The 42,334-nt window shown below is 69.1% G+C and carries 38 protein-coding genes and 1 pseudogene (1 of these 39 only partly in view); 19 read left to right on the top strand and 20 right to left on the bottom strand.

The genetic code is table 11. The features are described from left to right. Positions 1–162 precede the first annotated feature (162 nt). On the top strand, positions 163–375 hold the full coding sequence (locus ABZV40_RS10555) for a hypothetical protein (protein ID WP_355438318.1): 213 nt from the start codon (positions 163–165) through the stop codon (positions 373–375). 286 nt (positions 376–661) lie between these two features. On the opposite strand, the pseudogene ABZV40_RS10550 reads toward ABZV40_RS10555, so the two are convergent. The 5 genes and pseudogenes from ABZV40_RS10550 to ABZV40_RS10530 form a co-directional block, all read right to left on the bottom strand. Next, a pseudogene (locus ABZV40_RS10550) lies at positions 662–1,615 on the bottom strand (septum formation family protein); the annotation flags it as partial. Further along, the gene (locus tag ABZV40_RS10545; protein WP_355438316.1) at positions 1,504–2,745 is read right to left on the bottom strand and encodes a hypothetical protein; all 1,242 of its coding nucleotides are present in this window, start codon (positions 2,743–2,745) and stop codon (positions 1,504–1,506) included. The gene ABZV40_RS10545 and the pseudogene ABZV40_RS10550, both read right to left, overlap by 112 nt. A 71-nt stretch (positions 2,746–2,816) precedes the next feature. Further along, positions 2,817–4,451, bottom strand: coding sequence for a monocarboxylate uptake permease MctP (mctP, locus tag ABZV40_RS10540; RefSeq protein WP_355438314.1), 1,635 nt, complete (start codon positions 4,449–4,451; stop codon positions 2,817–2,819). Then, on the bottom strand, positions 4,451–4,717 hold the full coding sequence (locus ABZV40_RS10535; RefSeq protein ID WP_355438313.1) for a DUF3311 domain-containing protein: 267 nt from the start codon (positions 4,715–4,717) through the stop codon (positions 4,451–4,453). Before ABZV40_RS10535 ends, mctP begins: the two co-directional genes overlap by 1 nt. A gap of 99 nt (positions 4,718–4,816) precedes the next feature. Then, positions 4,817–5,509 (bottom strand): GntR family transcriptional regulator, encoded by a 693-nt coding sequence (locus ABZV40_RS10530; RefSeq protein WP_355438311.1) that lies wholly within the window; start codon positions 5,507–5,509, stop codon positions 4,817–4,819. Positions 5,510–5,605: 96 nt separating this feature from the next. On the opposite strand from ABZV40_RS10530, the gene ABZV40_RS10525 reads away from it, so the two are divergent. Further along, entirely contained in the window at positions 5,606–6,385 is a 780-nt protein-coding gene (locus ABZV40_RS10525; protein ID WP_355438309.1) for a 5-oxoprolinase subunit PxpA, read from the top strand. Between the two features lie 239 nt (positions 6,386–6,624). Here the strand turns inward: ABZV40_RS10525 and ABZV40_RS10520 are convergent, their stop codons facing one another. The 7 genes from ABZV40_RS10520 to ABZV40_RS10490 all read right to left on the bottom strand — a co-directional run bounded on the left by ABZV40_RS10520 (position 6,625) and on the right by ABZV40_RS10490 (position 17,228). Continuing rightward, positions 6,625–7,524, bottom strand: coding sequence for an ROK family protein (locus tag ABZV40_RS10520; RefSeq protein ID WP_355438307.1), 900 nt, complete (start codon positions 7,522–7,524; stop codon positions 6,625–6,627). Positions 7,525–7,535: 11 nt separating this feature from the next. Further along, complete coding sequence (locus ABZV40_RS10515; protein ID WP_355438305.1) at positions 7,536–9,704, bottom strand: hypothetical protein; 2,169 nt, start codon at positions 9,702–9,704, stop codon at positions 7,536–7,538. Between the two features lie 70 nt (positions 9,705–9,774). Then, positions 9,775–11,883: a hypothetical protein gene (locus tag ABZV40_RS10510; protein ID WP_355438303.1), complete on the bottom strand. Its 2,109-nt coding sequence runs from the start codon at positions 11,881–11,883 to the stop codon at positions 9,775–9,777. Between the two features lie 4 nt (positions 11,884–11,887). Continuing rightward, complete coding sequence (locus tag ABZV40_RS10505) at positions 11,888–12,655, bottom strand: amino acid ABC transporter ATP-binding protein (protein ID WP_355438301.1); 768 nt, start codon at positions 12,653–12,655, stop codon at positions 11,888–11,890. Beyond that, the gene (locus tag ABZV40_RS10500) at positions 12,652–13,449 is read right to left on the bottom strand and encodes an amino acid ABC transporter permease (protein ID WP_355438299.1); all 798 of its coding nucleotides are present in this window, start codon (positions 13,447–13,449) and stop codon (positions 12,652–12,654) included. The genes ABZV40_RS10505 and ABZV40_RS10500 overlap by 4 nt, the downstream gene beginning before the upstream one ends. Before the next feature lie 74 nt (positions 13,450–13,523). Next, positions 13,524–14,333 carry a transporter substrate-binding domain-containing protein gene (locus ABZV40_RS10495; RefSeq protein ID WP_355438297.1) on the bottom strand — a complete coding sequence of 270 codons (810 nt, stop codon included), beginning with the start codon at positions 14,331–14,333 and terminating at the stop codon, positions 13,524–13,526. A gap of 240 nt (positions 14,334–14,573) precedes the next feature. Beyond that, complete coding sequence (locus ABZV40_RS10490) at positions 14,574–17,228, bottom strand: glucosidase (protein ID WP_355438295.1); 2,655 nt, start codon at positions 17,226–17,228, stop codon at positions 14,574–14,576. Positions 17,229–17,364: 136 nt separating this feature from the next. Between ABZV40_RS10490 and ABZV40_RS10485 the strand changes: the two genes are divergently transcribed. Then, positions 17,365–19,401, top strand: coding sequence for a hypothetical protein (locus ABZV40_RS10485; protein ID WP_355438293.1), 2,037 nt, complete (start codon positions 17,365–17,367; stop codon positions 19,399–19,401). Here the strand turns inward: ABZV40_RS10485 and ABZV40_RS10480 are convergent. Then, complete coding sequence (locus tag ABZV40_RS10480) at positions 19,352–20,770, bottom strand: M20/M25/M40 family metallo-hydrolase (RefSeq protein ID WP_355438291.1); 1,419 nt, start codon at positions 20,768–20,770, stop codon at positions 19,352–19,354. The two genes, ABZV40_RS10485 and ABZV40_RS10480, sit on opposite strands and share 50 nt — an antisense overlap. A 355-nt stretch (positions 20,771–21,125) precedes the next feature. Here ABZV40_RS10480 and pdhA point away from each other — a divergent pair, with 355 nt between their 5' ends. The 7 genes from pdhA (at position 21,126) to ABZV40_RS10445 (ending at position 28,539) form a co-directional block, all read left to right on the top strand. Beyond that, a complete protein-coding gene (pdhA, locus tag ABZV40_RS10475) occupies positions 21,126–22,322 on the top strand; it encodes a pyruvate dehydrogenase (acetyl-transferring) E1 component subunit alpha (protein WP_355438289.1) in 1,197 nt (398 codons plus the stop codon). Continuing rightward, the gene (locus tag ABZV40_RS10470) at positions 22,322–23,347 is read left to right on the top strand and encodes an alpha-ketoacid dehydrogenase subunit beta (RefSeq protein WP_355438287.1); all 1,026 of its coding nucleotides are present in this window, start codon (positions 22,322–22,324) and stop codon (positions 23,345–23,347) included. The genes pdhA and ABZV40_RS10470 overlap by 1 nt, the downstream gene beginning before the upstream one ends. A gap of 14 nt (positions 23,348–23,361) precedes the next feature. Beyond that, positions 23,362–24,726: a dihydrolipoamide acetyltransferase family protein gene (locus ABZV40_RS10465; protein ID WP_355438285.1), complete on the top strand. Its 1,365-nt coding sequence runs from the start codon at positions 23,362–23,364 to the stop codon at positions 24,724–24,726. 261 nt (positions 24,727–24,987) lie between these two features. Next, on the top strand, positions 24,988–25,359 hold the full coding sequence (locus ABZV40_RS10460; RefSeq protein ID WP_355438283.1) for a hypothetical protein: 372 nt from the start codon (positions 24,988–24,990) through the stop codon (positions 25,357–25,359). 319 nt (positions 25,360–25,678) lie between these two features. Next, positions 25,679–25,912 carry a hypothetical protein gene (locus tag ABZV40_RS10455; protein ID WP_355438281.1) on the top strand — a complete coding sequence of 78 codons (234 nt, stop codon included), beginning with the start codon at positions 25,679–25,681 and terminating at the stop codon, positions 25,910–25,912. A gap of 192 nt (positions 25,913–26,104) precedes the next feature. Then, complete coding sequence (locus ABZV40_RS10450) at positions 26,105–27,574, top strand: carboxylesterase family protein (protein WP_355438279.1); 1,470 nt, start codon at positions 26,105–26,107, stop codon at positions 27,572–27,574. A gap of 44 nt (positions 27,575–27,618) precedes the next feature. Next, complete coding sequence (locus ABZV40_RS10445) at positions 27,619–28,539, top strand: MerR family transcriptional regulator (RefSeq protein ID WP_355438277.1); 921 nt, start codon at positions 27,619–27,621, stop codon at positions 28,537–28,539. A gap of 146 nt (positions 28,540–28,685) precedes the next feature. Here ABZV40_RS10445 and ABZV40_RS10440 read toward each other — a convergent pair whose 3' ends face one another. After that, a complete protein-coding gene (locus tag ABZV40_RS10440) occupies positions 28,686–29,414 on the bottom strand; it encodes a hypothetical protein (protein WP_355438275.1) in 729 nt (242 codons plus the stop codon). Positions 29,415–29,528: 114 nt separating this feature from the next. On the opposite strand from ABZV40_RS10440, the gene ABZV40_RS10435 reads away from it, so the two are divergent. After that, the gene (locus ABZV40_RS10435; protein WP_355438274.1) at positions 29,529–29,924 is read left to right on the top strand and encodes a hypothetical protein; all 396 of its coding nucleotides are present in this window, start codon (positions 29,529–29,531) and stop codon (positions 29,922–29,924) included. A gap of 7 nt (positions 29,925–29,931) precedes the next feature. On the opposite strand, the gene ABZV40_RS10430 is transcribed toward ABZV40_RS10435, so the two are convergent. The 3 genes from ABZV40_RS10430 to ABZV40_RS10420 are packed head-to-tail and all read right to left on the bottom strand — an operon-like array spanning position 29,932 to position 32,242. Beyond that, positions 29,932–30,363, bottom strand: a complete 432-nt coding sequence (locus tag ABZV40_RS10430; protein ID WP_355438272.1) for a hypothetical protein — start codon at positions 30,361–30,363, stop codon at positions 29,932–29,934. Positions 30,364–30,382: 19 nt separating this feature from the next. Beyond that, positions 30,383–31,597, bottom strand: a complete 1,215-nt coding sequence (locus ABZV40_RS10425) for an acyl-CoA dehydrogenase family protein (protein ID WP_355438270.1) — start codon at positions 31,595–31,597, stop codon at positions 30,383–30,385. Positions 31,598–31,612: 15 nt separating this feature from the next. After that, the gene (locus tag ABZV40_RS10420; RefSeq protein ID WP_355438268.1) at positions 31,613–32,242 is read right to left on the bottom strand and encodes an SCP2 sterol-binding domain-containing protein; all 630 of its coding nucleotides are present in this window, start codon (positions 32,240–32,242) and stop codon (positions 31,613–31,615) included. Between the two features lie 101 nt (positions 32,243–32,343). Here ABZV40_RS10420 and ABZV40_RS10415 point away from each other — a divergent pair, with 101 nt between their 5' ends. After that, on the top strand, positions 32,344–32,979 hold the full coding sequence (locus tag ABZV40_RS10415) for a TetR/AcrR family transcriptional regulator (protein WP_355438266.1): 636 nt from the start codon (positions 32,344–32,346) through the stop codon (positions 32,977–32,979). On the opposite strand, the gene ABZV40_RS10410 is transcribed toward ABZV40_RS10415, so the two are convergent. Continuing rightward, the gene (locus ABZV40_RS10410) at positions 32,968–33,741 is read right to left on the bottom strand and encodes a MaoC/PaaZ C-terminal domain-containing protein (RefSeq protein WP_355438264.1); all 774 of its coding nucleotides are present in this window, start codon (positions 33,739–33,741) and stop codon (positions 32,968–32,970) included. The genes ABZV40_RS10415 and ABZV40_RS10410 overlap by 12 nt on opposite strands. Continuing rightward, on the bottom strand, positions 33,741–34,976 hold the full coding sequence (locus tag ABZV40_RS10405; protein WP_355438262.1) for a 3-oxoacyl-ACP reductase: 1,236 nt from the start codon (positions 34,974–34,976) through the stop codon (positions 33,741–33,743). The genes ABZV40_RS10410 and ABZV40_RS10405 overlap by 1 nt, the downstream gene beginning before the upstream one ends. A gap of 53 nt (positions 34,977–35,029) precedes the next feature. Between ABZV40_RS10405 and ABZV40_RS10400 the strand changes: the two genes are divergently transcribed. The 3 genes from ABZV40_RS10400 to ABZV40_RS10390 are packed head-to-tail and all read left to right on the top strand — an operon-like array spanning position 35,030 to position 37,561. Continuing rightward, on the top strand, positions 35,030–36,235 hold the full coding sequence (locus ABZV40_RS10400) for an acetyl-CoA C-acetyltransferase (RefSeq protein WP_355438260.1): 1,206 nt from the start codon (positions 35,030–35,032) through the stop codon (positions 36,233–36,235). Between the two features lie 58 nt (positions 36,236–36,293). Beyond that, a complete protein-coding gene (locus tag ABZV40_RS10395) occupies positions 36,294–37,271 on the top strand; it encodes a serine hydrolase domain-containing protein (RefSeq protein ID WP_355438258.1) in 978 nt (325 codons plus the stop codon). Between the two features lie 35 nt (positions 37,272–37,306). Beyond that, positions 37,307–37,561, top strand: a complete 255-nt coding sequence (locus tag ABZV40_RS10390) for a hypothetical protein (protein ID WP_355438256.1) — start codon at positions 37,307–37,309, stop codon at positions 37,559–37,561. Between the two features lie 4 nt (positions 37,562–37,565). Here ABZV40_RS10390 and ABZV40_RS10385 read toward each other — a convergent pair whose 3' ends face one another. Then, positions 37,566–38,177, bottom strand: a complete 612-nt coding sequence (locus ABZV40_RS10385) for an SIMPL domain-containing protein (protein WP_355438254.1) — start codon at positions 38,175–38,177, stop codon at positions 37,566–37,568. A gap of 206 nt (positions 38,178–38,383) precedes the next feature. Here ABZV40_RS10385 and ABZV40_RS10380 point away from each other — a divergent pair, with 206 nt between their 5' ends. The 4 genes from ABZV40_RS10380 to ABZV40_RS10365 all read left to right on the top strand — a co-directional run. Then, on the top strand, positions 38,384–39,577 hold the full coding sequence (locus tag ABZV40_RS10380) for an ATP-binding protein (protein ID WP_355438252.1): 1,194 nt from the start codon (positions 38,384–38,386) through the stop codon (positions 39,575–39,577). Positions 39,578–39,735: 158 nt separating this feature from the next. After that, positions 39,736–39,882, top strand: coding sequence for a hypothetical protein (locus ABZV40_RS10375; protein WP_167969512.1), 147 nt, complete (start codon positions 39,736–39,738; stop codon positions 39,880–39,882). Positions 39,883–40,110: 228 nt separating this feature from the next. Next, positions 40,111–40,962 carry an NAD(P)-dependent oxidoreductase gene (locus tag ABZV40_RS10370; RefSeq protein WP_355438250.1) on the top strand — a complete coding sequence of 284 codons (852 nt, stop codon included), beginning with the start codon at positions 40,111–40,113 and terminating at the stop codon, positions 40,960–40,962. 49 nt (positions 40,963–41,011) lie between these two features. Then, positions 41,012–42,334 carry the 5' portion of a S28 family serine protease gene (locus ABZV40_RS10365; protein ID WP_355438248.1) on the top strand. It continues 48 nt past the right edge of the window, so the window shows 1,323 of its 1,371 coding nt (coding positions 1–1,323); its start codon is at positions 41,012–41,014; its stop codon lies off the right edge, out of view.

Here is a 42,334-nt window from a genome sequence, read left to right as displayed (position 1 = left end):
CCCCGCGCCCCCCCGGCCTGCACGCCCCAACCCGGCGCGGGGCGCCCCGCGCCCCCCCTGGGGGGCCCCGGCGTTCCCCCGGCCCACCGGCGGGGCCCCCGCGTGCATTTCAAGCAGGTGCGGTGAGTGACTGGGGCGCCTGGGTGGGGTATCACTGGACGGGTGATGCAGGACGGGGACTTCCTCGGGGGACTTCACTTCGACGGCACCAAGCGCGACGTCGAAGTCGGACCGACGACGGGCATCGTGCGCTACTACCCGGTGCCGCCCGCCCCGCCGGCCCGCACGCCGTGGTGGCGCTACACGCTCGTGTTCGTCCTCGGTTTAGCGGTCGGTACTGCCGTCGGCGTGGTCCTGTGCAGCAATCTTCTCTGAGTCAGTGCAGCTCATCGTCCACTTGAGACGAAGTTGTCCACAGGTGTGGACGGCTCTGTGCACATGTTGTGGATAGCTGTGGACAGCCTGGGGGCACTTCTCCACAACTCACAAAAACGGTCTTGACACAGGAATGAACCTGCGCTCTGCCGGGAACGTCTTAGGTGTGTGATGGCGGTCACGAAGATCGCCACCAGGACGGAAGGGGAGGTGTGCCGTGGAGATCGCAGGAGTCGCGATGCTGGTGCTGTCCCTGGCCGCCGTGCTGATGGTCGTGATCGCCGGATCAGTTCGGCAGCGGGTTGTCTCGGATGCCGAGGAGGGTGCCGGTGAAGGTCTTGGTGGCCTCCGCGTAGCAGATCGCGTAGGTCCAACCCTCTGACCAGCCCTGGGATCCGGGCATCCGCCACGCCGGGAACACGTCGGTGCGCTTGTCCGAACCAAGGTAGTCGTGCACGGCCTTGGTGCACTTGTCCTTGGCGACGGCGCTCATCTGCTCCTTGGACGGCGCCGGGTCGTTGAACTTGCCCAGCGGCACGATGCCGCCCGGCACGGCCTCGGCCATGTGCGGGCTGTTGCAGGCGGCCGGCTTCACGTCAGGGTCCTTCGAAGGCGAGCCGCCGAGGCAGATCTGGAACGTGTTGAAGCTGGAGCCGCCCTTGAGCGCGTCCTTCAGGGAACCCTTGCGCGCCAGGGCTTTTCCTTCGGGGGCGAGTTCGACGACGGTGCACAGCCGCCAGCGCTCCCCCTTCTTCCAGCCCGCCTCGTTCGGCCAGAACGTCCACACCTGCAGCCGCGTCCCGCCTGCGTCCGCGCTGCCGAGGTAGTCGTTGATCACGCCGTAGCACGACGGCAGCGCGGCCTTGCGCAGCGCCGTGGTGTCCGGATAGGTGGAGGGCAGGCCGGTCATCTCGCCGACGCCCATCACCTCGGCGTCGTGGCTCGCGGCGCAGTCGACCGGCTTGAGCTCGGAGGAGTTCATGCACTGCCCGACCTTGGGCAGGGTCGGTGCGTCCGCGGCGGCGGTGGACGGCATCGGTCCTGGAACGGCCTGACCTCCGACCTGAATGGCGCAAGCGCTCAAGCCCAACGCACTCAGGATGATTGCCACCGCCAGCCGCACACGAGTCACACCACAGAGACTAGGGCCTTGACCTGATCGGCGATGTCCCGACGCTGTTTTTCGAACGCCGCGTCCGTCAGCGCGGCCGGGTCGGTGGGCTGGCCGAGCACCGGCGTGTGCAGGTGTCCGCCGAGGACATTCGTTGCGCCGTAACCGATCCGCACGCGGTTGGCCCGGTACATGCTCTCGTTGGAGAGGTAGTCGCCGCCACCACCGGACGCAGCGACTCGGCCCGGCGTCGGGTCGTCCGTGCGGCAGTCCTGCTGGGTGCCGACGACGACCCACTCGCAGAAGCTCCGGTTGAGCTGCACCGGGAACGGGCCGGTGCCCGCGTTGATCATCTTCTGGAACGGCAGCGACGTCTCGATGAACTCGTTCGCGGGCTGCGGCCACCCTGCCGCGTCCGGAACGCTGCCGTACGATTTGACGTCGTTGTTGTCGCCGAATCCGCCACGCCAGCGCGCCGCCCACCGCTCGATGTCGAAGCGGCCCGGCCGACCCTGGCTGATCGTCACGAACGCGTCGGGCTTCTGCTCCAGCGCGGAGCCGTAGAACTGCTCGACGATCCCCTCGTCGAACCCGCCCCACAGCACCGGCAGCACGGCGGCCTGGATCACGACCCTGCCCTGCGGTGTGGTGATCTCACGGCCGTCCAGCTGCAACGCCGCGGCACCCGCCGGGTTGGCGCGCCGCACGTTCGCGCCGGTGAGCTGGAACGGGTCGAAGCCGGTCACGGCGATCTTGCGGACGCCCGGCCTGGCCTGGAACGTCGCGTCGCTCAGCCCGCGCGAGGCCCAGTCGAACTGCTGGATCAGCTGCGCGTGTTCGTGGACCGACAGCGGGAAACGCGGCTTCCACTGGCGCAGCGCGGAGGTCAGCTGCAGGCGAGCCCAGTAGAGCGGCCGGTCGTCATAGGCGTCGTGCGCCAGCGGTTTGGTGCTCTGCGCGCGGGCGACCGCGGCCTTCCACAGCGCGTTTCCCTCACGTGTCACGAACTGCTGCGCCTGCTTCGGCACGATCTGGTGGCACAGCCGCGTGGTGAACTCCCTGACACGGCCGTCGAACCCGGCGAGCCGCACGAGCTCGGGACCGACGGCGGGACCACCGGTCACGAGCGTGTCGTCCAGCCGCTGCTCCTCGACGGTCAGCGGGGCGGTGGTGTCGTAGCAGTTGTCGTCCTGAGCTCGGGCGATGCCCGGCACGACCGCGAGGCCTGCCGCGATGACGAGTCCGGCGATGATTTTCACGCCTTGATCTCTAACGGAAACGGGCCACCCGCCGAAACCGACGGGTGGCCCATGTCGTTAACGGACGCGTCTCAGTGGGCGGCGACCGGCTTCACCCGAGGGTTGTCCTCGTCGACGTGGTAGTCGGACGGGTCCGTCTGGTCCGTGCCGTTGAACACCCTGGCCCGCTTGGCGATCAGCGTGACGATCACCGCGACCAGCAGGTTGACGAGCAGCGCGACGATGCCGACGTAGATCTGCGTCGTCGACGCCCCGAACGGGTGCCAGCCGAGGATCGAGATCTTGCCGAGCGGCAGTGCCGAACCGGCGAAGTGCGCCTTGTTCACGGCAGGGTTGCCGATGTTGTAGAGCAGCCACATGCCGTAGCCCATGCCGGCGACCCAGCCCGCGACCAGGCCGTAGACGTGGAACCAGCGGGTGTAGAGCGCGATCGCGACCGCAGGCAGCGTCTGCAGGATCATCACGCCGCCGATGAGCTGCAGGTCGATCGAGAACTGCGGGTCGACGAACACGATGAACGCCACCGCGCCGAACTTCACGACCAACGACGCGATCTTGGCCTGCTTCGCCTCCTCGGCGGGCGTGGCGTGCTTGCGGATGTACTCCTTGTAGACGTTGCGCGTCCACAGGTTCGCCGCCGCGATCGACATGATCGCCGCCGGCACCAGCGCGCCGATGCCGATGGCCGCGAACGCGACGCCCGCGAACCACGACGGGAAGTTGTGGCCGAAGAGCTCCGGCACGATCGTGTTGGTGTCGGGACGGCCGGTCGCCTGGTTGACGATCGGCTTGGTGCCCGCGCTGACCGCGACGAAGCCCAGCAGTGCCAGCAGACCCAGGACCAGCGAGTACGCCGGCAGCGCCACCATGTTGCGCTTGATGACGTTGCGGCCGCGGCTCGCGAGGATCCCGGTCAGCGAGTGCGGGTACAGGAACAGCGCCAGCGCGCTGCCGAGCGCCAGCGTGGCGTACTGCAGCTGGTTGGTGCCGGTCAGCAGGATGCCGTCGGCCTTGGACGGTGTCGCGTCGAACTTGGCCTGCGCCGTGCCGAAGATGTGGCCCCAGCCGCCGAACTTCGACGGCAGGTAGACGATCGCCACGAGGATGACGACGTAGATCAGGATGTCCTTGACGAACGCGATCAGCGCCGGCGCCCGCAGACCCGACTGGTAGGTGTAGAGCGCGAGGATCACGAACGCGATGAACAGCGGCAGGTGGCCGAGGATGCCGCCGCCGTTGAGGCCCATGCTGCGCAGCACGGCTTCGAGACCGACCAGCTGCAGCGCGATGTACGGCATGGTCGCGACGATGCCGGTGATCGCGATGATCAGCGCCAGCCAGTGCGAGCCGTAGCGGCCCTTCACGAAGTCCGCCGGCGTGACGTAGCCGTGCACGCGGCTGACCGACCACATGCGCACCAACGGCAGGAACACGATCGGATACAGGATCACCGTGTACGGCAGGGCGTAGAAGCCGAGCGCGCCCGCACCGAACATCAGCGCCGGCACCGCCACGAACGTGTAGGCGGTGTAGAGGTCACCGCCGACCAGGAACCACGTGATCCAGCTGCCGAACTTCCGGCCGCCGAGGCCCCACTCGTCGAGGTGGTCGAGGGTCGCGCCCTTCTGCCACCGCGCCGCCACGAAGCCCATGACCGTGACGAGCAGGAAGAGGACGCTGAAAACGATCAGCTCGGTCCACTGCATCAGTTCGCTCCCTCGTCCAGGTCGTCGACACCCAGCTTGTCCGGCTTGCCGGTGACGACCGGCTGGTCCTTGGTCTTGACGTAGACCAGGCCGACGCAGAGCACGCCGAGCGGCACGAACGCGAACTGGTACCAGTAGAAGAACGGCAGCCCGAAGAGGCGAGGCTCGTCCATGTTGAACCACGGCGTGATGAGCATGAGCAGCGGAACTATCAGCAGCAGGTTCCAGTTGCTCCAGCGCAGGCCGGTCTTGGGATCCGACGGCATGGTGGCCCTCCGTGTACGCGGTGTTGCGCGGATGTTAGGCCTGATGAGACGTGTCGTCAGCTTCGTGATCGGAATCGTTGCACTCCGCTTAACAGTCCCTTAGGGCTGCGCGGCGTCCAGGCGGGCGACGAGGTCCTCCTCGGCCGCGTCGAAGTACTCGGCCAGCTGATCGACCGCTTGTTGAACGCCTCCATTGTTCAACAATTCCACAATCCTGCGATTCCACGGCAGGTACGCCTGGTGGAAGTCGTTGATCTCCTGAGCCACTCGGAAGGCCAGCATGAGTTCTGCGAAGAGGCGGTCCGACTCGTCGCTCAGCCGGGTGCTGCCCGCGAGCCCGACGATGCCGCGGTGGAACTGGATGTTCGCCTGGCCGGCCTTGGTCCAGTCGTTCTTCTCGGCCCTGGCGACAGCTTGCCGGACCGGCGCCCGCACGGCCTCGCGCTGGGCGTCGGTGACGTCGTTCCACAGCCTGAGGGCACCGCACTCGATCACCCTGCGCGCGGCGTAGAGATCGCGCACGTCGTCGCCGGTGGGCCTGCGGACGAAGACGCCGCGGCTGTGTTCGTGCACCAGCAGCCGGTCGCGCGTGAGCAGCCGGAACGCCTCGCGCAGCGTGTTGCGGCTGACGCCGAGCGCGCCGCCGATGGCCTCTTCGCTCAGGCGCAGGCCCGGCGCCAGCTCGCCGTCGAGCACCCGCTCGCGCAGCATGTCCGCGACTTTCTGCGCGGTGCTCGCGCGCTCCAGCTCGGCCTTGCCCTGCGCCAGCGTCGACACCCACGTCTCCGTCACCTGCCAAGTCTATTTGCAGGATCGTTCGATTGCACTATCGTCAAATCGTTCAACAATCCCACAATCCAACGATACTGCAGACGTGGGGGGACGGCCATGGACCTGAACGCGGACCTCGGCGAGGGCTTCGGCCACTGGACCTTGGGCGACGACAGCGCCGTGCTGAAGGTGGTGACCAGCGCAAACGTCGCCTGCGGCTACCACGCGGGCGACGCCGACACGATGCGCGCGGTCTGCACCCAAGCCGCCGAGGCAGGCGTGGCGGTAGGCGCCCACGTCGGCTACAACGACCTGGCAGGCTTCGGCCGCCGCTTCGTCGACGTGGCACCGGACACCCTGACCAACGAGGTCCTGGCCCAGCTGGGAGCCCTCCAGGCCTTCGCCCGCGCCGCCGGCACACGGGTGTCCTACGTGAAGCCGCACGGCGCCCTCTACAACACCCTGGTGCGCCACGAGGCCCAGGCAGACGCCGTGGTGGACGCCGTCCGCCTGTTCGACCCAACCCTCGCCGTACTGGGCCCACCCGGCGCCGTGTGGCTGAAGCGGGCCTCAGTGGCCGGCCTGCGCGTGTGGCACGAGGCCTTCGCCGACCGCGCCTACACCGCCACCGGAACCCTGGTCCCGCGCAACGAACCAGGAGCCGTGCTCCGCGACCCGGCGGAAATCGCGGCAAGGTGCGTCCAACTGGCAACCGAGGGCTGGGTGCGCACCACCAACGGCCGCCCGGTGCACATCGCCGCCGACTCGATCTGCGTCCACGGCGACACCCCGAACGCCGCAGAGATCGCCAAAACCGTCCGCAAGGCCCTGGAGTCAGCCGGCGTCGCGGTGTCCCGCGTGGACTCCCCACTCCGCCACACCCGCCGCGCCATCTGACAAGAACTGTCAGACCCGCTCGCTACGTTGGGTCGCGGGGGACCCAAAACCCGAGGGGACCCCTGCGCCAGCGCGCTCACCACCCGCAGCGCGGCCTCCCACCAGCCAAGCCTCGCCGCGACCTCGGCGCGCCGCCCGCACCAGTGCCGCGACTACGCCAGTCCGGCGACGTTGCCCAGTCCGGCGACGCCGTCCAACTCAGCGCGCCGCCCCTCCATCGGCCGACGTGGCCGTCCAGCTCAGCGCGCCGCCCGCACCAACGCCGCCGCCCCCACCAGCCCGGCCTCGCCACCCAACTGGGCAGCCCGAACCTCCAGCCCGGCCAGGTAGGACAACCCGGCGTGGGTCTTCAACGCCCGCCGCACCGGCTCGAACAGCAGCTCCCCGGCCTGCGCCACCCCGCCCCCGATGACCGCCAGCTCCAGGTCGCACACCGCGGCCGCCCCGGCGATGGCGATCCCGACCGCCTGACCGGCCCGTTCGAACGCCTCCAGCGGGATCTCCTCGCCGGCCAGCGCCGCCGCGGCCAGCAGGGCCGCGTCCGCGTCGTCGGGTGCCTGCCAGCCTGCGCGGCGGGCCCAGGCCACCATCCGCGGTCCGCCTGCCACGGTTTCGGCGCACCCGCGCCCGCCACACGTGCAGGGTTCTCCGTCGGGCTCGACGACGATGTGGCCGATGTGCCCGGCGTTGCCGGTCCGCCCGCCGAACGGCCGCCCGTCGAACACCAGTCCGCCACCGACACCGGTCGACACGACCAGACCGACCATGAACGTGCTGCCCTGCCCGGCGCCGCGCCGGTGCTCGCCGAGGGCCATGCACACGCCGTCGCCGGCCAGCTCGACCGGCACGCCGGGGACCAGCGACGACACCGCTGACCGCAGCGGGAAGGCCTGCCACGAGGGCACGTTGATCGGCGAAACGGTGCCGGCGACGGTGTCCACCGGTCCTGCCGAGGCGATGCCGACACCGGCCACCGCGGCGTCGCCGACCACCGACGACACCACGGAGACGACCGCGTCCCAGGGGTCGACGGCGGGCGTCGGCACTCGCGACGACCGCACCACGCGACCCGCGGGGTCCACCAGGGCGGCAGCGATCTTGGTGCCGCCGAAGTCCAGTGCCAGCACCAGATCAGTCACGGTGAGCCATGCTAACCAGCGACTTCCAGTCTGATCACCGGAGTGGTGCGCACGAGCTCCCCGGCCGCCACCTTCACCACGGCGGGCCACGACCCGGCAGTGGCCCACGTCGGCGCGGACACCGTGAAGTCGAGCGCCATCCGGCCCTGAGCGGGCAACACGCCGGATACGCAGAACGGCCCGACCAACTCCCACGTCTCGCGCGGCGACAACACCCAGGCCTGCACCGGCAGGTCCCCGTGCGCGCCAGAGGCCAGCACCACCCGCAGCACCGACGACGAACCCGGCGCCACCGACACCAGGGAAGGCGACGAAGCCACCCACAGCACCTCGACGGGGTCCTCGAAGTCCCACTCCGGCACGGTCAGCAGCACCACGTCGCAGACCTCGAACGGCAGCCCCTCCAGGATCGCCCGCACCGGGTAGCAGCCGGGCGTCCGCGGGCCCTCCAGCCGCACCTCCGCCTCGACGTACCCGCCGGCCGGCAGCGACACCGGCAGCGAGTCCCACGACGCCGACCACCCGTCCGGCAGCGCCAGCCGCACGACGCCCTCGAACTCCGGCCCGTCCGACATCGCCACCACCCGCAACCGGGTCGGGCTGAGCACGTCCAGGTGCACGTTCGCCGCCAGCCCGCCCAACGGGGCCGGCTCGTGCAGCCAGTACCGCGCGTACACGGGCGTGACGGCGGGCGAAACAGGCCCGAGCGGCGGTCCGGCCACTGCCAGCCGCGCCTTGACCGAGGGCAGCGAACCCTCCGCGGGCGAACGCGAGCCGAGCACTCCCACCAGCCGCGACGGGCCCAGGTGGTCGACCTCGTGCCACAGCGTGAAGGTCGACGACCCGACCATCTTCTCGCCGACCTCGCTGTGCCAGACGGTCACCGGGCCGGTCAGCCGAGGAGGTTCCAGGGCCGGGCCGTCGACGGCGACCAGTGACGCGATCGGGTCGTACGACAGGACGTGATGAGTGGACGCGATCTCGTTGCCGTATCCGCGCTTCCACCCGTGGTCGGCGTCGTCCTCGACCAGCGAACAGGTCCGCCACCCGCACGCCGGCACGTCCCTGGCCAGGAACGTCACGGTGACCCCGTCGACCAACGTCGGCAGAGGCGAGCCGTCATAGGACACATGCACGTTCCGCGGAGCGGGCAGGTGCACGGAGACGATGTCGGTGCACGGCACGCTCAGCGGGTTCCACACGACGACCGACGAGTCCACAGTGGACGTCAACGCGGCGAGCGACCGCGCGATGACGTCCGAGTGCAGGTCGAAAGCCTCACGCGGATGTGCAACTGCGGCCCGTTCGAGAGCAGCGGTCGGATAGGCCGCGCCGGTCAGCCGAGACGCGTGCGATGCGAACACCGCCGCCGGCGAGTCATCGATGGGAGGCAGCGGCACCGGTACAGACCCGCGCACGTAGTAGTCACGCGGCAACGAGCAGATGATCCGCGGCCACGTGTAGCGCCGGTTCCAGTCGTGGTGGATCGGGGTCATCCACGGCGAGGGCATCGACCGCGGCGGTCCGACCGGCAGCATCACGTGCGGCGAGGACGCGGCGGGCCGCAGCGCCAGGAACGACGAGTAGACCGCCCGCTCGGCCTCGTCCAGCGAGGACGCCGCCAACTCCGTCCCGGACGGCAGCGAGGACAGCACCGGCGTCACACCGACCACATTGGACGGAGAGCCGACGACCTCGACGCGGCCCTCGGAGATCAGCCGCAGCAGCAACGACCGGTGCTTCGGGAACGTGTCCCAGTACGGCTGCAGCAGTTCCACGGACGTCACCGCGAACCGGTAGGCCGGATCGGTCAGCGCCAGGTCCAGGTGTGCCCGCAGCACCGGGAACGGCGCATCCGCCGCCACGTGCCCGACGAGGTGCACCGTCCACCCGGGCGAGCCCACGACCAGTGAAAACGTGCAGGAATCCTCACCGGCGGCCGACCGCACGACGGCCTGCGCGGGCACCACGGCGCCGGGGGAGTGCTCGGAGACGTCGACCGGGACCTCGTAACCGAACGGTCCGGGAACCAGCGCGCCGCCGTGCCGCGGCGAGTGCAGGCCGGGGCCGGAGACGTGCGCGTGCACCGGTCCCGCCAACGTGGGCGAGCTCACCCGCACCACCTGCAGCAGCGCGGTCCGAGGCCCGACGAAGAGCTCGGTGGACTCGGCGGCGATCACCCGACGATCGCACCATCGTTCATCAGCAGACGAAATACCCCGATGGTGGCGAAGTGCGGCGGCCGCCGCACTATCGTTTCAACGTTCGTGTCATGCCCGCGGCGACCGTGGTCGCCAGGATCCAGCCCGTCACGATCAGCCCGGAGGCGATCCACTGCGACGCGCCGGGCGTCTGCCAGCGGTTCTTGTTGCCGAAGTCGACGATCGGCACCACCAGGTCGATCGTGTAGAGCCATGCGTTCCACGGCAGGTGGTCCTGTTCGTTGATCGGGACCAGCGGCCCCTTGTACGCGAACCACATGCTGCCCACGATCCACGCCGTGATCAGCCACCCCAGAGCGCGCGCCGGGCGGTAGCCGTAGCCGACCATCGAGCGCTGCAGGAAGCTCCACACCAGCACCAGCGGGCCGAAGAACCGCATGCCCTCGGCGACCGCGCGGTACCGCAGCCGCTGCTTCTCGATCAGCACCGTGGACGCGTGTTCCTCGTTGCCCGCCGCGGTCAGCATCTCGGCGAACTGGTCGTACGGGCGCGGCCGGTAGCTGCGGCGCATCGCGTGCCGCAGCCAGCGCAGCCGTTGCTGGACCTGGGCGTCGTCGCGCAGGTCGATCGGGTAGGCGAGCGAGTCGTAGCGGAAGTCGTCGAGGTCGATGAACCCGGTGGCGTTCCAGAAGTTCTCGTTGTCGTCCAACGACGTGCAACGCGCCTGCCGCAGCGTCACCAGGCCCTTCGGCGGTGACACGACGTTCAGCATCAGTTCCTGGACCTGCATGCCCATGGCGTTGAGCGCGTGGCTGTCGAACTTGTAGCCGAGCACCGCGCCGTTGAAGTTCGCCATGCGGCCGATGGTCGCGCGCCGGCACCGCACGCCGCCGTGCGCGACGAACTCCTTCTCGCCGCGGGCGCAGATGAGGTCGCGGCCGATCGTGGCGCCGCCGATGTCGAGCGACGGCTTCTCGCGCGGCTGGTGGCGGTACTTGCCCGGCTTGATCAGGCGGCTGCCGCGCAGGTCGAGGTTCGCGCCGACGGTGATGCCGCGCAGCTCCAGACCGCCGGAGATCTCCGACTCGCGCACCACGAAGTTGCTGCCGATCTGCGAGCGGTTGGTCAGCAGGGCGTCCGCGGCCGGATTGTCCACAGTGGCCCGCTCGAGGGTGATGCTGCCGCGCACGCGCGTGTCGACCATGCGCAGCTGGCCCTTGATCCGCACGCCGCGCCCGACGATGTCTCCGCTGATCTCCGCGCCGTCGACGTGCAGCGCCCGGCCGGAACCCGTCGGGTCGGTGCCCACCGAGGGCGGCGACACGGCGTCCAGCACGGCGTCGGCCACTGACAACGTGCCGCCGATGCGCACGTTCACGGCGCGGACCGTGCCCGCGCTGGTGAAGCCGCGGTCGAGCTCCAGGTCGCCGGAGACGTCGGCGCGGTCCAGGATCAGCGTCGCGGACGGGTCGGCGTGCGGGTCGGTGGTGTCCTCGAACTCCGAGCCGCGCGAGAGCATCGCGCCGCGCAGCGACAGCGCCGAGCTGATCCGCGCGTTGGCCAGGAACACCACGCCGTGCGAGGTGAACGCGCCGAGCAGGTTGCCACCGACCTGCATGCCGTTGCCGTTCAACGAGAAGCCGTCGGCGTTCTCCAGCACCGCGCCGCTGAGGTTGACGTTGCCCCCGATGCGCGCGCCCGCGAGCCGCATCTCGCCCTCGGTGTGGATGCCGAACGCGAGCAGCGCACCCGCCACGGTCAGCCGGTCGCCGTGCAGGCACAACCCGCCGGGAACGCTGAACTTGCTGTCCCGCAGCAGAACCGAGCCGGCGATCTCGGCGTCCGTCAGGTCGACGAGGTGGGTGACCCGGCAGTTGAGCAGCGAGACGTCGTTGCTGCTGCTGAGGTTGCGCGCTTCGAGCCCCGGCAGGTCGCAGTCGGTGAACGAGATGCCGGCGAGGTTCGCCTGCCGCAGGTCCGGTGCCGCCTCGAACTGGCAGCGCTCGAACTCGAGCACGTACGGCACCTCGACCGCGCGCAGGTCGAGCACACCGGTGACCACCCGGTCCGCCACGTGGATGACGGGCGGGGTGCTCGGCCTGCGCCGAGGCAACCGCCACCCGCCACCACCTGTGTTGTCGTTCTCCCCCAACAGTCCTCGCACCACGTCCGCCGCGGCGACCCTCCCCCTGGCCACGTGGCTAGTCCGGGTCGCTCGGACCGTGGTGCGTCGGGTCGAGCACGCGCGCCAGGAACGACCTGGTGCGCTCCTCCTGCGGGTTGCCGATCACCTCGGCCGCCGGGCCCTCCTCGACGATGTAGCCGCCGTCCATGAAGATCACCTTGTCGGCGACCTCGCGGGCGAACTGCATCTCGTGCGTGACGACCAGCATCGTCATGCCCTCGTCGGCGAGCTGGCGCATCACGCCGAGCACGTCACCGACGAGCTCCGGGTCGAGCGCCGAGGTCGGCTCGTCGAACAGCATCACCTCGGGGTCCATCGACAGCGCGCGGGCGATCGCGACGCGCTGCTGCTGGCCACCCGAGAGCTGCGCCGGCATCGCGTTCGCCTTCTCGCTCAGGCCCACCCGCTCCAGGTTGCGCAGCGCGACCTCCTGCGCCTCCTTCTCGCTGCGCTTGAGCACCTTGCGCTGCGCCACGGTGAGGTTGTTCAGCACCGTCAGATGCGCGAACAGGTTGAAGGACTGGAAGACCATGCCGATCTTCGTGCGGGCCAGGTCGATGTCGACGTCGGGGTCGGTGAGCTCGACGCCGTTGACGACGACCCGGCCGCCGTTCGGCTCCTCCAGCAGGTTCACGCACCGCAGCAACGTCGACTTTCCTGAACCGGACGGCCCGATGATGCAGACCACGTCACCGCGGTTGACCGTCAGTTCGATGCCCTTGAGGACGTCCAGCGTGCCGAACGACTTCTTCAGACCGGTGATCTCGACGCAGATCTCGCTCATACGACGGACACCTTCTTTCCGCCGGTGCGGCGCTCGAGGTACCGCGACAGATAACCGAGCGGCAGCGTGATGATCAGGTAGGACAGACCGACGACCAGGATCGGGGTCAGCGTGGGGCTGCGGCTGAGGAACTCGCGGCCGAACTTGGTGAGCTCGTACTCGTCACGCGCCAGACCGATGATGTAGACGAGCGACGAGTCCTTGGTGAGCAGGATCAGCTCGTTGGTGAGCGGCGGCAGGATGATCCGGAACGCCTGCGGAATCACGATGGTGATCATCGCGCGGCCCTGGGACATGCCCAGCGATCGCGCCGCCTCGACCTGCCCCTTGGGCACCGCCTGGATTCCGGCGCGGATCGTCTCGGCCATGTAGGCCGCGCCCACGAGACCGAGCGCCAGCATCACCGTGGAGTAGATGTCGAACTTGATCTTGAACGCGAGCGGCACCGCGACCGTGAACGCGAGGAACACGAGAAGGGCAGGCACACCGCGGAAGAACTCGATGTAGCCGGTGGCGATCCACCGGTACGGCGCCACCGAGGAGAGCTTCATCAGCGCGAGCAGCAGACCGAGCAGCAGGCCGAGAGCGAAGCCGAAGATGGTGTAGACGATCGTGTTCTTCAGCGACACCGTGACGAGCTCCGGCAGCATCTGCCCGGCGGTCGGCAGGTCGAAGAACGTGTGGACGATCTCTGACCAGTTCGCGGTGAAGGCGATCACCAGTGCGATCAACAGCAGCAGACCGTACTGCGCGTACCTGAAGTACGTGGCGCGCTTTCGCTTGGACAGCGCCATGTGTGGCTCCTAGCAGGTCGGTTCGGACGTGCGACGGGGTCGGCAGCACGTCTGCCGACCCCGTTGGAAACCGCTTACTTCGAAGACGGCTTCTTGCCGAACCACTTCTCGTAGATCTCGTCGTACTTCCCGTTGCTCTTGGCGTCCTTCAGCACCGCGTTGATGGTGTCGAGCAGCGCCTTGTTGCCCTTCTTGACACCGATGCCGTACTTGTCGCCGGTCGGGAACTCCGTGGTCACCTCGGTGTCCGGGAACGTCTTGGCGTACTTGTACAGCGGGCCGTTGTCGTTGATCGCGGCGTCGATCGCGCCGGTGCGGACCGCGGTCTCCTGCAGCGTCAGGTCCTCGAACTGGACGACCTCGTAGCCGTACTTCGCCTTGTTGTCGTTGGCGTAGATCTCGCCGGTCGTGGCCTGCTGCACGCCGATCTTCTTGCCCTTCAGCGCGGCGAGGTCCTTGGTCCCGGTGCCCTTCTTGACCAGCAGCGCCTGCTCGGCGTCGAAGTACGGGTCGGAGAAGTCGATCGCCTTCTTGCGGTCGTCGGTGATCGTCATCGCGGCCGCCGCGAGGTCGCAGTCACCGACGTTGAGGCTCTGGCCGTTCTGGATGCCCTCGAACGCCGTGTCGAGGATCTCCTGCTTCACGTTGAGCTTCTTGGCGACGAGGTCCACCAGATCCACGTCGAAGCCAACGGTCTTGTCACCCTCGCTGAACTGGAAGGGTTCGTAGGACAGGTGGGTGCAGGTGATCAGCTTGCCTTCCTTGACCAGCTTCACCCCGCTGTCCCCGCTGCCACTGCCGGTGTCAGTGCTCGTCGCACAGCCGGCCAGCGCAAGGGCGGCTGCGGGCAGTAGGGCGAGCACGTGCCTGGATCGACGAGCCACTGCGTCACTCCTCGTAACTGTCGCGGACGAGTGAACGGGATACTGCCACTCGGGTGACGTGGTGGACAGCACGTGCGTGTTACAGGCCACTCCAACGCAACAATTTTGTGTGAAATCCGCCCTATCCGCGCAAATCATTGCGCAAATTGGGCTAGATCACACAACGTATGCACACATTGCACCCGAACGGTGACGACTCGCAACGTTCCTTGATCAGAATTTGATCACGAAAGGGCCTGTTCACCGGGAACGACCGGTCAACAGGCCCGCTACCAGCGCCGTCCAGCCCGTCTGGTGGGTAGCGCCGAGGCCCTCGCCCGTGTCGCCGTCGAAGTACTCGCTGAAGGTGACGTGCTTACGCCAAAGAGGTGACTCGGAGGCCTCGATCCGCTTGCCGTCCGACGGCCTGCGCCCGTCCTGGTCGGGCAGGAAGAGCCCGATGAGCCGGTCGCTCAGCTCGTCCGCGACCTGGCCTGCCGTGACCAGGCGGCCGGAGCGGGTCGGCATCTCGACCTGGAACGTGCCGTCGTGGAACGCGCAGACCGTCCGCAGCGCCTCGACGAGCAGCGCGTTGGTGGGCAGCCAGATCGGGCCGCGCCAGTTCGAGTTGCCGCCGAACATCGGCGTGTGCGACTCGCCCGGCTCGTAGCCCATCCGGTGCTCCTGGCCCGCGACCTTGACCTCCAGACCTTCGCGGTGCGCGGCGGAGAGCGATCGAATCCCGTGCGGCGAAAGGAACTCGTGCTCGTCGAGCATCCGGTGCAGCACGCGCCGCAGCTTGTGCTCGTCCAGCAACGACACGAACGCGCCGCGCTCGTAGTGGAACGTGATGAACTGCCGCAGCTCGGGCCTTCTCTTGAGCAGGTGGTCGAGGCGTCTCGTGAACCCGTGCAACTCGCTGAGCACCCACGGCTCCAGGACCGCCGACGCCAGCAACGGGATCAGCCCGACCATCGACCGCACGCGCACCGGCTCGGACTCGACGCTGCCGTCCGGACGGCGCCGCGAGACCCGGTCGTAGCAGAAGCCGTCCTCGTCGTGCCAGATGCCGCCGCCGTCCGAGCCGAAGTGCGTGAACGCCTCCGCGATGGACAGGAAGTGCTCGACGAACTTCGTGGCAACGTCCTCATAGGACTCGTCGTCGCGCGCGAGCTCCAGCGCGATCTGCATGAGGTGCAGGCTGTAGGCGGCCATCCACGAGGTGGCGTCGGACTGCTCCAGCCGCCACTCGCCCAGCATCGGCTCGGACCGGTTGACCGGCCCGATGTTGTCCATGCCGAGGAAGCCGCCCTCGAACAGGTAGCTGCCGTCGGCGTCCTTGCGGTTGACCCACCACGAGAAGTTCAGCAGCAGCTTGTGGAAGATCTTCGCGAGGAACTGCCGGTCCCTGCTGCCGTCCGCCCGGTACACCTGCAGCGCAGCCCACGCGTGCACGGGCGGGTTGACGTCGCCGAACTCCCACTCGTAGGCGGGAATCTGGCCGTTGGGGTGCATCATCCACTCACGGCAGAACAGCAGCAGCTGCTCCTTCGCGAACGCCGGGTCGACCAGCGTGAACGGGATCGTGTGGAACGCGAGGTCCCACGCCGCGAACCACGGGTACTCCCACTCGTCCGGCATGGAGATCACGTCGGCGACGTCGAGGTGCCGCCAGTGCACGTTGCGCGCCTCGGGGGTCCTCCTGCTGGACGGCGCCTCCGGCTTGGTCGGGTCGCCGTCGAGCCAGTCGCGGGTCCGGAACCGGTAGTGCTGCTTCGTCCACATCAGCCCGGCCAGCGCGCGCCGCAGCACGTGCTTCTCCTCGGGCCCGGCCTCCGGCGCGATGGCGTCGTGGAACTCGTCGGCCTCGAGCTTCCTCGCCTGGAGGGTCTCCTCGAAGCTCGGCCCGAACGGGTCCAGGTGCCCGTCGCCCCCGACGAGCCTGAGCCTGATGGTCACCGTCTCGCCCGGCTCCACGGGGTCGAACGAGTACCAGGCCGCGAACTTCGTGCCCGCCACACCCGCGTCGTCCGGCCCGGCGACCTGGCAGGTCGACGTGCTGCCGTGCACGACGTAGTTGCAGATGCCGTCCTTGGTCCACGGCGACGGGTTGCGCTCGGCCCCGAAGAGCGACATCTCGTTGCTCTCGTTGTCCGTCATGAGCATCGACGGCGTGCCGTCCAGGTGCAGCGTGTACCGGCCGAGGTTGCCGTGGTCGGCCGTGACCCTGCGCCCGGTGGCGGTGCTGGCGACGAGCCGGCACGGCCGCTGGTCCCGCCCCCACGCCCACGTGTTGCGGAACCAGAGCTGGGGCAACAGGTGCAGCGGCGCGTCCTCCGGCCCGTGGTTGGTCGCCCGGATCTCGACGCAGATGTCGTCCGTGTCGGCCTTCGCGTAGGTCACCTCGACGTCGAAGAACCGGTTCTCGTCGAGCACCCCGGTGTCGGCCAGCTCAGGCTCGCGGTTCTCCCGCCCCGCGTTGCGCGCCATCTCCCGGAGCTGCCCGTACGGGAACTCCCGCTGCGGATACCGGTAGACCACCTGCATCCAGGAGTGCGTGGGCGTCCCGTCCGTCACCCACCAGTGCTCCTTGACGTCCTCACCGTGGTTGCCCTCGCTGTTGGTGAGGCCGAAGTACCGCTCCTTGAGGATGGGGTCGTTGCCGTTCCACAGGGCGACGGCGAGGTTGAGGAACCCGTGGACGTCGCAGATCCCCGCGATGCCGTCCTCGCCCCACCGGTAGGCGCGCGCACGGGCGTGGTCGAACGGGAACGACGCCCACGCGTCACCCTCGGGCGAGTAGTCCTCACGGACCGTGCCCCATTGGCGACCCGACAGGTACGGCCCCCACCGCCGCCACGGCGAAGTCGGGTTCTCCGACTCCGCGAGGCGCGCCCGTTCCGCTTGTTCGCCCATCGGCCCAGTGTGGGACACCAGGTCAGACAGCTGGTCGGGTCCACGTCTTGTCTGAGTTATTCCTCACTAAAAGCGAGGTGGAGCGTGACCTGAACGGCGCATTTCGGTCGCATCCGAACGAGCGGACCATGCGGGGATGGCGCGTGACGACGACGAGGACGCGGTCTTCGAGTGGGCGGTGCAGGCCGCGTCGGAGGAGCACGCCCCCGACAACGACGAGATCCGTGTGCTGCGGGTGGCCAAACCGCTGATCATGGCATCCGCGTCGGCCCAGCGGGACAACTACGTCGCCGCCCGCCGGTCCGCCACCAAGGCCACCACCGTCGGGTGGGCCGCTCGCCGGGTCGTGTTCTGGCGGTGGGGTTTCGTCGTGGTGATACCCGTGTTGACCTGGACGTTGGTGGGTGTGATCTACGAGCGGAGCCCGGTGCTCCCTGGTGACTGGCGCCTCGTGGCGCTGGTGCTCGGCCTCTCCCTCGCCGCGCTGGCGTTGTCGTCCGCGGGTTATGCCGGGAAGGCCGTCGCGCGCTGGTGGGCTCTCGCCGGTTTCATCGCCGGTGCCTACGACTTCCTGGCGTTCGGCGAGCCCGTCTGGAAGCAGGTCCTCTTCCTGGTCCTGGTTCTGAACATGGCCCGGCAGATGCAGGCGGTGCTGCGCACGGTCCTCCCCGCCAGGCGCGCCATGGCCAAGCTCGCCGCGGTCGAGCCGGCGCTGGCCGAGTGGCGCGCGGCGGTGCTCAACGACGGCGTGCTGCCCGTGTTGCGCGCCGAGCGGGCCAGCAGGCAGGTCGTGCTCGGCAACGAGCTGGCGTTCACCGATTCCCACCGCCTGCTCAAGGGCGGTTCGATGGTCGGCCATCAACCCGTGCGGGCCGGCTGGGAGCTGGCCGCGCTCGTCGACACCCTCGACGCCGGGAGCCTCGCCCTCGCCGGGCCTCGCGGAGCGGGCAAGACCAGCGTGCTGCGGGCGTTCTGCCAGGGCGCCTACCGGAAACCCGACCAACCGGCGGATCTCACGGTCCTGGTCGCGGCGCCGGTCGACTACGTACCGAGGGAGTTCGTTCTGCACCTGTACGCGCGCGCCTGCCAGGCGGTGCTCGCGCACCTGCGCAATGTCGACGAGCAGGTGGTGAAGCGAGCTGGACGGCGCGACTGGTGGTGGGAGTCGCCGACTGGTCCGGTGCTGCTCGCCAGGTCCGCCCAGCAGGGGCTGCGCGACATCGCCTACGTGCAGACCCACAGCGGCGAGTCGAGCGGGAAGATCGGGTTCCGCGGCGTGGAGATGGCGTTCAAGCGTGGCGTCAGCCTGACGGGCCGTCCGGCGACGTTCCCCGAGGTGGTGGACGACTTCCGCCAGTTCGTCCGCGCCGCCGCGAAGGCGCTGGCGCCGGCCCGCGTCGTGATCGCCATCGACGAGATGGACCGGATCGGCGCCGGTGAGCCCGCGCGCAGGTTCCTGAACGAGATCAAGGCGATCTTCGACGTGCCCGGCTGCTACTACCTGATGTCCGTCTCCACCGAGGCCCAGCACGACTTCGAACTGGCGGGCAGCGGGTTGCGCAGCGTCTTCGACAGCTCCTTCGACGAGGTCGTCCGGGTGGACTACCTGGACTTCGACCTGGCGCGGGCTTTGATCAGCAGGTCGGTGGAGGGCCTGCCGGAGTCGTTCGTGGCGCTGGCCTACGCCTTCTCCGGAGGCCTGGCCCGCCAGCTGACCAGGTCGGCGCGCGCGATCGTCCGGCAGCAACCGGGCACGCGGCTGGAGGTCGTCGCCGCGAACCTGGCCGCCGACGAACTCGACAGGGTCTGCAAGACGACCGGCGACGCGTTGACCGCGGTGGAGAGCGGCGACGGTGTGACGGGACTGCTGCGCGTGCTCGCCGACCCGTCGGACGACCTGCGCGGCTTCCGAAAGGCGATCCAGGACTCCTACACCGGTGAGGACGCCCCGATCAGTAACCTGCGCGACCTCGCGGCCGCGCGGGTCGAGTTCCTCGCGGTGGTTCGCGACCACTTCGCCGACGACCTGGCCGAGGTCGTCCCCGCGCAGGTCAACGCACTCGCGAGAGCGCGCAGGTACGCGGGGAGCAATCCGGCGACAGGTTTGGCGCTGCTGGAGGAGTTCAGCGCTGCGACGCCTGGGCGTCCAGCACCAGCGCCACCGCCTCCGTGATCCGGGCCGCGTGCGCCAGGTGCAGCCACTCGTCCGGCACGTGGCAGTTCGAGTCCGGCCCGACCGCGCCGGTCACCAGGAACTGCGCGTCGGGGTACGCCTCGTGCAGCAGTCCCATGAACGGAATCGACCCGCCGAGCGACACGGTCCGCCACGGCGAACCGAAGACCTCCTTGCCCGCGTCGTCCAGCACGGCCGAGAGCCACGGCGCCAGCTCCGGCGCGTTCCACCCGTCAGCAGCCTCGATGCGGGAGAGCTCCACCGTCGCGTTGTAGGGCACGTCGGTGGTCAGGCGCTGCTTGACCGCCTCCAGCGCGGCCGCGGAGGACGCCGTCGGCGGCAGCCGGAACGACAGCACCAGCGAGGTGAACGGACGCAGCACGTTGCCCGCGTCGTCCGGCGACGGCAGGCCGTCCGCGCCGGTCACGGACAGCGTCGGCCGCCACCCGGTGCCCAGCGCCTGCTCGACCTCGTCGGCGGACATCGGCTGCAGGTCGCCGACCCGCGGCACCGGGCCCCACAGGGCACCCGGCGCGGCCTCGACGGCCTCACGGACCTCGGCCAGCCGGTGCGGCGGGATTTCGACGTGCATCTCCGGCACGAGGATCTCGCCCGTGACCGAGTCCTCCAGCCGGTCCAGCAGCACGCGTGCGATGCGGAACGACGACGGCACCATGCCGGACGACATGCCCGAGTGCAGGCCGCCCTCCAGCACCCGCACGGTCAGCGTGACCTGCACCAACCCGCGCAGCGACGTGGTCAGCCACATGCGGTCGTAGTCGGAGCCGCCGGAGTCCAGGCACACGACCAGCGACACCCGGCCGAGCCGTGAGGACAGGTGCTCCAGGTAGGCGGGCAGGTCGGGCGAACCCGACTCCTCGCCGGTCTCCAGCAAGACGACGCAGCGCGAGTGCGAGCCGCCCGCTGCGCGCACGGCTTCGATTGCGGCGATTGCGGCATAACCGGAGTAACCGTCATCTGCCGCGCCACGGCCGTAGAGACGTCCGTCACGCAGTACGGGTGTCCACGGACCGAGTCCTTCACCCCACCCGCCCACCGGCGGCTGCTTGTCGAGGTGTCCGTAGAGCAACACCGTGTCGTCGCCCGCGTTACCGAACGCCGGCACGTCGATCACGAGAAGAGGCGTGCGTCCCGCCAGTTGGACGACGTCCAGGACGGCTCCTGGCAGCGCGCGCGACTCGATCCACGCGCGCACGTGCGAGATGGCGGCGGCCAGCTCGCCGTGTTCTTCCCAGGCCGGGTCGAACGCGGGTGAGATCGCCGGCACGGCGACGAGCTGAGACAGGCTCGGGACGATCTCGGAGTCCCAGAGCGTCCGGACGGTGCTGGTCACGACTGAACGGTCCACCGCTCGATCCTGTCACGACTCCGCCTCTGCCCGCGTCCGCGACCTTGTCCGCGGAGGCCTCTGCCGAAGTTAACGATCGGTAACCGGGACAGCGACGTCCGGTAATCGGACGTCCTAGTCGGAGGGCAAAAAGTCGAACCTCCGACTGTTGTCGCTGATCAGAACGTTGACCCGTGTGTTACGAAGTGGGACGGGTCTCACCAACACGGGTGAGGCCGTGTCAGGATGTGGTCGTAAGCCACCGTCACCGTCGACGGCTGCCTCCGGCCCCACAGGGTTGGCGGGCGACCGCCGGCGTCGCCGCACGAGGTCGTCACGAGCGATCAGGCGGTCGGAGAGACAGAGGAGAAGGCGCATGTCGTCCCCTGAGCAATGGACGCACCCGGAGCCGGATGCAGCGCCGGCCGCCACTGCCGCAAAACCGACAGCGGAACAGGTGATCGCAGGCTTGCGAGCAACAGACGAGGGCGGCGCAGACCTGGTGCAGCTCCTCACCCCCGAGGGTGAGCGGGTGACGCACCCCGACTTCGACATCGACATCTCGGCGGAGGAGCTGCGCGGCCTGTACCGCGACATGGTCCTGATCCGCCGCGTCGACCGCGAGGCGAACGCGTTGCAGCGCAAGGGCCAGCTCGGCATCTGGGTGCCGCTGCTCGGCCAGGAGGCCGCGCAGATCGGCGCCGGCCGCGCGATGCGCCCGACCGACATGGCGTTCCCGAGCTACCGCGAGCACGGCATCGCGTGGACGCGCGGGATCGACCCGACCGAGCTGCTGGGCATCTTCCGCGGCACCGATCAGGGCACGTGGGACCCGGTCGAGAAGCGCTTCCACCCGTACACGATCGTCATCGGCAACCAGGTCCTCAACGCGGCCGGGTACGCGATGGGCCAGAAGTTCGACGGCAAGGTCGGTGACGACGACGGCGAAGCCACCATGGTGTTCTTCGGTGACGGCGCCACCTCCCAGGGTGACGTGCACGAGGGCTTCGTGTGGGCCGCGGTCTACGACGCGCCGCTCGTCTTCTTCTGCCAGAACAACCAGTGGGCCATCTCCGAGCCCACCGAACGCCAGTCGCGCCTGCCGCTGTACCAGCGCGCCCGCGGCTACGGCTTCCCCGGCATCCGCGTCGACGGCAACGACGTGCTCGCCACGCTCGCCGTCACGCGCTGGGCGCTGAACGAGTGCCGCCACGGCAACGGCCCGATCCTGATCGAGGCGTTCACCTACCGGATGGACGCGCACACCACCTCCGACGACCCGACCCGTTACCGGCTGTCGGACGAGCTGGAGATGTGGAAGCTCAAGGACCCGATCGAGCGGGTCAAGGTCTACCTGGTCCGCCAGCAGTGGGCCGACAGCACGTTCTTCGAGGGTGTCGAGGCGGAAGCCGACGCGCTGGCCGAGAACCTGCGCGAGTTCTGCGTGAACATGCCGGATCCGCCCGCGGAGCGGATCTTCAGCAACGTCTACGCCGAGGGCAACCCCGTCCTCGAAGCTCAGCGCGACGAGTTCCTCGACTACGTCTCGGGTTTTGCTGGAGGTGAGCACTGATGGCTGCTCCGACGATGGATCGTTCGACCGCTGCGGCTCCGGCGACCCCGGTGCAGACGCTCACGATCTCCAAGGCGCTCAACATGGGCCTGCGGGCGGCCATGGAGGCCAACCCCAAGGTCATCATGATGGGTGAGGACATCGGCAAGCTCGGTGGTGTCTTCCGGATCACCGACGGTCTGCAGAAGGACTTCGGTGAGCAGCGCGTGCTCGACACGCCGCTCGCGGAATCCGGCATCATCGGCACCGCCGTCGGCCTCGCGATCCGCGGCTACCGCCCGGTGTGCGAGATCCAGTTCGACGGCTTCATCTTCCCCGGCTTCGACCAGATCGTGTCGCAGGTCGCGAAGCTGCACTACCGCACGCAGGGCAAGATCAAGATGCCCATCGTGATCCGCGTGCCGTTCGGTGGCGGCATCGGTGCCGTCGAGCACCACTCGGAGTCGCCCGAGTCGTACTTCGCGCACACCGCCGGCCTCAAGGTCGTCTCGTGCTCGAACCCGGCCGACGCGTACTGGATGATCCAGCAGGCGATCGACTGCGACGACCCGGTGCTGTTCTTCGAGCCCAAGCGCCGCTACTACGAGAAGGGCGAGGTCGACACCACGGCCCAGCCCGGCCCGCTGTTCGCCTCCCGCGTGCTGCGTTCCGGCACGGACGCGACGTTGGTCGCGTACGGCCCGATGGTCCGCACGTCCCTCGACGCCGCCAACGCGGCCGCTGAGGACGGCACGTCGCTGGAGGTCATCGACCTGCGTTCGCTGTCGCCGCTCGACCTGGCGCCGGTGTTCGAGTCGGTGCGCCGCACCGGCCGGCTGGTCGTCGTGTCCGAGGCGCCGTCCGAGTCCTCGATCGCCAGCGAGATTGCAGCCAAGGTCCAGCAGGAGTGCTTCTACTCGTTGCAGGCACCGGTGCTGCGGGTGACCGGTTTCGACACCCCGTACCCGCCGTCGAAGCTCGAGGAGGAGTTCCTCCCCGACCTCGACCGGGTGCTGCACGCCGTCGACCGCTCTCTCGCCTGGTAAGGGGACCTACGGAAATGCCGCAGTACAAGCAGTTCCCCCTGCCCGACACGGCTGAGGGGCTGACCGAGGCCGAGATCCTCACCTGGCACGTCAAGCCGGGTGACACCGTCACGGTCAACCAGATCATCGTCGAGATCGAGACGGCCAAGGCGGCCGTCGAGCTGCCGTGCCCGTGGGCAGGCGTCGTGACCGAGCTGCTCGCCGAGCCCGGCCAGACCGTCGAGGTGGGCGTTCCGATCATCACGATCGACACCGACCCCGGTGGCGCCGCGGCACCCGCCGCTCCCGTCGCCGCCGAGGCGAACGGCACCTCGTCCGGCAAGATCGGCGAGGAGATGCCGGGCGGGCGCATCGCGACGCTCGTCGGCTACGGCCCGAAGTCCGGCACGGCCAAGCGCCGCGCGCGCAAGGACACCCCGGCCGCCGCTCCGGCTGCCGTCGTGGCTCCGCCCGCGCCTGCTCCCGTCGCGGCACCTGCGCCCGCTGCCCCGGCGCCGGTCCAGGCTCCCGGTGGTTACGTGCCGCTGGCCAAGCCGCCGGTCCGCAAGCTGGCCAAGGACCTCGGCGTCGACCTGTACGCGCTGACGGGCTCCGGCCCCGACGGCGTGATCACGCGCGAGGACGTCGAAAGCGCCGTCGCCGCACCCGCTCCCGCAGCCCCGTCCTTCGTGGACAACGGCTCGCGCGAGCGGCGCGTGCCGATCAAGGGCGTCCGCAAGGCGACCGCGCAGGCCATGGTCGACAGCGCGTTCACCGCACCGCACGTCACCGAGTTCCTCACGGTCGACGTGACGCCGATGATGGAACTGCGCGCGCGCCTGAAGAACGCACCGGAGTTCCGCGGCGTGAAGCTGACGCCGCTCGCGTTCTGCGCCAAGGCCGTCATCCTCGCCGCGCGCCGCACGCCGGACGTCAACGCGACGTGGGACAGCGCGGCCAACGAGATCGTCTACAAGGACTACGTCCACCTGGGCATCGCGGCCGCCACGCCGCGCGGCCTCGTGGTGCCGAAGGTCCGCGACGCCGACCGCATGTCGCTGAAGGAGCTCGCCGTCGCACTCGACGAGCTCGCCACCGTCGCCCGTGACGGCAAGACCGCGCCGGCCGACATGATGAACGGCACCATCACGATCACCAACGTCGGCGTCTTCGGCGTCGACACCGGCACGCCGATCCTCAACCCCGGTGAGTCCGCGATCCTCGCGCTCGGCGCGATCCGCGACATGCCGTGGGTCGTCGACGGCGAGATCAAGGTCCGCAAGATCTGCCAGCTCGCCCTGTCGTTCGACCACCGCGTGGTCGACGGCCAGCAGGGCTCGCAGTTCCTGGCCGACGTCGGCGCGCTGCTGGCCGACCCCGGCATCGCGATGACCTACTGAGGTTGTTGACGTGGTGGGGGGCTCTTGGGCTCCCCACCACGCATCTTCAGCCAGTCCGGCGCTTCTTCGTAGGTCTCCATCACGACGTCCGTCAGGTGGACGTCGCGCATCCACGCCCATTGGTACTCGGGGAAGCGGCCTCAGAAAGAGCTCGCACTTGCTCATCGAAGTGCCCTCGATGAAGAGGAAACCGAGCGACCGCAGGTCCTCGGTGGCGGCGAGCACGTCGGTGAAGTCCAGCGAGCTCTCGGTGAGAGAGCAGTGCTCGATGCGGACCGCGCCCGTGTTCAGCGTCATGTCACGGCCGATCAAGTGGCTCTTGCTGAAGTTCGAGCGGTAGAAGTACAAGGCGCGGCCGCTCAGTTCGGCTCCGCGAAAGTCGAGCGTGGACTCGGACACGTTGCAGCCCACGAACTGTGCGTCCACGGTGAAGAGCGCGTCGTTGAAGTTCACTGTGGTCTCGATGAACGTCGCACCGTGAAAGCTCGCGGTGCACTGGAACGCAGTGCGTTCGAAGGATGTGTTCGCGCCGGTGAACACGGCGCCGTCGAAGATCACTTCGCCTTCGAAGGTCCGCTCGCTGAAGTTGGCGTCCTCGAACGTCATGCCGCTGAAGTCGAAGGTCAGCGATGACCACGACCCCGGTCGGCGGTGCGTGCCGAGCCGTTCGCGAAGGGCGCGGAAGATCTTGTCGCTCATCTCCGCGTTGCGCTCGTCGGTAGCCAGCTTCAGGTGGTCGATCAGCGCGTCGACGCACGTCTGCCGCTGTGCCTCCCAGTCGTCGGCGAGACCGGCCATCGCCGAGACGCCTGCGACGCGCAGGCCGAGCTGCTCACTGCTGAGCAGCTCGGCTGCGACCTTGAAGCGTTCGTTGAACAGCTTGGTGCGCTCGCGTTCCTCCTGGTTGAGCGCGTGCGCGTGGGCAGCCTCGGTCACGCGCTGCTTGCGGTAGTTGACCGCCAGCGCGACCACACCGCCGAACCCGGCGACGACTGCCAGCCCGATCTTCAGCAGGTCGAGCATCTCCGTCGTGCTGAACGCCGCCTGCTTCGGCAGTTTCGGCCAGCCCAGCAGCCACAGCAGTCCGCCACCCGCCGCTGCGGCCACGAGCACCGCGATCAGCAGCCAGCCCAGAATCGACATCCAGACCGGGACCTGGGCCTCGCGCCTGGTCCGCCGACGTTGACGAGCCGGCAGGCCGAGGCGCCGGACCAGCAACAACAGCCACACCACGGCCAGCGCCCCCGCCGCCACGTACTGCCAGGTGATCGAACCCACGCAGGTGATCGTGCCGCAAAACCCGGTATGCGAGTACGCGCGGATGTCGATCCGCGTGCCCCTCGTTCGACGCGGGGACATGAACAAGCGACTTTCTCTGTTGATCGCCGCAGCCCTGCTGGCGAGCCCCATCGGTGCGGCTCAGGCGTCCCAAGCCGGCCTCGTGCGGACCGACTCCGGTCCCGTGCGCGGCACCGTGCTCGCCGATCGCCAGCTCTACCAGGGGATTCCGTACGCTGCCCCGCCGGTGGGCGAGCTGCGATGGCGTTCGCCGCAGCCGGTCACGCCGTGGACGACACCTCGTGACGCGACCAAGCCCGGCCCCGTCTGCGCGCAGTCGGCCGGTGCCGGTTCGCCGAGCAGCAACGAGGACTGCCTGTACCTCAACGTCACCACGCCGTCCACACACGGCCGCAAGCCGGTCATGGTCTACCTGCACGGCGGCGGCAACAGCTACCTGTCGGGCGACGGCTTCAACCCGCGCCCGTTGGTCGTGCAGGGTGACGTGGTCGTCGTGACGATCAACTACCGGCTCGGCTTCTTCGGCTTCTTCGGCCACCCGGACCTGCCGGACTCCGGCGCGTACGGCATCGAGGACCAGCAGGCGGCCCTGAGGTGGGTGCAGCGCAACGCCGCCGCGTTCGGTGGAGACCCGCGCAACGTCACCATCTTCGGTGAGTCAGGTGGCGCGTTCGACGTGTGTGCGCACGTGACGTCGCCGAAGTCGCGTGGCCTGTTCCAGAAGGCCATCGCGCAGAGCGGCGGCTGCTCCATCACGTGGGGTGCAAACGGCGTGATCCACGACAAGCCCGCCGGCGCGCCCTGGATCGCCAGGGACGCGGCCGCTGCCGACGCGGTGGCCATCTCGGCCCGGCTCGGCTGCACGGACGTCGAGTGCCTGCGTGCGTTGCCTCCCACGGTTTTCACCGCCATCGACCGCGGCGTGACGCCGGTCGTGACCGGCAACAGCGTGCTGCCCGTGAACCCCGTCGACGCGTTGGAATCCGGCCGGTTCAACCGCGTCCCGGTGATCTGGGGCAACACCCGTGACGAGGGCAGGCTTACGTCCGCGACCGTACCGGAACCGTTCGACTACAACGGTTTGCTGGAGCAGTCGTTCGGGGCGGAGAAGGCGGCGAAGATCGCGGCTGAGTACCCGGCGGGCGACTCCGCGCGTCTTGCCTACGGCGCTGTGCTCACCGACGGCGTGTGGGCGTGCCACCAGCTCACCGACGACCGGCTGCTTTCGCGCTACACGCCGACGTACGGCTACGAGTTCGCCGACCGCACCGCGCCGCTCGGCTGGTTCAAGGACCTCTTCCCCGCGGGCTCCCCGGCCGGTGCCTGGCACTCGTCCGACCTCGCCTACTTCTTCGACATCCCGACCTTCGACCTCAACCCCGCTCAGCAGCAGCTCGCGTCGACGATGATCCGCGACTGGACGACGTTCGCGCGGACGGGCAAGCCGGGTTGGGCGCGCGGCACCGTCCAGGAGTACTCACTGGAGCACGTCGGCCCGATCAACGGGCTGACCAGGCACAACTGCTCGTTCTGGAACTCGATCGGTTAATCGGGTTTGACTCTCCAGTCACTGGAGGGTTCAGAGTTGTCCCCGTGACGCGCTACCAGATCGGCGAGCTGGCCAGGATGACCGGCCTCACCGTCCGGACGATCCGGTTCTACTCCGACCAGGGCCTCATCCCGCCCACCGCCAGAACGGTCGGCGGCTACCGGACGTACGACGGTGAGGCGGTCGCGAAGCTCAAGCTCGTCCGCACCCTGCGGGATCTGGGTGTCGACCTGCCGACCGCCGGGCGGATCCTCGCCCGCGAGGTGACGGTGACCGACGTGGCGCGGGCACATGCGGAAGCGATCGACGCGCAGATGAGGACGTTGCGGCTGCGCCGTGCCGTGCTGCGCGCCGTCGCCAAAGGAGGGGAGATGGAACTGATGAACGAGTTGGCACGCATGTCGGACGAGGAGCGCCAGCGCATCCTCGACGACTTCTTCGAGGAGGTGTTCGGGCCCTACGAGCTGGATCCGCAGTTCGAGCAGCGCATGCGGTCCGTGCGGATCGAACTGCCGGACGACCCGACGACCGAGCAGCTGGAGGCGTGGGTCGAGCTCGCGAAGCTCGTGCAGGACCCGGACTTCCGTGCCTCGGTGAAGCGGATGTCCCAGCGGCACGAGGAGTTCCGCCGCAACGGCCAGGACATGAGCCCGCCGGCGGACAACCAGATGGAGGCGTTCAACTTCGCGATCGCCCAGGCGCGCGCGGCACTCGACGCCGGCATCGCGCCGACGTCCGACGCCGCTCGCGAGGTCGTGGACCGCGTGAACGCCAAGTGGGCGGAGTCGCTCAACCTGCCGAACGACGAGCAGCTCGTCGAACGGCTGCGCGAGCTCTCCGACTTCGCGGACCCGCGTGCCGAGCGGTACTGGGTGCTGATCGCGAAGATCAACGGGTGGCCGGCCGTGCCGGACCACTCGGCCGAGCGCGCCTGGCTGCGTGAGGCAGGCCAGCCCTTCGGCTAGATCGACCAGATGTGACCTGCGAGAACCAGCTGGGCGCCCAGCTCGTTCCCGTGGCAACGGGTCTGCTTGATCCAGCCCTTTACCGCGCCATAACCGCGACACGCGATGTTGTGCGCGGCCCGCCGGCGCAGGGGAACGGCGGGCCGTCACCCCAGCCCCTTCACGACGTTCCGCAGCTCGGCCTCCTTGCGGTACAACGTCGGCACCGCCTTGGTGACCTTCGCCAGCAACACCGTCTGGTCCACCGGTGCCACCGCGTCCCACGTCAATCCGCCGGGCTTGGACAGCTGGTCCACCAGCCCGATGGCCGTCTTGGCCGTGTCGGCTGCGACCGTCAGCTCGGCCTTGCTCGCTTTGAGCGGTTGCGCTTCCACGGCTGCCGCCGCCTCGGTGATCGCCCGCACCTGTCCGGGCAACGTGCAGGGCACGTCCGGTGAGTGCAGCCCCTTGTGCCCCTCGGTGGCCTCGTTGTCGGCCGCCTTCACCTGGTCGAGGAAACGCGTGCCGTTGGCGACCGGAACCGCCAGCCCGTCGGCGATGAGGGCGGCGTTGACCAGTTTCCCATCCATTGTGGACAGTGCGGCGAGCTGGCCCTCCCGCACCACCGTGACCGCGGTTCCTTCCGGCAGCAGCTCGGTGAGCCGTTTCCGGGACTCGTTGTGCAGACACTCGTCCGCAGCCGGCGCGTCCACGTTCACGAGACGCATCGCCGTGACGCGATCACCTTCGCGCACCTCGACCGTCTCCGCGTCCACCACGCGCACAACACGACTGACCGCCACCGGCTCGGGGCGGTCCACGACCGTCACGACGTAGGCACTGCCCGCGGCACCGGCCAGAACCGCGGCGGCCATGACGTACACATTCGGGAGCATCTCGATTCCCCCTAACGCCGATCCACTGGGCTGATCGGAGCAGCGGTCCTCGGTGTTACTCCACGCGTTCGCGGATTTACCGTCGGCTAACCAGCGCGATCTACGTTCACGCACGTGCTGATCAAACTGGGAATCGTCACGACCGGCGTTGCCCTGCTCCTCGGGGGTACCGCACAGGCAGCAGAACAGACCCCGCCGACCTGCCCGAGCGCGGTGCAGGTCGGTTCGACCGGTGTCGTCAGGGGCGGCGCCACGACCACAGCCACCATCACGCAGTTCGAGGGATGCGGCGCCAAGTTCGGCCACATCCACGTGCAGTCGTCGAGCACGTTCCGCGCGTCGATCAAGCTCAGCGGCGGCGGCTCGTTCACGCCGCCCACGCAGGGCGCGACCAACCAGCGTGACGTGTGGACGTCCAGCAAGACGCTGAACGACAAGTGCACCATCGCCGTCGGCACGGTGGAGATCGGTGGGACCCAGCTGACGGGGAGCAGCGGCTCCTCCTGCTGACCGGACGTCAGGCGGCGGGTGCCTCCCGCCGCCTGACGAAGGCGAACGCCAGCGCGCTGACGTTCGCCGCCAGCGCGAGCGGCCCGGTGAACCCGGCGAACTGCTCCCCAGTCACGTCGTGCTTGCCGTTGATCGCGATGAAGTAGGTGTACACGGCCAGCGCGATACATCCCCAGCTGATCACCGCCACCAGCGTCCGCACCCACACCGGCTGCGATTTCCGCCAGGTCGCCCAGATCGCGCGCTGAGTCTTCCGGTCGGGAAAACGGCCGTGCTCCCGAAACATCATGATGAGCATCAGCGGCACGCTGACGAACAGCGCGACCTGCGCTGACCACACCGGAACCCGCGGCGCACCCGGCACGAACGCGGAAGCGGTGACCGCCGCGCCCGCGAGCACGCCGATCACCGCCAGCAACCTGAACAAGAACCCCCACATGTGCGTGAGGGTAAGCCGCTCACTTGATCTGCATCCCGGAAATCATCCGAGAAACCACCAGCCGCTGGATCTCGGAGGTCCCCTCGAAGATGGTGAAGATCTTCGAGTCGCGGTGCATCCGCTCCACGGGGTGTTCCCGCGTGTACCCGGCCCCGCCGAGGATGTGGATGGCCCGTTCCGTGGCCCACACCGAAACCTCGGACGCCTTGAGCTTCGACATCGAGCCCTCGCCCGCGGTGAACGGCACGTTGTTGCGCCCCATCCACGCCGCGCGCCACACCAGCAGCCGCGCCGCGTCGATCTCCATGCGCATGTTCGCGAGGTCGAACGCGATCGACTGGTTCTCGATGATCTTCCGGCCGAACGCCTCGCGGTCCTTGGCGTAGTCCAGGGCGTACTCGTAGGCGGCGCGTGCGACACCGACGGCCATCGCGCCGACGGTCGGGCGGGTGGTCTCGAAGGTGGCCATCGCGGCCTGGCCGCCGGCCTTCTTGCCTTCGCGGGCCCGTGCCAGGCGTGCTTCGAGGCGTTCGCGGCCGCCCAGCACGCAGCGGCCGGGCACGCGGACGTCGTCGAAGAACACGTCCGCGGTGTGCGAGGCGCGCATGCCGTGCTTCTTGATCTTGCCCGGTGACGACAGGCCCGGCGTGCCGGGCGGGATGATGAAGCCGGCCTGGCCGCGTGAGCCGAGCGCCGGGTCCACCACGGCGGTCACGACGTGGACGTTCGCGATGCCGCCGTTGGTGGCCCAGGCCTTCTGGCCGTTGATGACCCACTCGTCGGTGGCCTCGTCGTAGCGCGCCCGCGTGCGGTAGCCCGCCACGTCGGAGCCGGCCTGGGGCTCGGACGCGCAGAACGCCGCCAGCTTCGGCTCGTTCTCGTCGCCGAAGCACTCCGGCACCCACTCGGCCAGCTGCTCGGGTTCGCCGGACGCGAAGATGCCCGCGACGGCCAGGCCGGTGCCCATCAGCGCGAGCGCGATGCCGGCGTCACCCCAGAACAGCTCTTCGGTCGCGATCGGCAGCGAGAGGCCGATCGGGTCGGCGAACCAGGTCGCGAGGGCCTCGAAGCCGTAGAGGCCGATCTTCGCGGCCTCCTGGATCACCGGCCACGGCGTCTCCTCGCGCTCGTCCCACTCGGAGGCCGCCGGCCTGATCACGTCGCGAGCGAAACCGTGCACCCAGTCGCGCAGGTCGGTCTGGTCTTCGTTCAGTTCGAGCGAGAAGCCACCCACTGCAAAACCTCTCCGTCAGGCCTTCGGGATGTTGAACAGGCTCATGAACCCGGCCGCGAACCCCAGGTCGCCCTTCACCTTCAGTTTGCCCGTCATGAACAGCACGGGGGCGGAGGCGTTCCCGGTCGCGAGCTTCAGGAAGTCGGCGGGCGTCAGCGTCACGACGGCACGGGCCTCGCGCGTCACGCCCTTGTTGATGACGCACGTGGCGTCTTCGATGATTGCCTCGTAGACGTCTTCGAGCACGTGGAAGTGCACGACGGCACGGGTGGCGCCGGCGCGGTCCGCGCGGAAGTGGACCTCCATGCGGCGGAACACCTCGTCGAGCACCCGCACCCGCAGCGCGGGGTCGGAGACGACGGCCTCGATCTGGTCCTTCGAGGCGCGCGAGATGATGCGGGCGAAGTTGGACGGGTCCATCTTCGCCAGGTCGAGGTCCGCGCCGCCGTCGGCCAACGCACCCAGGGCGTTCAGCAACGCGGCGAAGTCGGCCTTGCCCAGCTTCTTCGGGTCGATGCCGCGGGCGATGACGTCGATGTTCACGTCGGCCAGCGCGGGATCGTCCGGAGAGATCTGCTGCAACGTGCTGATCAGCTCGGTCGGGCTGAGCTTCGCGATCGCCTCGGTGGTGAGGTCGAGCGTCATGGACACACCTCCTGGTACCTACTGGCGAGTAAGACTACTGGTGAGTAGGTATTGTGGCAACCCGATCGGATAATCTTGTTCCTCCGAACCGAGGGGGTGTGATGCGCACAGAAGGTCGAGCCAAGCGCTTGCCACGCGCGGTGCGCGAGCGGCAGATCATGGACGCCGCCGTCGACGTGTTCTCGCGGCTCGGCTTCCACGCCGCCTCGATGGACGAGATCTCCGAGGTGGCGGGCATCTCCAAGCCGATGCTCTACGCCTACCTCGGCTCGAAGGAAGAGCTGTTCGCGACCTGCATCCGGCGTGAGGCCACGCGGATGATGGAGGCCATCGCGACCGGCGTCGAGCCCGACCAGGAACCCGACGTGCAGCTGTGGAGCGGGCTGCGGGCGTTCTTCGGGTTCGTCGGCGAGAACCGGGCCAGCTGGATGGTGCTGCACCGCCAGGCGTCGACCCAGGGCGGGCCGTTCGCGGTCGAGCTCACCGACATGCGCAGCCGCGCGGTGTCGCTGGTCGCGGCGCTGCTCACGCAGTCCACGAAGGCGCCCGCGACCAAGCTGGAGGCCGAGTCGCTGGCCGCCGCGCTGGTCGGCGCGGGTGAGTCGCTCGCGGAGTGGTGGCTCGATCACCCGGAGGAACCCGCCGGCGTGGTCGCGGCCCGGCTCATGAACCTCGTCTGGATGGGCTTCGGCGACCTGGTCGAGGGCAACGTCTGGCACCCGCCGTCACGTCGTTAGATCACGGGCTGACCCCAGCAGGTGGGGGCCTTTGCCCCACACGCCGAACTCCCAGCCGCCGGAGACCTCGAAGGCCGAGAACTCGACCCGGCTGGGGATGAGCAACGGCTTCTTGAACCGGACGTCCACCGTCACGGCCTCGGGCAGCCGGCCCTCCAGCGCGGCCACGCAGCGGGCCTTCGTCCACATCCCGTGGGCGATCGCCCGCTGGAAACCGAAGAGCTTCGCGCTCAACGGGGACATGTGGATCGGGTTGCGATCGCCGGACACCGCCCCGTACCGCCGCCCGATGTCCGCAGGCACCCGCCACACGGTCGACCCGACGGGCCGCTGCAGTTCCTCGCCGCCGGAGGACCCGCCGCCGGTCCGCCGCAGGTAGGTCGACACGCTCTCCCACACCCCGGAAACCGACGTCACCACGTCGACCTGGGTGCCCTGCGGGTGCGGCCGGAGATCGCGCGCGGTCACCGTGATCTCCAACGGCTCGCACATCTTCAGCGGCCGCGACTGCGTGATCCGGTTCGCGATGTGCACCAGACCGGGCAACGGGAACGGGAACCCCGAGCCGGTCATCAGTTTCATCTGCAGCGGAAAGCCCAGCACGTGCGGGTAGGTCAACGGCAACGCGTCGCGCAGCGCGAACCCGCACACGGCGTTGTAGGCCGTCAGATGCCTGAGCGAAACGTCGACGACCGCGGAAACGGGCTTCGCGGCAAGGGTGTCCCCGCGCCGGAACGACGTCAGGGCGGCGCGCAGCAACATCAAGCCCCCAGCAGCATCTGGCCGCACACCCGCACGACGTTGCCGTTCACGCCACCGGAACCCGGCGCCGCGAACCACGCCACCGTCTCCGCCACGTCGACCGGCAAGCCGCCCTGCGACAGGCTGTTCATCCGCCGCCCGACCTCGCGCGTCAGCAACGGCACGGCCGCGGTCATCTTGGTCTCGATGAACCCCGGCGCGACGGCGTTGATCGTGGCGCCGCGGTCGGCCAGCACGGGCGCCAGCGACTTGACCATGCCGATCACGCCGGCCTTCGAGGTGGCGTAGTTGGTCTGACCGACGTTGCCCGCGATGCCCGCGATCGACGACACGCCGACGATCCGCCCGCCGGCCCGCAGCACGTCGCCTTCGAGCAGTGCCGCGTTGACCCGCTCCTGGCAGGCGAGGTTGACCTCCAGCACCGCGTCCCACAGCGAGGAGTCCATGCGCGCCAACGTCTTGTCGCGCGTGATGCCCGCGTTGTGCACGACGATGTCAACGCCGCCGTGACGGTCCATCAGGTACGAGGTCAGCCGCGCGGGATCGCCGGTGATGTCGAGCTGCAACGCCGAGCCGCCGACGGAGTTCGCGACCTTCGACAGCTCGTCGCCGGCCGCGGGAACGTCCAGGCAGACGACGTGCGCGCCATCGCGGGCCAACGTCGTCGCGATCGCCGCACCGATGCCGCGCGAAGCACCCGTGACCAGCGCGACCTTGCCGTCCAGCGAGCCGGTGGCGGCGTTGCCGGAAATGTGGATGACCTGACCGGACACGTAGGCCGACCGCCCGGACAGCAGGAAGGTCAGCGTGGACTCGACGCCCTCCTCGGCGCCGTCCGCCACGTGGACGAGGTTCGCCGTGCCGCCCCGGCGCAGCTCCTTGCCGACCGACCGCACGAAGCCTTCGAGAGCCCGCTGCGCCACGGAGTCCGGCGACCGTCCGATGACGATCACCCGCCCGCACGGCCCGAGCTGCGTGATCACGGGGTGGAAGAAGTCGTGCAGCTGCCGCAGCTCGCTCACCGACGTCACGTCGGACGCGTCGAACACCAACGCGCCATAGGGAGCGGACCCGGTTTCGAGCTGCTTCAGGAAGGGCAGCCGGGAGGCGCCGCCGACCAGCACCGGTGCGGCCAAGGCGGCGTCGCGGCGGAGTGGATACGGGTTCGGCAGGCCGAGCCTGCGCACGAGCTGGCGCCCCAGCCCCGAAGAGGCGAACTTCTGGTACCTGTCCACGTCACATAACCTACTAGCTAGTAAGTCTACTCGCTAGTAGGTAGTATGCCGGTATGCGAGTAGCGATCATCGGCGGCAACCGCATCCCGTTCGCCCGCTCGAACGGCCCGTACGCCACCGCGTCGAACCAGGACATGTTCACCGCGGTGCTCGACGGTCTGGTCAGCCGCTTCGGCCTGCAGGGCGAGCGGCTCGGCGAGGTGGTCGCGGGCGCCGTGCTCAAGCACTCGCGCGACTTCAACCTCGTCCGCGAGTCGGTCCTGGGCAGCAAGCTTAGCCCGGAAACGCCCGCGTACGACCTCCAGCAGGCCTGCGGCACCGGCCTGCAGGCGATCATCGCGGTGGCCAACAAGATCGCGCTCGGCCAGATCGAGGCGGGCATCGCGGGCGGCGTCGACACCACCAGCGACGCCCCGATCGGCGTGAACGAGAACTTCCGCAAGCTCCTGCTGGAGTTCAACCGCACCCGCAAGGTCAGCCTGCTGACCAAGCTGCGCCCCAGCCACGTCGTGCCGCACCTGCCGCGCAACGGCGAACCGCGCACAGGCATGTCCATGGGCGAGCACGCGGCCATCACCGCCGCCCAGTACGGCATCACCCGCGAGGACCAGGACGAGCTCACCGCACGCAGCCACCGCAACCTCGCCCGCGCCTACGACGAGGGCTTCTTCGACGACCTCGTCACCCCGTACCTGGGCCTCACCCGCGACCAGAACCTCCGCCCGGACAGCAGCGTCGAGAAGCTCGCGAAGCTCAAGCCGGTCTTCGGCGACACGATGACCGCCGGCAACTCGACCCCGCTCTCCGACGGCGCCTCCGCGGTCCTGCTGGCCACCGAGGAGTGGGCGCGGGCTCGCAAACTGCCCGTGCTGGCGTACCTGACGTTCGCCGAGACCGCCGCCGTCGACTACGTGCACGGCGACGAGGGCCTGCTCATGGCACCGGTGCACGCCGCGCCGCGGATGCTCGACAAGGCGGGCCTCAAGCTGCAGGAGTTCGACTTCTACGAGGTGCACGAGGCGTTCGCGTCGCAGGTGCTGGCCACGTTGAAGGCCTGGGAGACCGACCTCGGCGAGATCGACCGAACGAAGCTCAACGTCAACGGCTCCTCGCTCGCGGCAGGCCACCCGTTCGCCGCCACCGGCGCCCGGATCGTGGCGACGCTGGCCAAGCTGCTGCACCAGAGGGGCAGCGGCCGCGGGTTCGTGTCGATCTGCGCCGCCGGAGGTCAGGGCATCACGGCGATCCTGGAGCGATGAGTTCCGCTCAGTGCTGAAGTCAGACCATCCGAACCCTCACCGGAGAAGGATGACGACCATGACGCTGCAGGAAGTTCTGGAGACCCACCGCGAGGCGGTGCCCAACGCCGTGGCACTCGTCGCTCGCGTCGACGAAGTCGAGTTCGCGTCGGTCGGCGGCGAGACGCGGGAGTCGGTCTTCCTGATCGCCTCGCTGACCAAGCCGATCATCGCGGCGGCGACGACGCTGCTGGTGCGGGACGGGAAGATCGCCCTGGACGACCCGATCGCGAACTGGCTGCCGGAGCTCGCGCACCCGGTGGTCGTCCGCACTCCGGACGGTGACGTCGACGACGTCGTTCCCGCGACGAGGCCGATCACGGTCCGCCACCTGCAGGCTTCCCGGTCCGGCTGGGGTTTCACGGCGGACTTCTTCCTGCCGGCCACGAAGAAGCTCTTCGAACAGGCACATCTGCACGGTCGTGAGGACCTGCCCACCCCCGAGGAGTGGCTGAAGCAGATCGCCGAGGTGCCGCTGCTGCACCAACCGGGCGAAGGCTGGCTCTACAACACGGGGTCGGACGTCCTCGGCCTCCTGCTGCACCGCGTGACCGGCTCGCTCCCGGACTTCCTGGCCGAGCGCTTCTACGCGCCGCTCGGCATGACCAGCACCAGCTTCATCAGCGACACCCTGCCGTCCGGTGCTGGTGGCCTGAAGTCCACCGCGGACGACCTGCTGGCGTTCCACCGCCACCTGCTGACCAGCGACCTCCTGCCAGAGCTCGCGGTCGACACCACGTCGGCGGCGGAGCGCGAGGCGGCGCACATCTTCCTTGAGGGCCAGGGCTGGGGCTACGGCGGCAGCGTCGACATCGCCGAGATCGACCCGTGGAACGTTCCCGGCCGCTACGGCTGGGTCGGCGGCTCCGGCACCGCCGCCCACGTCGTGCCGTCGCAGAACCTGATCACGATCCTGCTCACCCGCACCGCCATGACCAGCCCTGCCCCGACGGCCGTCATGCGTGATTTCTGGCGGAGCGCGATGCACACTCTCTGAACCGCGAAGGTGCGGTGCCGGGGGTTGGGGGACGAATGCTGCAGGTCGATCCCGAGCAAGATCCGGTGCTGGCTCGCGCACTCGTCGCCACGCTGCGCGACGAGTGGCGACCGGCCGCCGACGCCATGGCGTCAGCCCGCGAGTGGGAACGCCGCGCCTACCTGGTGCTGACGCTGGCCGCCGCGGCCGCACGCCGTGACACCTGGCTCAAGAAGTGGCTGGAGTCCCGCCCCGGCGACCGCGACGCGACCGCCGTCCACGCGGCGGTGGAAACCCTGCAGGCCAGTTAGCGACTTAGTCCAGCAACGACCAGGCGGCCGTGCACGACGCCGAAACGGTGATCTGCTGCGCCTTGAGGTTCAGCTGGTCCACCATTCCCGCAGGCCCGGCCATCTCGAACGACGCGGCAGCGCTCATCCGCGGCGAGTAGCCCACGCCGCCGTCGGTGTCGCCGATCCGCAGCAACGGCCCGAGCCGCCGCCCCAGCGCCGATGCGTAACCCTCGGCACGACGGAGCGCGTCCGCCACGGCCTCCTTCTGCGCCTCGCGGATGGCCTCGGCGTCGTCGACGAGCGTCCACGACGGGCCGTTGATCCACGACGGCTCGGCCTGGACGAGGTCGGCGAGCAGTCCGTCGAGCTTGTCCAGGTCGGACACCCAGATCACGTACTGCTGCTGCGCGCGGCTGCCGACGCGTTGGTTGTTGTCCCAGTTGTCGTGCACGGACAGCTCCCGCGAGCGCACCTCGAAATCCTCGAGCAGCGGTTCCACGGCGGAGATGCGCTGGTTGAGCATGCTCACCGCCTCGGAGCGTTCGGCGCCGATCGCCTCGAACGTCACGTCCACCTGGGCGCGGTCGGCGGTGCGCTCGACCTCGCCGGTCCCCTTGGTCACGACTTCAGCCACGCCGCCCAGCCAACCGCTGCCCAGGTCCATCCGCAACTATTCCCCTGTATTGCTCAAACACTAGAAAGCCGAATACGCGCCTCGCCAAGTGCACGCGGGGAGCTTTCGTTCGCTCCTGGCGCACGAAAGGGCCCCGCGTGCAGCGAAGCGAGCGGCGTCTGCGTGTCTCTAGAGGGGGTGCTAGAAACGCCGATACGGTGCGAGCCATGGACCCGGTGCGCAACCCGTTCGCTCCCGGTGCAGGCCAGCGGCCTCCTGAGCTCGCCGGCCGGGACAAGGAAGTCGGAGCGTTCGAGGTGGTGCTCGAACGCGTGGCCCGCGGCCGTCCCGAACGCAGCCTGGTGCTGACCGGGTTGCGCGGTGTGGGCACGACGGTGCTGCTCGGTGAGCTGCGGTCCATGGCGGTCAAACGCGGCTGGGGCGCGGGCAAGGTCGAGGCGCGGCCGGACGCCGACCTGCGACGACCGCTCTCGGCGGCGCTGCACCGGGCGATCCGCGACCTGGCCGTCCGCCACCGCGCGCCGGACCGGGTCGAGGCCATCCTCGGCATCCTCAAGGCGTTCGCGCTGCGGGCCGCACCGGACGGTGCCAAGCTGCGCGACCGCTGGCAGCCCGGCATCGACGTGCCCGCCGCCCAGGGCAGGGCCGACTCCGGTGACATCGAGATCGACCTGGTCGAGCTGTTCACCGACGTCGCCGAGCTCGCGCAGGACGTCGGCACGGGCGTCGCGCTGCTCATCGACGAGATGCAGGACCTCAAGCCGGACGACATCAGCGCGTTGTGCGCGGCGTGTCACGAGCTCTCGCAGCTCGGCGCACCTCTCGTGGTGGTCGGTGCGGGTCTGCCGCACCTGCCCGCGGTGCTCAGTGCCAGCAAGTCGTACTCGGAGCGGCTCTTCCGGTACGTGCGGATCGACCGGCTCAGTCGTGAGGACGCCGACCGCGCGGTGCTCGCCCCGGTCGAACGGGAGGACGCGGGCATCACGGACGAGGCGCTGGACGCGTTGTTCGACGCGTCCGGGGGCTACCCGTACTTCATCCAGGCCTACGGCAAGGCCGCCTGGGACGCCGCGCCGGCGGACCCGATCAGCGCGCTGGACGTCTCCGTGGCCGCTCCGGAGGCCGACGCGGAGCTCGCCGTGGGCTTCTTCGGCTCCCGATACGAGCGTGCGACGCCCGCCGAACGCGAGTATCTCCGGGCGATGGCCGAGTTGACCGACGGAAAGGACGCGGGCGTCAACACCGCCCAGGTGGCCGACCACCTGGGTCGCAAGCCCTCGTCGCTGTCGCCCGCGCGGGACTCGCTCATCAAGAAAGGCCTGGTCTACAGCGCGGAACGGGGTCAGATCGCCTTCACCGTGCCGCACTTCGGGAGGTTCCTGCTCGGCCGCGAGGAGTGATCCGGGTCGCCCAGCGTTGTCCGGCTGTTCACGTTGTCTGCCGACGATTCATCGGCGTGTGCCCCAACTCACCGGATAATCGCGTGCGTTCATGGGAAAGAGGGTGCATACTTGAGTTACCAACCGAACAGACCTCCGAGAGGGAAGTGCAGACCCCGATGAACTTCGCAGCGAAGCTCCGCGCCCGTCGTGCCGAGGCGCGCAACCGGAAGGCCGTGGCTCGCGCGATCGACATGGCCACCACGCCGGCCATGCGTCACGAGCTGATGGCCATCGCCCAGGCTCAGGTCACCACCCTGCGCTGACTTCACGACCCGGCACTCGCACGGCGCCCCGTCGCGAGTGCCTCCCCGAACGGGAACCCCTGGAGCACCTCCCGCGCTCCAGGGGTTTCATTCTGTTAAACGTGATCCGCGCCACAGTATGATGGCGTTGTAACAGTGCACGTCGGTCCGCCGATGTCACGGTTGACCTCGCGGTGCTGTCGGACCCCCGACCTGGCAGCACCGCGAGGTTTCTTGTTTGCTGGGGACATGGAGATCGCCGTGCTCGGCACCGGCCTCATGGGTGCCCCCGTCGCAGCCAACCTCGCCGCCGCCGGACATGCCGTCCGGGTCTGGAACCGCACGCGCGCCAAAGCCGAACCCCTCGCCGACCGGGGCGCGGTCGTCGCCGACACGCCCGCTCAGGCCGTCGAAGGCGCCGAGATCGTGCTGACCATGCTCAACGACGGTCCCGCGGTCACGGCCACCATGCAGGCCGCCGCCGACTCGCTGCCGCACGACGCCGTCTGGATCCAGTCCTCCACGGTCGGGATCGGCTTCACCGAGGACCACATCGCGCTCGCCCGTTCGCTCGGGCTCGAGTTCGTCGACGCGCCCGTCCTCGGCAGCACCAAGCCCGCGGCGGAGGGCAAGCTCGTCGTGCTGGCCTCGGGTGCCGAGGAACTGCGCGAGCGCGTGCAGCCGGTGTTCGACGTGATCGGCGTCCGCACGATGTGGGTCGGTGAAGCCGGTGCGGCCTCGCGGTTGAAGCTCGTCGCCAACAGCTGGGTGCTCGCGCTGACCGCGGCCGTCGGCGAGGCCGTGGCGCTGAGCGAGGCGTCCGGTCTCGACCCGAAGCTGTTCCTGGAAGCCGTTTCCGGCGGCGCGATGGACTGCGCGTACCTGCAGATGAAGGGCAACGCGATCATCGAGCGGTCCTTCCCGCCCGCGTTCACCGTGCAGAACGCGCTGAAGGACGCCTTGCTCGTCAACGAAGCCGCGGTGCGGGGCAACGTGCACCTCGACGTCGCACAGGCCTCGGCCGCACGGCTGAACCGCGCGGTCACCAAAGGCCACGGCGGTGAGGACATGGCCGCGTCCTACTACGCCAGCTTCGAATAGCGACGATCGGCCGGTCCGGCGGAGCGTGCGGGCTCACTAGCTTGGCTCGGTGAACAGACTCGTACGCTCCCTGCTGGCGTTCGGCCTGGCATCGGCGCAGTTCCTGGCTGTCGCCTCGGTCGTCAACGCCGCTCCCGACATCGAAGACCGGATCGCCGCGCTGCCCGGCGTCCGGATCATCAGCGAAGGGACGTCCGGCACCGCGCGGACGTTCGTGCTCGGCATCCAGCAGCCCGCGGACCACCGCAAGCCGCGCGGGCGGCAGTTCGAACAGCGGATCTCGTTGCTGCACAAGGACGACTCGAAGCCGATGGTGCTGCACACCACCGGCTACCACCTGCCCGGCTCCATCAGCCCGTCCGAACCGGCCCGGCTCGTCGACGGCAACCAGATCAGCGTGGAGCAGCGGTTCTTCCCGCCGTCCCGGCCGTCACCGGCGGACTGGGACGACCTGAACATCCGGCAGGCGGCAGGCGACCACCACCGGATCGTGCGGGAGTTCAAGAAGATCTACCGCGGACGCTGGCTCTCGACGGGCGCCAGCAAGGGTGGCATGACGTCGGTCTACCACCGCCGGTTCTTCCCGCACGACGTCGACGCGACCATCGCTTACGTGGCACCGAACGACGTGGTGAACGACGAGGACTCCTACGGCGAGTTCATCCGCAACGTCGGCAACGACCCGACATGCAACCGGCGCCTCGAAGGCGTGCAGCGGCAGATCCTGCAGAACCGGGACGCGATCGTGGCCCGGTTGGAGGCGCAGGGTTACACGTACCGGCAGTTCGGCGGCGCGCACCGGGCCTTGGAGGTCCTGGTGCTGGACACGCCGTTCACCTTCTGGCAGTACGGCACGCAGGACCAGTGCGCGCTGGTGCCCGGTCCCGCCGCCTCGGTGGACGACCTGTGGACGTTCATCGACAAGACCGTCGGCTGGGACTTCTACACCGACGCCGGCGTTGCGCCCTACGAGACCTACTACTACCAGGCGGGCACGCAGCTCGGCTGGCCGGAAGCCGACGAGTCCGCGGTCCGCGACCTGTTGCGCTACCCCGGTTCCAGCGTGCCGCGCACGATGGTGCCGGACTCGATCAGGTTCCCGCGCTTCGACAAGCACGCGATGAAGGACATCGACCGGTGGGTGCGCTACGAAGGTTCGCGGCTTCTGTTCGTCTACGGGCAGAACGACCCGTGGAGCGCCGAGCCGTTCCACCTCGGGCCGGGCACGCGCGACTCGCTGGCGTTCGTCGTGCCGGGCGGCAACCACGGCTCGAACATCGCCCGGCTGCCGGAGGAGGAGCGCGGGGCGGCGACCGCCGCCGTGCTGCGCTGGGCCGGTGTGCCCGCGGCTGCCGTCGGCACGGCGGCCGTC

It is taken from the genome of Lentzea sp. NPDC004782 (genome assembly GCF_040609115.1).
Taxonomy (GTDB): Bacteria; Actinomycetota; Actinomycetes; order Mycobacteriales; family Pseudonocardiaceae; genus Lentzea.
Note: the sequence above shows the minus strand (reverse complement) of the source record. Positions and strands in the feature narration are given on the sequence as shown.

Excerpts from the sequence above, each read along its gene's own strand:
- mctP (WP_355438314.1), bottom strand. The coding sequence starts at position 4,451 with ATGCAGTGGACCGAGCTGATCGTTTTCAGCGTCCTCTTCCTGCTCGTC.
- ABZV40_RS10535 (WP_355438313.1), bottom strand. The coding sequence starts at position 4,717 with ATGCCGTCGGATCCCAAGACCGGCCTGCGCTGGAGCAACTGGAACCTG.
- ABZV40_RS10525 (WP_355438309.1), top strand. The coding sequence starts at position 5,606 with ATGGACCTGAACGCGGACCTCGGCGAGGGCTTCGGCCACTGGACCTTG.
- ABZV40_RS10505 (WP_355438301.1), bottom strand. The coding sequence starts at position 12,655 with ATGAGCGAGATCTGCGTCGAGATCACCGGTCTGAAGAAGTCGTTCGGC.
- ABZV40_RS10500 (WP_355438299.1), bottom strand. The coding sequence starts at position 13,449 with ATGGCGCTGTCCAAGCGAAAGCGCGCCACGTACTTCAGGTACGCGCAG.
- ABZV40_RS10490 (WP_355438295.1), bottom strand. The coding sequence starts at position 17,228 with ATGGGCGAACAAGCGGAACGGGCGCGCCTCGCGGAGTCGGAGAACCCG.
- ABZV40_RS10485 (WP_355438293.1), top strand. The coding sequence starts at position 17,365 with ATGGCGCGTGACGACGACGAGGACGCGGTCTTCGAGTGGGCGGTGCAG.
- pdhA (WP_355438289.1), top strand. The coding sequence starts at position 21,126 with ATGTCGTCCCCTGAGCAATGGACGCACCCGGAGCCGGATGCAGCGCCG.
- ABZV40_RS10470 (WP_355438287.1), top strand. The coding sequence starts at position 22,322 with ATGGCTGCTCCGACGATGGATCGTTCGACCGCTGCGGCTCCGGCGACC.
- ABZV40_RS10465 (WP_355438285.1), top strand. The coding sequence starts at position 23,362 with ATGCCGCAGTACAAGCAGTTCCCCCTGCCCGACACGGCTGAGGGGCTG.
- ABZV40_RS10440 (WP_355438275.1), bottom strand. The coding sequence starts at position 29,414 with ATGCTCCCGAATGTGTACGTCATGGCCGCCGCGGTTCTGGCCGGTGCC.
- ABZV40_RS10430 (WP_355438272.1), bottom strand. The coding sequence starts at position 30,363 with ATGTGGGGGTTCTTGTTCAGGTTGCTGGCGGTGATCGGCGTGCTCGCG.
- ABZV40_RS10420 (WP_355438268.1), bottom strand. The coding sequence starts at position 32,242 with ATGACGCTCGACCTCACCACCGAGGCGATCGCGAAGCTCAGCCCGACC.
- ABZV40_RS10415 (WP_355438266.1), top strand. The coding sequence starts at position 32,344 with ATGCGCACAGAAGGTCGAGCCAAGCGCTTGCCACGCGCGGTGCGCGAG.
- ABZV40_RS10410 (WP_355438264.1), bottom strand. The coding sequence starts at position 33,741 with ATGTTGCTGCGCGCCGCCCTGACGTCGTTCCGGCGCGGGGACACCCTT.
- ABZV40_RS10400 (WP_355438260.1), top strand. The coding sequence starts at position 35,030 with ATGCGAGTAGCGATCATCGGCGGCAACCGCATCCCGTTCGCCCGCTCG.
- ABZV40_RS10395 (WP_355438258.1), top strand. The coding sequence starts at position 36,294 with ATGACGCTGCAGGAAGTTCTGGAGACCCACCGCGAGGCGGTGCCCAAC.
- ABZV40_RS10390 (WP_355438256.1), top strand. The coding sequence starts at position 37,307 with ATGCTGCAGGTCGATCCCGAGCAAGATCCGGTGCTGGCTCGCGCACTC.
- ABZV40_RS10380 (WP_355438252.1), top strand. The coding sequence starts at position 38,384 with ATGGACCCGGTGCGCAACCCGTTCGCTCCCGGTGCAGGCCAGCGGCCT.
- ABZV40_RS10375 (WP_167969512.1), top strand. The coding sequence starts at position 39,736 with ATGAACTTCGCAGCGAAGCTCCGCGCCCGTCGTGCCGAGGCGCGCAAC.
- ABZV40_RS10370 (WP_355438250.1), top strand. The coding sequence starts at position 40,111 with ATGGAGATCGCCGTGCTCGGCACCGGCCTCATGGGTGCCCCCGTCGCA.